This window comes from Nostoc sp., from assembly GCF_036916655.1.
Classification (GTDB): Bacteria; Cyanobacteriota; Cyanobacteriia; order Cyanobacteriales; family Nostocaceae; genus Nostoc.
Genome location: NZ_JBALFY010000068.1, coordinates 1 through 57,671, shown reverse-complemented (window position 1 = coordinate 57,671; position 57,671 = coordinate 1). Strand labels below are relative to the sequence as shown.

General features: G+C 43.1%; 45 protein-coding genes (1 of these 45 running past the window's edge). 27 read left to right on the top strand and 18 right to left on the bottom strand.

The annotated features are described in order from the left end of the window. From yidC to V7L31_RS18435, 7 genes are all read left to right on the top strand, one after another. On the top strand, positions 1-748 hold the 3' portion of the coding sequence (yidC, locus tag V7L31_RS18465) for a membrane protein insertase YidC (protein ID WP_334697583.1). The gene continues 404 nt to the left of window position 1, outside the view; only the last 748 of its 1,152 coding nucleotides appear in the window; the start codon falls outside the window, past its left edge; the stop codon is at positions 746-748. Continuing rightward, positions 745-1,272, top strand: coding sequence for a Jag family protein (locus V7L31_RS18460; protein ID WP_334697582.1), 528 nt, complete (start codon positions 745-747; stop codon positions 1,270-1,272). The genes yidC and V7L31_RS18460 overlap by 4 nt, the downstream gene beginning before the upstream one ends. A gap of 243 nt (positions 1,273-1,515) precedes the next feature. After that, positions 1,516-2,034 (top strand): YceD family protein, encoded by a 519-nt coding sequence (locus tag V7L31_RS18455; RefSeq protein ID WP_334697581.1) that lies wholly within the window; start codon positions 1,516-1,518, stop codon positions 2,032-2,034. A 353-nt stretch (positions 2,035-2,387) separates the two neighbouring features. Next, a complete protein-coding gene (locus tag V7L31_RS18450; protein WP_334697580.1) occupies positions 2,388-2,897 on the top strand; it encodes a hypothetical protein in 510 nt (169 codons plus the stop codon). A gap of 369 nt (positions 2,898-3,266) precedes the next feature. After that, complete coding sequence (locus V7L31_RS18445) at positions 3,267-4,778, top strand: AAA family ATPase (RefSeq protein ID WP_334697579.1); 1,512 nt, start codon at positions 3,267-3,269, stop codon at positions 4,776-4,778. Positions 4,779-5,149: 371 nt separating this feature from the next. Then, the gene (locus V7L31_RS18440; protein WP_334697578.1) at positions 5,150-5,671 is read left to right on the top strand and encodes an SH3 domain-containing protein; all 522 of its coding nucleotides are present in this window, start codon (positions 5,150-5,152) and stop codon (positions 5,669-5,671) included. Between the two features lie 376 nt (positions 5,672-6,047). Beyond that, positions 6,048-7,454: a peptidoglycan-binding protein gene (locus V7L31_RS18435; RefSeq protein ID WP_334697577.1), complete on the top strand. Its 1,407-nt coding sequence runs from the start codon at positions 6,048-6,050 to the stop codon at positions 7,452-7,454. 203 nt (positions 7,455-7,657) lie between these two features. Here the strand turns inward: V7L31_RS18435 and V7L31_RS18430 are convergent, their stop codons facing one another. Then, positions 7,658-10,684 (bottom strand): SMC family ATPase, encoded by a 3,027-nt coding sequence (locus V7L31_RS18430; RefSeq protein WP_334697576.1) that lies wholly within the window; start codon positions 10,682-10,684, stop codon positions 7,658-7,660. Positions 10,685-11,351: 667 nt separating this feature from the next. On the opposite strand from V7L31_RS18430, the gene V7L31_RS18425 reads away from it, so the two are divergent. Next, entirely contained in the window at positions 11,352-12,761 is a 1,410-nt protein-coding gene (locus tag V7L31_RS18425; protein ID WP_334697575.1) for an aryl-sulfate sulfotransferase, read from the top strand. Between the two features lie 257 nt (positions 12,762-13,018). On the opposite strand, the gene V7L31_RS18420 is transcribed toward V7L31_RS18425, so the two are convergent. After that, positions 13,019-13,987: a TauD/TfdA dioxygenase family protein gene (locus V7L31_RS18420; RefSeq protein WP_334697574.1), complete on the bottom strand. Its 969-nt coding sequence runs from the start codon at positions 13,985-13,987 to the stop codon at positions 13,019-13,021. Between V7L31_RS18420 and V7L31_RS18415 the strand changes: the two genes are divergently transcribed. The 4 genes from V7L31_RS18415 (at position 13,986) to V7L31_RS18400 (ending at position 21,854) form a co-directional block, all read left to right on the top strand. Next, positions 13,986-14,147: a hypothetical protein gene (locus tag V7L31_RS18415; protein WP_334697573.1), complete on the top strand. Its 162-nt coding sequence runs from the start codon at positions 13,986-13,988 to the stop codon at positions 14,145-14,147. The two genes, V7L31_RS18420 and V7L31_RS18415, sit on opposite strands and share 2 nt — an antisense overlap. A gap of 600 nt (positions 14,148-14,747) precedes the next feature. Then, positions 14,748-16,340, top strand: a complete 1,593-nt coding sequence (locus V7L31_RS18410; protein ID WP_334697572.1) for a glycosyltransferase family 39 protein — start codon at positions 14,748-14,750, stop codon at positions 16,338-16,340. Positions 16,341-16,529: 189 nt separating this feature from the next. Then, positions 16,530-20,477, top strand: a complete 3,948-nt coding sequence (locus V7L31_RS18405; RefSeq protein WP_334697571.1) for a DUF2157 domain-containing protein — start codon at positions 16,530-16,532, stop codon at positions 20,475-20,477. A gap of 510 nt (positions 20,478-20,987) precedes the next feature. After that, positions 20,988-21,854 (top strand): Rpn family recombination-promoting nuclease/putative transposase, encoded by an 867-nt coding sequence (locus tag V7L31_RS18400; protein WP_334697570.1) that lies wholly within the window; start codon positions 20,988-20,990, stop codon positions 21,852-21,854. Positions 21,855-21,992: 138 nt separating this feature from the next. Here V7L31_RS18400 and V7L31_RS18395 read toward each other — a convergent pair whose 3' ends face one another. The 3 genes from V7L31_RS18395 to V7L31_RS18385 all read right to left on the bottom strand — a co-directional run bounded on the left by V7L31_RS18395 (position 21,993) and on the right by V7L31_RS18385 (position 25,297). Next, positions 21,993-22,445 carry a hypothetical protein gene (locus V7L31_RS18395; protein WP_334697569.1) on the bottom strand — a complete coding sequence of 151 codons (453 nt, stop codon included), beginning with the start codon at positions 22,443-22,445 and terminating at the stop codon, positions 21,993-21,995. Between the two features lie 80 nt (positions 22,446-22,525). Continuing rightward, the gene (locus tag V7L31_RS18390) at positions 22,526-23,743 is read right to left on the bottom strand and encodes an ABC transporter permease (RefSeq protein WP_334697568.1); all 1,218 of its coding nucleotides are present in this window, start codon (positions 23,741-23,743) and stop codon (positions 22,526-22,528) included. A gap of 84 nt (positions 23,744-23,827) precedes the next feature. After that, positions 23,828-25,297 (bottom strand): efflux RND transporter periplasmic adaptor subunit, encoded by a 1,470-nt coding sequence (locus V7L31_RS18385; RefSeq protein WP_334697567.1) that lies wholly within the window; start codon positions 25,295-25,297, stop codon positions 23,828-23,830. A gap of 425 nt (positions 25,298-25,722) precedes the next feature. On the opposite strand from V7L31_RS18385, the gene V7L31_RS18380 reads away from it, so the two are divergent. Both V7L31_RS18380 and V7L31_RS18375 read left to right on the top strand, forming a co-directional pair. Beyond that, a complete protein-coding gene (locus V7L31_RS18380) occupies positions 25,723-26,193 on the top strand; it encodes an NADAR family protein (RefSeq protein WP_334697566.1) in 471 nt (156 codons plus the stop codon). A 419-nt stretch (positions 26,194-26,612) separates the two neighbouring features. Further along, positions 26,613-27,641, top strand: coding sequence for a tetratricopeptide repeat protein (locus V7L31_RS18375; protein ID WP_334697565.1), 1,029 nt, complete (start codon positions 26,613-26,615; stop codon positions 27,639-27,641). A 143-nt stretch (positions 27,642-27,784) separates the two neighbouring features. On the opposite strand, the gene V7L31_RS18370 is transcribed toward V7L31_RS18375, so the two are convergent. Beyond that, on the bottom strand, positions 27,785-28,471 hold the full coding sequence (locus tag V7L31_RS18370) for a phosphoribosyltransferase (protein ID WP_334697564.1): 687 nt from the start codon (positions 28,469-28,471) through the stop codon (positions 27,785-27,787). Between the two features lie 192 nt (positions 28,472-28,663). Between V7L31_RS18370 and V7L31_RS18365 the strand changes: the two genes are divergently transcribed. The 7 genes from V7L31_RS18365 to V7L31_RS18335 all read left to right on the top strand — a co-directional run bounded on the left by V7L31_RS18365 (position 28,664) and on the right by V7L31_RS18335 (position 33,291). After that, a complete protein-coding gene (locus tag V7L31_RS18365; RefSeq protein ID WP_334697563.1) occupies positions 28,664-29,347 on the top strand; it encodes a uracil-DNA glycosylase in 684 nt (227 codons plus the stop codon). A gap of 74 nt (positions 29,348-29,421) precedes the next feature. Then, positions 29,422-29,946 carry a GNAT family N-acetyltransferase gene (locus V7L31_RS18360; RefSeq protein ID WP_334697562.1) on the top strand — a complete coding sequence of 175 codons (525 nt, stop codon included), beginning with the start codon at positions 29,422-29,424 and terminating at the stop codon, positions 29,944-29,946. 95 nt (positions 29,947-30,041) lie between these two features. Next, positions 30,042-30,998, top strand: a complete 957-nt coding sequence (locus V7L31_RS18355) for an ABC transporter ATP-binding protein (protein WP_334697561.1) — start codon at positions 30,042-30,044, stop codon at positions 30,996-30,998. Beyond that, positions 30,979-31,791 (top strand): ABC transporter permease, encoded by an 813-nt coding sequence (locus tag V7L31_RS18350; protein WP_334697560.1) that lies wholly within the window; start codon positions 30,979-30,981, stop codon positions 31,789-31,791. The genes V7L31_RS18355 and V7L31_RS18350 overlap by 20 nt, the downstream gene beginning before the upstream one ends. 1 nt (position 31,792) lies before the next feature. Beyond that, positions 31,793-32,590 (top strand): ABC transporter permease, encoded by a 798-nt coding sequence (locus V7L31_RS18345; RefSeq protein WP_334697559.1) that lies wholly within the window; start codon positions 31,793-31,795, stop codon positions 32,588-32,590. Positions 32,591-32,716: 126 nt separating this feature from the next. Then, a complete protein-coding gene (locus V7L31_RS18340; RefSeq protein WP_334697558.1) occupies positions 32,717-32,953 on the top strand; it encodes a CopG family ribbon-helix-helix protein in 237 nt (78 codons plus the stop codon). Further along, positions 32,953-33,291 carry a type II toxin-antitoxin system PemK/MazF family toxin gene (locus V7L31_RS18335; protein ID WP_334697557.1) on the top strand — a complete coding sequence of 113 codons (339 nt, stop codon included), beginning with the start codon at positions 32,953-32,955 and terminating at the stop codon, positions 33,289-33,291. The genes V7L31_RS18340 and V7L31_RS18335 overlap by 1 nt, the downstream gene beginning before the upstream one ends. Before the next feature lie 129 nt (positions 33,292-33,420). Here V7L31_RS18335 and V7L31_RS18330 read toward each other — a convergent pair whose 3' ends face one another. From V7L31_RS18330 to hetZ, 3 genes are all read right to left on the bottom strand, one after another. Continuing rightward, positions 33,421-35,751 carry a transglutaminase TgpA family protein gene (locus tag V7L31_RS18330; RefSeq protein WP_442944447.1) on the bottom strand — a complete coding sequence of 777 codons (2,331 nt, stop codon included), beginning with the start codon at positions 35,749-35,751 and terminating at the stop codon, positions 33,421-33,423. A gap of 527 nt (positions 35,752-36,278) precedes the next feature. After that, positions 36,279-37,256: a PatU gene (locus tag V7L31_RS18325; RefSeq protein WP_334697556.1), complete on the bottom strand. Its 978-nt coding sequence runs from the start codon at positions 37,254-37,256 to the stop codon at positions 36,279-36,281. After that, on the bottom strand, positions 37,249-38,454 hold the full coding sequence (gene hetZ / locus V7L31_RS18320; protein WP_334697555.1) for a heterocyst differentiation protein HetZ: 1,206 nt from the start codon (positions 38,452-38,454) through the stop codon (positions 37,249-37,251). Before hetZ ends, V7L31_RS18325 begins: the two co-directional genes overlap by 8 nt. A 204-nt stretch (positions 38,455-38,658) precedes the next feature. Here hetZ and V7L31_RS18315 point away from each other — a divergent pair, with 204 nt between their 5' ends. After that, positions 38,659-39,132: a hypothetical protein gene (locus V7L31_RS18315; protein ID WP_334697554.1), complete on the top strand. Its 474-nt coding sequence runs from the start codon at positions 38,659-38,661 to the stop codon at positions 39,130-39,132. A gap of 637 nt (positions 39,133-39,769) precedes the next feature. On the opposite strand, the gene sds is transcribed toward V7L31_RS18315, so the two are convergent. Beyond that, positions 39,770-40,741: a solanesyl diphosphate synthase gene (sds, locus tag V7L31_RS18310; protein WP_179065875.1), complete on the bottom strand. Its 972-nt coding sequence runs from the start codon at positions 40,739-40,741 to the stop codon at positions 39,770-39,772. Positions 40,742-41,710: 969 nt separating this feature from the next. Between sds and V7L31_RS18305 the strand changes: the two genes are divergently transcribed. Further along, positions 41,711-41,863 carry a hypothetical protein gene (locus tag V7L31_RS18305; protein WP_334697833.1) on the top strand — a complete coding sequence of 51 codons (153 nt, stop codon included), beginning with the start codon at positions 41,711-41,713 and terminating at the stop codon, positions 41,861-41,863. 58 nt (positions 41,864-41,921) lie between these two features. On the opposite strand, the gene murI is transcribed toward V7L31_RS18305, so the two are convergent. The 5 genes from murI to V7L31_RS18280 all read right to left on the bottom strand — a co-directional run bounded on the left by murI (position 41,922) and on the right by V7L31_RS18280 (position 49,692). After that, entirely contained in the window at positions 41,922-42,788 is an 867-nt protein-coding gene (gene murI / locus V7L31_RS18300) for a glutamate racemase (RefSeq protein ID WP_334697553.1), read from the bottom strand. 129 nt (positions 42,789-42,917) lie between these two features. After that, entirely contained in the window at positions 42,918-44,819 is a 1,902-nt protein-coding gene (locus V7L31_RS18295) for an N-acetylmuramoyl-L-alanine amidase (protein ID WP_334697552.1), read from the bottom strand. A gap of 546 nt (positions 44,820-45,365) precedes the next feature. Further along, a complete protein-coding gene (locus V7L31_RS18290; RefSeq protein ID WP_334697819.1) occupies positions 45,366-47,240 on the bottom strand; it encodes an N-acetylmuramoyl-L-alanine amidase in 1,875 nt (624 codons plus the stop codon). 671 nt (positions 47,241-47,911) lie between these two features. Beyond that, entirely contained in the window at positions 47,912-49,393 is a 1,482-nt protein-coding gene (locus V7L31_RS18285) for a cation:proton antiporter (protein WP_334697551.1), read from the bottom strand. Positions 49,394-49,506: 113 nt separating this feature from the next. Continuing rightward, positions 49,507-49,692 (bottom strand): hypothetical protein, encoded by a 186-nt coding sequence (locus V7L31_RS18280; RefSeq protein WP_334697550.1) that lies wholly within the window; start codon positions 49,690-49,692, stop codon positions 49,507-49,509. Positions 49,693-49,754: 62 nt separating this feature from the next. Here V7L31_RS18280 and V7L31_RS18275 point away from each other — a divergent pair, with 62 nt between their 5' ends. Next, positions 49,755-50,495, top strand: coding sequence for an SIMPL domain-containing protein (locus V7L31_RS18275; RefSeq protein ID WP_334697549.1), 741 nt, complete (start codon positions 49,755-49,757; stop codon positions 50,493-50,495). A gap of 59 nt (positions 50,496-50,554) precedes the next feature. On the opposite strand, the gene V7L31_RS18270 is transcribed toward V7L31_RS18275, so the two are convergent. Then, entirely contained in the window at positions 50,555-50,917 is a 363-nt protein-coding gene (locus tag V7L31_RS18270) for a single-stranded DNA-binding protein (RefSeq protein ID WP_334697548.1), read from the bottom strand. A 374-nt stretch (positions 50,918-51,291) separates the two neighbouring features. Between V7L31_RS18270 and V7L31_RS18265 the strand changes: the two genes are divergently transcribed. The 3 genes from V7L31_RS18265 to mreD all read left to right on the top strand — a co-directional run bounded on the left by V7L31_RS18265 (position 51,292) and on the right by mreD (position 53,839). After that, entirely contained in the window at positions 51,292-52,299 is a 1,008-nt protein-coding gene (locus tag V7L31_RS18265) for a rod shape-determining protein (RefSeq protein WP_334697818.1), read from the top strand. 101 nt (positions 52,300-52,400) lie between these two features. Beyond that, positions 52,401-53,195 (top strand): rod shape-determining protein MreC, encoded by a 795-nt coding sequence (mreC, locus tag V7L31_RS18260; protein ID WP_334697547.1) that lies wholly within the window; start codon positions 52,401-52,403, stop codon positions 53,193-53,195. A gap of 26 nt (positions 53,196-53,221) precedes the next feature. Then, on the top strand, positions 53,222-53,839 hold the full coding sequence (mreD, locus tag V7L31_RS18255) for a rod shape-determining protein MreD (protein ID WP_334697546.1): 618 nt from the start codon (positions 53,222-53,224) through the stop codon (positions 53,837-53,839). 143 nt (positions 53,840-53,982) lie between these two features. On the opposite strand, the gene V7L31_RS18250 is transcribed toward mreD, so the two are convergent. Then, positions 53,983-56,337 carry a ComEC/Rec2 family competence protein gene (locus V7L31_RS18250; RefSeq protein WP_334697545.1) on the bottom strand — a complete coding sequence of 785 codons (2,355 nt, stop codon included), beginning with the start codon at positions 56,335-56,337 and terminating at the stop codon, positions 53,983-53,985. Between the two features lie 233 nt (positions 56,338-56,570). Then, on the bottom strand, positions 56,571-57,494 hold the full coding sequence (gene glyQ, locus V7L31_RS18245; protein ID WP_334697544.1) for a glycine--tRNA ligase subunit alpha: 924 nt from the start codon (positions 57,492-57,494) through the stop codon (positions 56,571-56,573). Positions 57,495-57,671 lie beyond the last annotated feature (177 nt).

Genomic DNA, 57,671 nt, shown 5'->3' with positions numbered 1-57,671 from the left:
AGAACAAATCGAACAAATTCAACCGCAAGCCTTTGCTACTGCTCCTCAAAATATTTACGTTGCCGATGGGGAACACGTTAAAGTAGCTGCCATCATTCCCAGCGGTACCAAACTAGCGGTGGGAGAACAAACCAAGATACAGTATCAGACTACTGAAGGCAAACCATTTCAGGTACTTTTAGCAGAACACCCAGAAAATAAGCTGATTCCTGATTGGAAAATTACCAAAGGTGAAGATAAGATAAAAATTGATGCCCAGGGCAATGTAGAAGCTTTACAACCGGGAGAAGTTAGTATTCAAGGAACAATTCCGGGATTAGCAGCAGAAAAAGGCTTTTTATTCATTGATGCTTTAGGCAGGGTTGGCGCACAAGATCCAGATGGCACAATCCATTGGGATATCGTCGCTATGATCGTCTTTTTTGGAATCAGCCTTTATGTTAGCCAAATGCTTTCTGGGCAAAATTCCAGTGGTGGTAATCCGCAGCAGGATACAGTTAACAAAATCACTCCCGTCATCTTTTCTGGGATGTTTTTATTCTTCCCTCTACCAGCTGGAGTGCTGATGTATATGGTGATTGGTAATATATTCCAAACCGCCCAAACTTATCTTCTCTCCCGCGAGCCTCTACCAGAAGAACTGCAAAAAATCGTGGAAACCCAGGAAAAAGAAGCCGCAGTTACAGAACAAAAGGCACTCCCATTTGAACCAAAAAGTGCCAAGAAAAAGGCTACAGGGGGATCATGAGCAACATTCCGATGCAGCGAGGTCAGCAGTGGTTAAAAACACTGCTAGAACTCACTGGAATACCATCTGAGATTCAGGGTCATTTAGAAACTGCCCAATCTCAAGAGGGCGATTCCCCGGAACCAGATAACTACTGGTTGACAATTGACCAAACTAATTTAACCTCAGAACAAATCCAGGTATTAATTGGTGCTGATGGTTCTGTGCTAGATGCGATTCAGTATCTAGCAAATTCGGTTCTAAACCTCAGTCAACCCCCAGAGGAACAAGCCTCTTACACCATTGAGTTGAATGGCTACCGCGTCAAAAGAGAAGCCGAAATTCGCGCATTAGCAGAAGCAGCAGCCGATGAAGTGCGCTTTTCTGGTAGAGAAGTGGAAATCAAATCTCTTAGTTCTGCTGAACGCCGCCAAGTCCATACCTTCTTGAAGGAATTTGGAGATTTAGAAACCTTCAGTCGCGGTAAAGAACCGCATCGTCATCTGGTTGTCCGTCCAGCTTCCTTGGAAGGAGTTGAGGGTTAAGAGTCGTTCAATTTTGGATTTTAGATTTTAGATTTTTTATTCAATCCAAAATCCAATTTGCGCTGTAAGCGCACCAAAGGTGCGACCCAAAATCTAAAATTGTCAGAGTTAGGAGTTAATTGAAAACTCATAACTATGTAATTTCAAAATTTCTCTTGTTCTTAAGAGAGAAAATAAAGATGTATTGTCAGTATAATTGCTGATAATGAAGATAAATTTTAGTGAGGATATCTCACGAATCCTATGGACGCAATTTATATTCCGCAGCTAACTCAAGCCCCGGAGCGGACAGAGGAAGTTCAGGTTAATGAATTTCTGCCTGGTCTGGAAACCTTGACGCCAGTTCGCGGTCACGTGCGCGTGCAGCATCATGGTAATTACTTGCAAGTGTCTAGTCAGGCAGAAACAATTATTACTTGTACCTGCAACCGCTGTTTGCAGCAATACAATCGACGTTTAGGGCTTGATACCAAAGAAATTATTTGGTTAGATGAAACTGCAAATCAGGCAAATGACTTGCCCTTAGAAAGGGAAGTAGTTATGGAAGAGTTGCTGGAAAGCTTACCGCCTGATGGTTATTTTTATCCCAACGAATGGCTGTATGAGCAGATGTGCTTGGCAGTACCACAACGGCAACTGTGCGATCGCAATTGTCCAGGTATTCCTGTAAGTAGTACTGTTGATAGTTCTGATAGTCCTGAAACTCCAGTTGATAACCGTTGGGCTTCTCTGGAAGCTTTGAAAAAGCAACTTCCAGGGTAGTAATTTGGTAATTTCTCAGACTGAAGTCTGCGCTTACACTAACTAAGCCTGTCTACACAGGCTTATTGTTTTATATTTTATTAAATAGTTATATAGCAATCCTATTTGATTTGTGAGAATTGCAACCCGCAGATCCCCGACTTCTTTAAGAAGTCGGGGATCTTGTTTCTCAATAGTACGAGCCAATAATAATTAAATAGTTTTTAGATTGTTCAAAGTATCTGACTGAGTTCTGTTGTAAGCAAAGTTTTTCTTAGGGTACAAACTGCGATTTTTGATTTCCGATAATTTACTGAGGACGGCATTTTTAGGCAGAGGTTAGGTTGAGTGAGAGCAATAGTTGGTATCTAAATATGACTGAGCGCTTATTGATTGGAGTTTTGGGTCATACAAATGCTGGTAAGAGCAAGACTTGGAACACACTGTTTGGAAGGATTGTTAAGACCGGCACACACCAACGTAAATTGCTGTTGTCTGATACAGAGTGGGTCAATGTCTTCCTTGTTAGTGGGTCGCCTGAAGAGCGGGAAACCTATGTCGGCAAGATTATCAACACCGAAAATCCACGTATTGTTCTTTGTTCGATGCAGTACATAAGCGATGTTACACAAACAATTAACTACTTCGCAGAGCGAGAATATCATTTATTTATTCATTGGCTAAATCCAGGCTTTCGTGATGATGCCAAAAGCGAAGATTATCTCAACCTGATTCCATACTTCGACCAACTTGGTTACATCCTAAATATAAAGGATGGTAAGGCAGATCCTACATCGCGTGTAAATGAAATCCGAGATTTTATACATGGGTGGGCTGGCGTAAGAGGTTTACTGAACGTAGCCCAACCAATTTGCCCACTCTAGACTCAAAAAATTTGCTGAACCCAAAACCAGCGATCACTTACTTTTAAGGAATATCTTACATACTTTAGTGATCGCACCGACAACCTCTGTAAACTTGGGGATAGCAGCCTGGAATTATCGCTTATCGGCCACGTCCGCCAGAGATTAAAATCTCTGACTCATAGCTAAAGTCCACTAAAGTGGACTAGAAACCTTAAGCAGTCTACTTTAGTGGACTTGGGCTATTAGTCCTGAACTTTAGTTCTGGGTGGGCAAGGGCACTAAGTAAGATTTGGGCTAACTGAAGATTCCCTGGTGTTATTAGTTTTTAGTTGTTAGAGGTGATACAAACCTGAACAATGAGAGAATAACCAATAACCACAGCCAAATATGAACTTCCGTGAAGAGTTTAAACTGCTGCTACGCGCCCGTTACCCCTTAATTTATATTCCCACATACGAGGAGGAGCGGGTAGAAGCAGCAATTCGGGAAGAAGCAACCAACCAGGGTAATCGCCCAGTGTATACCTGGGATTTTGTCGATGGCTATCAGGGAAACCCCAATGATGTTGGGTTTGGGCGGCGTAACCCGTTGCAAGCTTTAGAATTCATCGAAAAATTACCAGCTTCCGCACCTGCGGTCTTAATTCTCCGAGATTATCATCGCTTTTTAGATGATGTAGCGATCGCTCGCAAACTCCGCAATCTGTCCCGACTCCTCAAGTCGCAACCAAAAAATATTGTCCTACTTTCGCCACGCATCGCCATTCCTGACGACTTAACGGAAGTGCTGACAGTCGTCGAGTTTCCCTTACCCGCCGCCCCAGAAATTAAAACTGAGGTAGAACGCTTGCTGCAAAGTACTAGTAACTCCCTTTCTGGCAAAGTTTTAGATGACTTAGTACACTCTTGTCAAGGGCTTTCGATGGAACGAATTCGCCGGGTTTTGGCAAAAGCGATCGCAACCCACGGTGAATTGCAACCAGAAGACGTGGATCTGGTTTTGGAAGAAAAGCGCCAAACTATCCGCCAAACCCAAATCCTGGACTTCTACCCCGTCACTGAGCAAATTTCTGATATTGGCGGACTGGATAACTTGAAAGACTGGCTGATTCGTCGGGGAGGCTCATTTACAGATAAGGCGCGACAGTACGGATTACCGCACCCCCGTGGTTTAATGTTGGTGGGTATTCAGGGAACTGGTAAATCGTTAACAGCAAAAGCGATCGCTCATCACTGGCATTTACCCTTACTACGTCTGGATGTGGGCAGATTATTTGGTGGTTTGGTGGGTGAATCAGAATCTCGGACTCGCCAAATGATCCAAGTCGCTGAAGCCCTTGCCCCCTGTATTTTGTGGATTGATGAAATAGATAAAGCCTTTGCCGGACTTGGTAGCAAAGGGGATGCCGGAACAGCCAGCCGTGTGTTTGGTACTTTTATTACCTGGCTAGCCGAAAAAAGCTCACCCGTGTTTGTCGTCGCCACCGCCAATGACATCCAAGCCTTACCGCCAGAAATGCTCCGTAAGGGGCGATTTGATGAAATTTTCTTTGTGGGTTTGCCCACTCAAGAAGAGAGAAAAGCAATTTATGATGTTCATTTATCCCGACTGCGCCCCCATAACTTGAAAAGTTATGACATCGACAGGCTAGCTTATGAGACGCCTGATTTTTCTGGGGCAGAGATTGAGCAAACTTTAATTGAAGCGATGCATATTGGATTCAGCCAAAACCGCGACTTTGCTAACGACGATATTTTAGAAGCAGCAAGTCAGATCATACCCTTGGCGCGAACTGCTGTAGAGCAAATTCAGCAACTCCAAGAATGGGCGGCTTCTGGGAGAGCGCGTTTAGCATCGAAACACAGTCCTTTAAGCGAACGCCTCCGCCGGACTACGTGATAGAAGAAAGTTCGGTACTGGGTATTGGGTACTGGGTACTGGGAAAAAGTTTTTTAAAATTATGGTAGTGCGTAAAAGCCCTCACCATAGTTTTAAGGGTTTGGCACTTAATCCCTAATCCCCAATCCCCAGTCCCCAGACCCTTTTACATTCGGTCGATGTCTATTCAGCCATAGCTACAATAATGAGTTAGTCAAAAGCCCATAGCCAATAGTTAATGATGAATTATTATGGACTATTGATTCTTATCGGCTGGGTTACTTGCTGTAACCCTTGAGAGCCTAGTTTAACGCCATTCCTCTCAATGGGAGGAAAATACGCAGATAAATTGCTCTCCTTCACCCTTAACTCTTGATAATTAGGTTTTAATTATGTTGTCTGGCTTCACAAAGTTTATATTGGGGTTTTTCTTAGCGATCGCTGTGTTAGTCGGTAGCGGCGTTGCAGTTGCACTCTACTTCATGAATCGCACTGGTGTACCCCCTGCCAAACCCGTTTTTTCTAACGATAGTCCCTCGGTGAAAGCTCAAGCTCCAAAAGCAACTGAGCCTAGAGGAGGTAAACCCACCCTAACACCTGGGAATCAGGCTCAATCGTCTCCAAGTCCAACCCCTACTCCTACAGAATCACCAAAGGCTACGCCATCGCCAAAACCATTGCCAGCAGGAGCTTATCGAGGGCGTGTGAGTTGGGCTGAAGGTTTGAGTTTGCGATCGCAACCAAATCAAGAAGCTGAAAAGATTGGTGGGGTTGCTTTTAATCAAAAAATTATTATTTTGGAAGAAAGCGACGACAAATCTTGGCAAAAGATCCGTTTGGAAGGTAGCGAACAAGAAGGTTGGGTAAAAGCAGGTAATACTGAAAAAATTGATGGAAAAGTTGATGGACAATAGTCTAAAAAATCACAAATGTCTACTCAATACCTTTATCTAGCTCTAATTTTGATTGTTTCCCCAGAAAAGAGGAAGTATTTATCAAGGTATCAAAAGGAGTAATTTAAGCATTAGGTTGAATATCATCCCCAATTCAATGGAAGACTAGATCCACTATTTATCTGCGTTGGTCATGCTCAAAGCCCAAATGGGTATAGTAAAAATTTTGTCAGGTAAATAGAAAACCAGCCTTGCTTTACATTGGTTATTATTCACTTTACAGCAGTTTGTGTATCATAATTAACCTGGGGATTTCATCGTAAAGAATCATACTAAAAACAAGCATAATACAGAGAAGGTGGTATAATATTATTTAGCCATGACTTGAAAAAAGCAAGTGAAAACAGGGTTAGATAGCTATTTAACTGAGATCGCCTTGGAATATGAGGCATCTGAAAGCGTCAGGGTTGTTCCTACCGTAGCTAATTTCAAATTTTTGAATTGGAAAAATTTATCTAGCAGTGCGGCGATACGTTTTTTATCTGTGGCACTGATTACGGGGCTCCTGAGTATTGCTGGGCAAGCTTTAGCACTTCAGAAAATAGGAAGTAATGGGCCTGAAGTTAGCAGCAGCCAGAGGTGTTTAAAACAATTAGGCTACTTTAACGGCCCAGTGAGTGGCAAGTTTGCTAGCTTGACTCAAAACGCTGTGATCAAATTCCAGCAAGCCAATAGAATACCTGCTGATGGAGTTGTAGGTATTAGTACTCAACGAGCTTTGCAACGAGCATGTCAGAGTATAACTTCTAATCGCACATTGCTTAGGCGCAGCCCAATCCAGGCATCGCCAGTTGGTCAATATCCTACTCTCTCTCAAGGCAAAACTGGTGCAGCAGTAACAAGATTGCAACAACGTCTACGACAGTTAGGCTACTTTAATGCTAATCCCACCGGGAATTTTGGACGAATTACTAAAGATGCTGTAATTGCATTCCAGCGGAACTATCGCATACCTGCTAGCGGCATTGTCAATCGACAAACTTGGAACGCATTAGCTGGTTCCTCTCCAACTCCAGCTAGAACGAGTCTCTCTACTCAACAAGTGAGAGAACTCCAAGTGCGTTTGCGGCAGCTAGGTTATTTAAATGCTAATGCCACTGGGAATGTTGGCCCAATGACTAGAGAAGCTGTAATTGCATTCCAACGAAATAACCGTCTACCTGTTGATGGCATCGCCAATGCCCAAGTATTAGACTCAGTACGTAGAGCCTCTACAGGTGGTACTCAACAATCGGGCAGAGATTATCTAACTTTAGGCGATCGCGGTGAGAATGTCAGATTAGTTCAAGAGCGTTTAGGGCAATTGGGTTTCTCTAACACTAACCCTGATGGAATTTTCAACGATTACACCAGACAATCTGTGATTGCATTCCAGCAATCTTCTCGAATTAATTCGACTGGAAATGTAGATTGGGAAACTTGGGAAGCGTTGGGGTTGAATAACTCAAATGCAGGTAATTATACTGAAAATAATCGCTATGCATTACCTCCTACTAATGAATATGTAGTGCCTGTTACCAATGGCAACACGTTAGTTGCTAATAATCCTTACAGAGTCATAATTCCAATTTCCAATAATGATACTCTGAGTAAAGTGCAGCAATATATACCCAATGCTATAGCAGAGCAATCTAGTCTAGGGGATTATGTGAATGCTGGAGCATTTAGCGATCGCACCCAAGCAGAAACGCTAACGAAAAAGCTCCGCTCATTAGGTATTGATGCACGGGTAAAATTCAATTGAAGAAGAATATAGAATTCAGAATTCAGAATTCAGAATCAAGAGTCTGGTTATTCAGACCTTACTATCTAAAAATTACGTATCACTAAATTTTCAATCACGCGCGAGTGTTTCACCGTTTGTCGGGGTTCCACTGAGCGCTGACGCCCAAGAATAACAATTGTATAGAATTCCATTCTGAATTCTGACTCCTGACTCCTGAATTCTTAAATTGACAAACTCAACTGCGAACCTTCTTGAGTTTTATTGACTTCAATCCTGGCTTGGAAGGCTTCTTTGAGGTGGGGCATGTGGGTAACAGTGAGAATGCAGGCAAAATCGGAGGCGATCGCATTAATCGCGGCAATCAAGCGATCGCATCCTTCAGCATCTTGTGTACCAAAACCCTCATCTACAATCAGCAATTGCAACGCCGCCCCCGCCCGTTGCGCTAATAATTTTGCCAAAGCTAAACGGATGGCAAAGTTAATTCTAAAGGCTTCCCCACCAGAGTAAGTTTCATAAGCTCGTGTTCCTCTAGAATCAGCGATTAAAATATCTAAGGTGTCTATCAGCTTGGCATTTTTCTTGGTTGATTTAGCACTGCGCCCAGCTTTTTGAGTAATAAATTGTACATGAAACTGATTCCCACTCAACCGCGAAAGTAGTTGATTTGTCTCAGCTTCGAGCTGCGGTAATACATTCTCAATCATCAGTGCTTGGATACCATTTTTACCAAATGCTTGCGCTAATTCCTGATAAACACGATATTCCTGCTTGCAGGATTGTAATTGCTGCTGCTGTTGATCATATTGGATTTGCAGCGTTTCTAGTTGATGCGCCAGCTGTTCTAAACGCCCTAACTTTGTAATTTGCTCATCGAGTTGCCGTCTGCGGATTGCTAACTGCTGCTCTAAAGCTTGAATTTGGGCAGATGGGTTAGCTGTTGCTTGTAGTTGCTGAATAAGGCTTTCAATTTGTCCGCCGAGTTTTTGCCGCTCGGTTAATCTGGCGCTTTTGGATTCCCCTAACTCTTGCAATCTCGTCTGGAGTTGCGGATATTGCTGCTGGGCTGATAGCAGTTGTTGATACCGCAAATGCCAAGATTGAGCTTTCTTTGCAGCTATACGCAAACTGTTGTGCTGCTCGGAACTGTAGCCAATTTCGGCAATGTGACGCTCAAGAGCGGCGATTTGTTTAGCACATTCAGAATCAATCTGATCTTGCTGGATTCTGGTTTGTAATTGAGCAATACTCGCTTGTAATTCTGGTTTTCGGGCTAATAGTTGCGCTTGTCGCTTAGTTGCATCTTTAATTTGCCCTTGTTTAATTTCTGCCCATCGCCACCGCTCAACTTCGCTCCGCGCCAGGGCGTGGTCTTGTTCATTATAATTAGCTTGTTGCAGATATTGTTCTAGCTGCCGGAGTTCGGCTTGTTTATCGGGAGCGTAATCACCAGCTTGGAGCGATCGCTCTAAATGCTGTTTTTCCGCAGCAATTTGTTGTAACTGTTGTTGCACATCAGTTGTCGCTTCTAACTGGGCTGCCAACTGTCCCCGGTGTTCGCGTAAACCGTCGTAGCCCGCCAATTGTTGGGATATATCGCGATATTCTTGCCTAAGTACCTGAATTTCTCGGTCAGACACAGCCATTTGTTCTCGCACTACCCAAAACTGCCCTTGAGTATCCTCTAACTCACTTTGGGTTTTTTCCACCACCCGACTCCAGTGATGTTCGTCCAGTGGACGCTCACATAATGGACAAAGTGCTTCAGGATTTTGGAGCATTTGCAATTTCTGCTCTAATTCTCCCAGCAGTTTTTCATAATCCCGTTGATGAGCTTGCAGACGTTCGATAAAGTGCCGCCTTTCTTGCCCTTTTTCTTGGACTCGTTGCAGATAAACCCGCTTTTTCTCCAATTCTTCAATCTGAATTGCCACATCCATCACCGCTTGTTGTAGTTGCGGTTGGCGGCCGTGCTGGCGTTGCAATTGATTCTCAGTACTTTGGAGTTGTTCGAGCCGCGCTACTAAACCAGCATGAGTACGATCAAGTTGGCTTTGTAAAGTTGCTCGTTGTTGCAACAAGGGAGTCACTTGCATTTGCAGTTGATCTAGACGAGCAACATGGTGACGGGCTGCGGTTAGTTGTGACAAAGCGGCTTCTACTTCACCCGATTTGGTGAGAGTTTGTTGAATGTCTCGCTCTTGTTGCTGCAAAGCTTCCAGCTGCGCTTGGGCTTGTTGTAGTTGCCGTTCGATTTCGTGAATTTGTTTGGTAAGCTGTTGTTGCTTTTGTTGGCGAGTTTGCCCAGCGCGGGTGTGTTCTTCAAATTTGACAGCAAAGGCTTCTTCTTGAGATTGTAAACTTTGATATTGGGCGTATCCAGCTTTAATCTCAGCTTCTTGGTGTAATATTTTTTCTAAATCTGATAGCTGAGAGCCAATAGCAGATTGTTCTTGTTGGAGGCGATCGCAATCTTGGGTAAGATTTTGGTATTGTTGCTTTACAAAATTGAGTTGTTGTTCCCAATTTTGGCGCTGGTGCTGGACAACTTGCAAACTCTGCAACTGAATATTATCAAAAGCTTGTACCTGTTGCAGTTGGTTGAGTTCGGCTTCTAACTCCACTCTTTGCGCTTGGGTGATTTCGCGTTGTTGCAGCTGAATTTTGATCGACTCCAAAGAACGCTCTAACTCTACTGCCCTTGCTTTAAATTGGCGAGAAGATTCTTTAGCCCGTTCTTCTAAATCATCATACTGATTGAGTTTCAACAACTCCGCTAAAATTTCTTTGCGTTCTGTGGGACGCTTGAGCATGAATTCATCTGCACGACCTTGACGTAAGTAGGCAGAATTAATAAATGTATCGTAATCGAGCTTGATGTGTTCTAAAATCAAATCTTGGGTTGCTCTTACCCCTTTGCCAGTGAGTGAGCGAAACCCAGATGGTATTTCTATTTGAAATTCAAGGACACTAGTACCTCCCCGAATTCGGGTGCGAATCACCCGATATTTTTGCTGGTTACTTTGGAAAGTAAAATCAACCCGAACTTCTTTCGCACCAGAATAAATGACATCATCTTCAGCAGTGGCGCGGCTTTCACCCCAAATTGCCCAAGTGATTGCTTCTAAAAGAGAAGATTTACCCGCACCATTGGAACCACAAATACAAGCCGTATGCAAACCACCAAAATCTAAAGTTGCATCACGGTAACTGAGGAAGTTTTTGAGGATAAGTTGTACTGGGATCATTCACGCTATAGCGCCACATCTACTTTTAATAATTAACAGTACAGATGCACTGTTTGTTAGTTTAGCTATCTAGATATCAGGTTTCTAGTCTTGAAGACATCAATTTTACAAAAATTTACAATATGATGAGTGAATTTTTCTTGTTGCATGAAAAAGTTTTACTGTCTTCGGAGAAAAATGAAACTCTCCAGGAGGCTTTTGTTATTTCTTTCTGTTGTCTAAGAAGAAAACATTCTTTTTTGATTTGTGAGAATTGAAAGTTACAGATCCCCGACTTTTTTGAGAAGTCGGGGATCTTGTCTCTTAAGAATTATTTAGGATTGTTATAGCCCACATTCCGCAGCCTTAACTGTCAGCCTGAGTTTTCACGTTATATGGAAAAGCCAACGATTGACCTAACCCCCTTCCCGACGCGCAGGGTGATTTCAGACAACGAGAGAAAAATAATAATGATTTGTAGAGGGTGGAGAAAAATGGATAACTAACAAGTATGAATCTCGTCGCACAATTGCAGCAAGTCCTACAAACTGCGTAATAGCTTATTGATTTTGCTGAGACGGTAATATGATAAACTACTGTAATTTGATAGAGATACAGTATAAAATATTAGCAAAAGTTGGTCATACTTCTTCCTACAACGCAAGGCAGAAAATATTACAAAAGGTCTATGCCAGACAAATCAGGCTTCATCTTGCGGCTGTCTGTGCTGTTGTTGCTGGGGATTGTCCTAGTCAACATGGTATCAGGCTGGGCGATCGCACTCCCAAGCGTTTTTCCTACTGGAACAACTCTCTACGACCCTAAGCAAGCCTACAGCAGCTACGTATTGTTCAGCGCTCCCGACGGGAACACTCATCTGATAGATATGAACGGGAACGAAGTTCACCACTGGAACAAGTTCGGTTTCCCAGCGGAAATGATCGACCCGACCCAGAACGGCGGTGTAAAAGGGCATATCCTGGTTCAACTCAAAAACGCTTCCTCCCCGTTCGGCAACATCTTTGCCAATCAGGAGGTGGGTGAACTCGATTGGAAAGGCGCAGTGGTCTGGCGCTACGGGAATCAAGCTCTCGGTAAAAACGTGCGTCAAAATCATGACATCAATCGTCTGCCCAACGGCAATACGCTCCTGGTTACTACGGTTGACCACATTGTTGCAGGGGTCAGCAATCGACCCATTGCCGATCAACAAATTGTCGAAGTCTCTCATGATGGACAGGTGGCATGGAACTGGACGGTTGGAGATCATCTTGATGAATTTGGCATTACTGACCAAGGGCGGAATCTGCTGCGTCAGTTATATCAAGAAGGCGATCGTGGATTTGGATTTTTGACTATCAACGATATGCAGGCGATCGGGCCGAATCGATGGTTTGACGCTGGAGATCAGCGTTTTGCCCCAGATAACATTGTGATTGACTCCCGCGAAGCCAGCTTTATTGCCATCATCGATAAACAAACGGGCAAAATTGTCTGGCGACTCGGCCCGGATTACTGGAGTGGCGCTGACAAGGCAAAGAAGTCTGTTGCGAGTGCTTCTGCTGTGACCAGACTCAGCCTTGCTATCCCCCGACCTGTGGATCAAACCAGTGGACAGCACGATGCCCACATTATTTCCCAGGGCTTGCCTGGTGCTGGAAATCTTCTGGTTTTTGACAATGAGGGGCCTTCGGGGTTTCCGCCCAATCCACTGAGTTTGCAAGTGGGTTCGCGAATTCTGGAGATTGACCCTCAACAGAAAACCATCGTCTGGCAGTACAGCGGCATCGATTCAGGCCAACCTCCCTGGGGTTTCTACAGCTCGTTCATCTCCAGCGCTCGACGGCTCCCCAATGGGAATACGCTAATTGACGAGGGTATGAACGGACGTTTTTTTCAGGTGACTCCATCCGGTGAAATTGTATGGGAGTACATCAATCCCTACAATGGTCGCCAGAACATTGGTTTTGACCGAGAAGTTTCAACCAATTGGGTCTACAGGGCGCAGCCGATTCCCTACGACTGGGTACCAGACGGGACTCCACATCAGGAAGATGCGATCGCCCCCCAAAGAAATAACCCCAATCACCCCATTTAAGCACTGATGCAAAACTGCCCAAGCTGTTAGCCACAGCAGCTTGCTCATTCAAGCGAGGATAATCACATAAACCAAATCACTGCCACTGATAAGTGTTCGTTGTAGACGTTGCCTTTTCCGCGACACTTAAAGAAGAATTTATAGACTAGTCCTAATAATCACTCAAAATCCCACGGCTTTTTATGAAAACGAGCGATCGCAGGGGCATATCGCCAGATAAACAATCATAGCCGTGGGATAAATTACCACTCTGTAGGTTATGAAAGCGCTGGTACTGCTTCCAAATTGTCGGCTTTCTTCTTCAAGATGGTTGGTAATTCGCTACTGAAGGCCTCACCTTCAACCACTTGCGATCGGAAACCATCGGGCCCAACTGGAACGTCACCTGTGATGGTAGTGCGATAAAGTACACGCTCAACTTCCACGTGATCCAAATCTTGAGGGGCCAAATGCGAGGTGGCGCGGTTATCCCAGAAGGCAATGTCTCCGTTGTTCCAACGGAAGCGGGTAGTGTAGGCAGGCTTGGTGATCTGGTTAAAGAACAACTCAAGCAGCAGGTCACTCTCTTGTCGTGATACGTCAAGAATGTGCGAGGTGAAGCCAGGGTTAACATACAATGCGCGCTCACCAGTCTCAGGATGAACCCGAACTACTGGATGGATTGAAACCAACGGATTGGCTGCAATGCGCTGGGCAATCTTGCTGTTGCTGGGCAAATTCAAACGTGCATTGAAGCGATGTTCGGCTTTCAATGTGTCTGCAAGCGCCCGTAGGGGTGCTGACAGACCCTCGTAGGCTGCAACTAAATTTGTCCACTGTGTATCACCACCGAAGTTGGGTACGTTCACCGCACGCAAAATCGATGCAGCAGGTGGGTTGACAACTGCTGTCACATCGGTGTGCCAACGGCTTTCGTAGCTGGAACGGCGTAGACCATTCCGCCGCTCGTAACGACTGCGGTCAATGGGTAAAATTTCTGAAAAGCCTTCAATCGGCTCATCTTCATGGGGATGTGCGTAAGTTACTTCGCCGAAACGAGCCGTAAATGCAATCTGTGCAGCATGATCGATGTTTTGACCGCGAAAGAATACGACTTTCCACTTCAACAGTGCTTGACGAATTTCTTTGACTGCATCATCGTGCAAAGGGCGCGACAAATCTACGCCGCTAATTTCAGCACCGATGAAACCTGCTACTTGTTTGACTTCAATGTGTTTGTTGCTCATGTCAATTCTCCAGAGTTTGATCGATATGGACGGTGTTCGCACTCGTCGGTTTACTGTGGTACGTTGCTTGTATTCAAATGGCTACATACCAAAGGAAGCGATCGCAGTTCAAAATACTGTCATACGGCAAATCTATCAATTTACCGTAGTATATAACTAGCATATTTTAGCCTGCTAGAACAATACTTGATTGTATTCGGGTAAAGGCAAGTTTAAATAGACTCACAAGCACTAATTCAGACTTACCGCACTAGTAGTACAAAGCTGGACATCGCTATATTTGGGCACTTATTACCGTAAGGCAGAATTAAAAATTAATACAGGCTAAACGTTTCATTGATTTGGAATAGGTGGTTTATTTTTGAAAAAACTCAGTACACCTCATATATATTCGCTTGTGTCCTGTTCCCTCTTCGCAGTTAAGAGTTAAGAGTTCCCTATCCTACGCAAGTAAGTTCAGGAATCAAATTTGACTCCTATAGCATCTTTGTGTTGCTTGCTACTCGCAGGCAGGTTGATAGTATTTTTATATAAACTTTATGAAATATTTTTATTTTCAACACAAGTATTTCATGTCTTGATTAATTTATACTATACGATGACAGGTAAACAATTATATTTATTATGGTATTTTGTTGTCAAAAGCTGCAAAGTCCTTGAAACTCATTCTATAAAAATAGGAGATTTTTATTTCTCTGGCGATAAACAATAATAAAATTTTGCCACCGTTTATTAAGGCTTTGAGGATATTAAAAACTACATGAAAAAGCAATTGTCACATAGCTGGGTCATTTCTAAATCTGGGTTACGTTTTTTAATCATTATTCTATTAGTAACAGGCGTATTTTTTCGCTTCACTAATCTTGACAAAAAACTTTATTGGGGTGATGAAGTTTTTTCATCTTTACGCATATCTGGCTATATGCAGTCAGAAATGAAGGAGAAGTTAGACAATGGTAACTTGTTAAGCATAGAAGATTTGCATAAATACCAGTACCCCAATCCTGAAAAAAACGCAATTGATACACTTAAAGGGGTTGTTTTAGAAGACTCGCAGATTTTGCCATTATACATCTTGCTGGCCCGATTTTGGGTAGAGTGCTTTGGCAATTCTGTAGCAGTGACGAGAAGTTTTTCGGCATTCCTGAGTCTGCTCACCTTTCCTTGTATTTATTGGCTATGTAGAGAATTATTTAAGTCTTCACTAGTAGGGTGGGTAGCCATTGCGTTGGTAGCGGTTTCACCTATTCATGTGGTGTATGCACAAGAAGCGCGAGCATACAGTTTATGGATAGTAGCCATCTTAATATCGAGCGTAGCACTGTTGCGAGCTATACGCCTGAAAACAAAGGTTAGTTGGTGCATTTATACAGCAACATTGGTACTAGGGTTTTATTCTCATGTGTTTTTTACTTTGGTTGCTTTTGCCCAGGGAATTTATGTACTTACAATTGAACGTTTCCGATTGAGTAAAACGTCAATTTATTATCTGATATCATCGCTGACAGGTTTTATAACTTTTGTACCTTGGATTTGGATTATTTATACCAATCCTCAGCCAGCAGCAGTAGCTTGGACAAATGCAAAACAAACATTACTTGGGTCAATTGAAAGGTGGGCTGGCATCTTTAGTCGGACGTTTCTTGATTTCGGTATTAGCCCTATCGATCTAGGAAAACTTCAGATTGTCTTGATTCCTTTCATTTTAATTATTTTTGCTCTAATCAGCTACTCAATTTATGTTCTCTGTCGAAGAACATCTAAAGAAGTTTGGTTATTTGTCTTAACCTTGATTGGGTCTGTAGTGCTTCCCCTACTAATAACGGATTTCATCTTTCAAAAGCGATACGCTACTAGTCGATATACACTTCCCTCTGTTTTAGGTATAGAGTTGGCTGTTGCTTACCTACTTACCACTAAAATCACGTCTATTTCTCCTAAAGTTTGGAAAAAACAGCTTTGGTCACTTGTAGCGTTCATGGTAATTACGGGCGGAGTTGTCTCTTGTATATACCACTCTCAAGCCCAGATTTGGTGGAACCAATTCCCTGAAAAATACCAAGAATTTCCTAAAATTGCTAATATTATTAGTCAAGGTAATAAACCCCTGATAATTAGTGATGAGAAAAATATACTTCCACCAATACAAATACTTGGTCACTTAGTTGATTCAAAAGTGCAATTTCAAATTGTCAAAGAAAATCAGTTACCAGAAATTACTGAGGGCTTTACTGACATATTTGTGTTCTTGTTCGAGCCATCTGACTTCTTAAAAGCTGGAATTGAAAAAATTTATAACTCAAAGTTACAGCAGGTAGACAATTTTCTCTGGAAAATAACAAAGCCTAATTAAACCAAAGATAAGGGTTCATCTAGCGTTTACCAGACTAGAATGTGGAACCTAAAAGCAGATAGTTAACATTTGAATATCTCTCGTAGGTTAAAAATTAATATCAATTAGCCTAATAAGTGGCACAATCAGAGCCAAAATATACTTTAATTAAACAAATAATCTAAGTATATACTTGTACTCCCGCCGCTTATGTCATCGCCCCTTGAGCGTCCGCTGATAATTGAAGTCAGACTGCCATCTTTCCATCCTCATTTATTAGAAGGATTAGATATATGGCTGCGCTTAGGTTTAATATCCGATACCCAAGTTAAGCAGCTATGCCAAGAGTTTCTGGTGTGTGTGGTGGTGTTAAAACCCCAAGCGGAAGCAAAAACAAAGGTAGTATTTGCAACTTATGACCCCGTACAGCAGTTGTCTACAGCAGTTTTACAATCTAGTAGCCCTAGACAATCGCAACAAACACCACCTAAACCCAATTTTATCAGCACAATGTTGCAGTCCTTAGGGGCTGAACTGAGTGTACGTTGGCTGCTTTTTCTAGGCGTTTTTCTGGTAGTGGTATCCTCTGGGGTACTGGCTGCTAGTCAGTGGGAGAGGTTTCCTGCTTCTGGACAGTATGGGGTTTTATTTGCTTATACTTTAAGTTTTTGGGGGTTAAGCTTTTGGGCGACTAGGCAAAATAACCTCAGATTGACGGCTCAGACATTGCTGATTGTCACTCTTTTGTTAGTGCCAGTGAATTTTTGGGCAATTGATAGCTTTCAATTGTGGCGGAATCCTGTTGATTGGATTGTAGTTGCGATCGCCTGTCCTACCCTCACTGCTATAACTGTTTTACTCTCCAAAAATCGGACTATTTTTGCTCATTTACATCCTGGCAAATTACCTCTAGCGAATATTCTGGGGCTGAGTTATCTGCATTGGGGTTGGCAATTAAGAGGATTTCCCTTAATTGCTGTTTATGTGGCAATGATCGGCACAACTATTATTACTATCTATCACAATCTTTACCAACAGCCTCATACTGTCAGTGAGGAAGATCGAGGCAATCGCCGTAGGCTAAGTATTAATTTAACTGCTGCTGTAATTATTTATGCTTTAATAGTCCTGTTAGTGCGAGCAATTTTTGTTGCCAAAGTAGATATCACGCAGTTGGGGTTAGCGATTGGTATTTGCGGCTGGTTGGTGACTTGGTTGGTGCAAAGGGCAGAGGAGCAGGGGAGCAGAGGAGCAGGGGAGGCAGGGGGAGCAGGGGAGGCAGGGGAGGTAACATTAATATCCTCCTCATCCTTCTTACTCTGGGAAAAACTCGGTGGTATTTTAATTTTTTTGGGTTGGCTGGTATCGGTAGTAAATTATCCTTGGCAAGCGATCGCTGTCAGTGGTTTGGGTTTATGGTTTGTGGGAAATCGCTTGCGGCAGTACAGTCTCAAGGTAGACTTGGCAGCGGTTTTCGTCATTGGCTTAGAGGCGATTTGGCTAGGTTGGCGGTTAGTACCTGATAACTTACAGAAATTAGCGATCGCAACTAGTACCCAACTCACCAATTCTCAAAATGAACCTTGGGCTTTATTGGGTATAGCTTTATTTCCCTACGTAATTTTGATGGTGGCGCTCACAGATAGCTTGCATCGCAGTCAAAAGCGAGAATTAGCTAAATTTGGCGAACTACTCACCCTCTTATTAGGAGCTTTTTTAACAACGATCGCTCTGATAAATCCGACATTGCGATCGCTAAATCTGCTATTCTCTACCACCACTCTGGCATTCGTCACTCAACGCCGTTCCCCTTCATCCCTTCCCTTGATATACCTAACTCACATCATGGGGGTGCTGGCATTTTGCTCTAGCATTAATTGGCTGTTACCAAACCTGAGTCCACAAGCCTGGGCAAGTATTTTATTGGCTCTGATGGTTGCAGAATGGGGATTTAGCCTCAGCAATGGACTATGGCGGCGTAGTGCATGGGACATCGGTTTAGCACTAGCCGCAACTAGTTTTTTAATCTTGTGGATGAATGCAGAATCATCTTGGTATGGCATAGTTGATAGTCAAGGCAATTGGGGAGTCTTATGGTTAGTTACACCTTTAGCTCTCACGGGTGTTGCCAATGCCACAATTATCGAGCGTCGCATTACTAGCCGTTACTTGAGTGTCTTAACTGTGGTAGTTGCCCAGCTATTGACGTTACAGCTACCAGGAATCAGATTAATCGGTTTGGCTGTAGGTGCTGGGTTGATGTTTGCCAATACTCGCTATTTGCGAAACCAAGCATCTGCGTTAATTACAGAAGGATTTGTTTTAAGTTTCATTGGGGCGTTGCTGTGGACAGGTGTGCCTGGTTTGCCTCGCCTAGCCTTAGGAGGTTGGTTTGTTGCAGGAGCGATCACAACCTTAAGTTTATGGTTAGCACTAACTGTTTTAAGCCGACGCGGTAACGAATTAGCAGCTATCTATGCAGCCGCTAGCGATCGGTGGGCGATCGCCTTGTGCAGTTTTGAATTGTTGGGTTTGACGCTGCACTCAGTAATGATTTATAGAGGTTTTACCACTTCGGGATTTTTGTTCTTAATTGCCACTGCAATCACCTTGGCAGCCATTGTTTATCGCAGTTGGCGAGAACCGACAAATTGGGCATTTTATGGTATTGGTTGGTGTTTAGAATTGTTGATTGCCCAGGTGCTAGGGTTAGGGGAACGCTCAATTGTTAAAATAGCGATCGCCAATATTGCTTTGGGTTTAATTGCTCAACTTGTCGGCGAGTGGTGGCGACGAAGACATCAACTAGAAAAGCTTCCTAGCAGCCTTCACATTTTGCCATTAATCTACGGTGCATTCAGTGTATTGCTGCGTTTGGATACCTTTACCGAGTGGACAGGGTTGTGTTCCTTGGGTGTAGCTTTAATTATTATTGGCGTGGGGCGACGGCGCGAGAACTTCAAACCCTTGTTGTACTTAGGAATTATTGGTGTATCCATTTCTGCTTATGAACTTTTGTTCTATCAAATGTCACAAGCATCAGGAGGAGCATTAGGCGATGGATTGATTGCCATGTCTACCCTTGGTGCAAGTATCATGTATGCTTACCGCATTCTGTCACCTTGGCTAATCAGCTACTTACGCCTAACTCCTCAAGAACTGGAAGGAATTGCCCATATTCATTGGGCTTGGAGTAGCTGTTTATTAATGGCTGCTATTCCTCTTCCCATTGCAGTTAACCGTTTAGTGGGATTGGCAACAGGAGTATTTTTGATTCGTTATGCCATCTTTCAGGGACGAAATTCGCGCACTTCACCCAGCGTCTTCAGAGGAATCACAATCGCCGAGATGTGGGTTTACCTTGGCTTATTAGAGGTAGCCGGCATGAGGGTTTATTGGCGCGAGACAGCAGTCGGAAAATTTTGGGCTGGGCCATTGGTTCCGTGGAATGGTGTGATCGCTTGTGTGGTAGCTTACTTTCTGTACATCCTTCCTTGGGAAAGGTGGGGTTGGTCTAAAAGACCTTGGCAACAAGCCGCTTACATCATACCGCTAATAATTTTATGGGAAACCAGACTACAAACTTACCCAGTTACCTTAGTACTCGCAGCCGGATTCTACATCTTCCTCGCAAAGGTGGGTGAAAACATCCGTTTTACTTATGTTAGTGCGGCGTTGATTGATTGGGCGCTTTACCGTTGGTTTAATTCCTTACATCTAAATGATGCTTTGTGGTATGTCACACCAATTGGATTCTCACTGCTTTATATTGCTCAAGTAGATACCCAGCTGAAGCTACCAGAGTACAAAAAATCTCGTCATCTTCTGAGAGTGCTAGGGAGTGGTTTAATTTGTGGGTGGGCAATTTTATTTAATCAAGATACAGCCTGGATACCTGGAATTTTCAGTCTCATCGCGATTTTTGCTGGATTAGCTTTGCGAGTACGGGCTTTTCTCTACATTGGTACAGCCACTTTTTTAATTACTACAATCAATCAATCGGTAATTTTTAGCTTGCAGTACTCATTTTTAAAATGGGTTATTGGCTTACTAGTTGGCATCTTGCTAATTTACATCGCCGCCAACTTTGAAACCCGTCGCGCTCAAATAACATCCCTAATTCGTAGCGCCATTGATGAATTTCAATCATGGCAATAGCGATAGATATTTTAGAGGGATCGGCGGACTGCCTTTTTCTGGCTGGAGTTGATGGTCGCACCTTTACCTTCTGATATCTCTAACTCGCCATAGCTACTCTAAACGCCGTGCATAATTTGGGGCGATCGCTTCTTACAGTATCTACGAAGCAAGGAATAATCATGCTTGATGCTTGAAATGCTCGATTCGTTCCTTAGTCCAGACTGAAATAACTTTTTTGAGCTTGTTTAAAATGAATATATTTTGAATTTTGAATTGTTAATGATTGCTTCTCCGAAAGCCGTCACCAGTACAATTCACTATTTGCAGGTATATTGGTTATGCAAGTGTTGGAGACTTGAGTCAACTACTACCAACTGCTAACCCTGGCGAAGCAATGAGTATTTTAAGCCGTCAGATTTTAGTTTCATAGAAAGCTGCGAAAAACTCCACCCATAGGGGAATGGGGTTTTTCATCATTATCGCATACCCAAATATGCAATTAGACCACAACATATCAAATATACGCCCTTGAGTTACGATAATACCTGCAAATACCTTGCCGAAAAATACCCTGGTGACTTTGCCAGATGGTTACTTGCATCTGACACCTCAGATATCCAAGTACTCAAAACCGAACTCAACCTCGAACCCATTCGCGCTGATTCGGTGATATTCTTGCAAATCGCCAACCAAATCTTACATTTAGAGTTTCAGACTACACCCAAATTCAAAACCCCGCTTGATTTTCGGATGCTGGATTACTACACTAGATTAAAGCGAGAATACTGGTGTGATATTGAGCAGGTATTGATTTTCTTACAACCCACCTCCTCAGAAATTGTTTTTAATACTCAGTATGTAGACAAGAAAACTAGACACGAGTATCGAGTGATTCGCTTATGGGAAGAAGATCCCACACCACTGCTAGCTAACCCTGCACTTTTACCATTAGCGACATTAGCCAGAACCAACTCACCCGCAGAGTTGTTAACTCAAGTCGCTGCTAATGTCGATATGATTGAAGAAACAGACGAGCGACAAAATATATCAGCTTGTGTACAGGTTTTGGCTGGTTTGCGGTTTGACAAAAGTTTGATTACACAGCTTTTCAGAGAGGAAATTATGCAAGAATCTGTGATTTATCAAGACATTCTACAAAAGGGATTCCAACAGGGAGAAGAACGAGGAAAGAAACAGGAGGCATTACAACTGATTTTGCGTCTTTTGACACGTCGGTTTAGTGCAATTGAGCCGGAGATAGAACAGCAGATTAGCACATTCTCCATCGCTCAATTAGAAGACTTAGCGGAGGCACTGTTAGATTTCTCCAGTCAAAGCGATCTAGTAAATTACTTAGGAAATATCTCTTTAGCTCAACCCAATCAGGAAGATTAAATAATTTGTAATACTCGCCATTCGCGTAGCGTCTCGTAGAGAAGGCGAGAAGAAAGCTACGTAATTCGTAATTATTTGATCGGATAGTTAACCTACAGCGATCGCACTTTTTGAAAACACGTATAAGTTGTGCTTCTCTCAATTGCGATCGCTGTGGTTAGATGCCGACAGTGAAATAATCTCAGAAAAACGTGAATACTTAACCGCATCGGTAGTAGGATAATCCACCGACACTGCAAGTAACCCAACTTTTATATCCTCGAAATAAATCACACCGCCAATACGTCCTTCAATTTGGAAAGGCCCATGAAATAAACGATACTGTGCAATGTAGATCAATAAAAAGTCAGTAATCTTTATTGTCCTGTCAAACATTTGCTCACAAGTTTTGTGGATGACATTATCTAGGTATTCATTATAGGCAGGCTCACCCAGTTCAGTAAATTCTGAGTGATCCGCAAAATGATCCATATAAAATAACCAGATATCAGACAAGTCTGCTTCATTCGTCAGTTTTTGCTTAAGTTCCTGCAATCGATCGATATTCATAGTGTGGATAGATATTGAGGAGATGAGGCGAGCTGACAACACTGTTAAAAATCTACCACAGCGATCGCTCCAACACCTCACTTAGGACTAATCAGGAAGATTTAGTTTCGCCATCCCCATCATTAAGCACTTCTTAAGGCCACAATGGGGTCTAGTTTAGCAGCGCGACGTGCAGGAACAACGCCAAAGAATAAACCAATAGCCCCAGAGACACCAACTGCCATAGTAATCGCTACAGGAGAAAGACTCGCTTCTAAAGGAGTTAAAGCACTCACTAAGAGGATGCCACTAACACCAACCGCAGTCCCAACTAAACCGCCGGCTGCGGAAACTATCACTGCCTCAATGATGAACTGTAGCAAAATATCTTGCTCTGTTGCCCCAATCGCTTTTCGCAATCCAATTTCTTGGGTGCGTTCGGTGACGGAGACAAGCATAATATTCATAATCCCAATGCCGCCGACAAACAACGATATACCTGCGATCGCTGCTAGCATGATTGTCAATGCACCTGTAATTTGACCGACAGTTTGCAAGGCATCCTTTTGAGAACGCAGAGTAAAGTCATCTTCACCATTAATTTTGTGCCGTAGACGCAGCAAATTAGTAATTTGAAACTCTGCTGCATCCACGCTATCTGAATCACGAGCGGCAGCAACGAGATAATCTAAGGCGATACCATAGGGAGAATTCTTGCCCACAAGTCGGTTTGCTGATGTCGTGATTGGAATTAAGGCAGCATTATCATAATCTGCTCCCACGCTGGAACCTTTGGCTATTAAAGTCCCAATCACTTGAAAGCTGGTATTTCCAACTCGCAATTGCTGACCGATGGCGTTACTATTACCAAATAGTTTTTCTGCCAAGTCTGCACCAAGTACTACCACTTGGTTGCTTCGCTTGATGTCTACCTCAGAGAAAAATCTGCCTTTATCAGTTTCAAAATCGCGCACAGATAGAAAGCTGGGAGTTGTACCAATGATATTGACATCAGTGTTTCTGTTGCGGTATGTAACCACCTGTCTTCTGTTTAACTCTGGCGCAACTCCTACTACTGTTGGTACTTGAGAAGCGATCGCTTCCGCATCTTGCAACACCAGAGTTTTTGGTACTTCAAAGGAGATTCGCTGAGTTTCTTGATTACCTGGCAGTACAAATAGCACATTTGGCCCTAGTGACTCCAGTTGTTTATTAACGAATTTTTGCCCACCTTCGCCAATACCAATCATGGCAATCACTGAGGCGTTACCAATAACTATACCCAGCATAGTGAGGGCGCTACGGAGTTTATTTGACAGCAGGGTTTTTCCCGCCATATTCATGCTTTCGAGGAGATTCATGCCAATTTTGGATTTTGGATTAAAAGTTTGTATTAAAAGGCTCTTCTGTGAAATTTCAAACAATATTACCTATTCAATTTAGGTTTATTTATTTTGTTTCTCTTTGGCCTTTTCGATTTTGTAGTCTTTGGGTGGGTTGACAAATATGTGATCGCCTTCTTGAACTCCGCCTAAAATCTGAGTTTGGTCTTGGATTTGTGCCCCGACTGTAATTTCGCGGAACTGGGGTTTATTCTTGGCATCTGGGATGAGTACACCCGTTTTACCCTTTTCGGTGACGATTGACACCGTTGGTAATACCAAAGCATTATTAACGCGATCGCCTAAAAAAGTCAGATCCACATTTAAGCCAGAACGTAGTTTATCTATGCCAGTATCGAGAGCAATCCGCACCTGGAAGGATGTTACACCTTGTTCCACTACTGCTTCGGGAGCAATCAGGCGCACATGACCTTTAAAAACTTTGTCGGGATAAGCATCAGCGACAATTTCCACCTGCTGTCCCGATTTAATTCTGCCAATATCGGCTTCGGGAACTTGAGCTAATATTTCTAAACCTCTGGCTACGGCAACAATTGAACTAGAAGTTGCCGATGCACTAGTAGAAGCAGAAGTTGTGGGTGTGACAAACGCCCCTGGTTCTGCATACTTTTGGGTAACAATTCCCGAAAGAGGGGCGCGAATAATAGTATCTTCCAACTGCACTTGTACACCCTTCAATTGAGCCTCAGCAGATGCAACGGCGGCTTGACGCTGGTCAATTTCTTCAGAACGAGTGCCATCTTGCAACAGAACTAATGCGGCTCGTGCTTCGTTAACAGCGGCTTGGCGTTGGTCAACTTCCTCAGTCCGAGTGCCACTTTGGACTAACGACAATCGTTTTTTAGCTTCTTCTAAATTGGCTCTAGCACTTTTGTCGTCACTGATGGCTTGATCGAGTAATTGTTTTTTCTCTGCTCCCTCTTGATATAGATATTGATAACGCTTTACCTGTTCATTGGTGTAATTCACCTTTGCTTGAGCCGCATCCACTTGCGATTGAGATTGAGCAATCTCTTGGGGACGATTACCAGCCTTAGCTGCGGCTAACTGGGCTTGAGATTGTGCTAACCGCGCCTTTGCCTGAGCGATTTCTTGAGGACGACTACCAGCAAGGGCTTCGGCTAGTTGTGCTTGACTTTGGGCTAAATTGGCACGATATTGACTTCTTTGGGCTTCAATACTTGCACTATCCATGCGGGCGAGAATTTGCCCTTGTTGAATGCGATCGCCTTGTTCTACATATAATTGCGATAGCACTCCTGGATTCTTTGGGCTAATATTTACGCTTTTAACTGGCACAACTTTACCACTAGCTGTTATCCGTAATGTTACGTTTTGTGCTGTAACTGGAACAGTTAGTTCAGCAATATCTTCTTTGTTTGCCCCTTGATTTATCAAGGTGTAAGTTGTTACTGTACCCACAACCAACACTCCCCCCGCTATCAGCCCAATCAGCCAGCGTAATGGATACTTAACTTTGCCAATAACTGGAATTTCTATGTGAGTAGCCATATTATCAAAACCTGTAAATATTCTTGTATAGGAGTAGCCTTTGGCTCGATGGTAAGTTTAGAATACGGAGATGTTAAAGCTTTGGGATTAAATTTTTATGAGTCAATTGACAACTAAACACACAATTAGCTTCATCGTTGCTTAATCTTCCTTCATACTAGGCATTGCTTTTTCTATGTGTCTTCACCTGAATGGATGACTTTTGTCACTAGTACCGCCTCCCTCGGAAATACTTTGGCGTACTTCTAAATTATTGAAATATTTAGTTCTGACTCTGCAACCACAAGTAAAAACAGTCCTTACAAGACTAGATGAGGCTATTCAATTGACTGAAAATGTAAAGGATACAGAGCAACTAAATTTATTTATGGGAATCATTAATTTTTAATTTTTAATTTTTAATTTTTAATTCGGAGCGAAGCGACGTGACAATCTACTTTTATAGTACTCGTGAAGAATATGGCTGTTTCTCCAATTTTTCCCCCCACGGCTTTGAATTAGATGGATTGTATTGGTCAACTAGCGAACACTACTTTCAAGCGCAAAAGTTTGTGGGTACACCTCATGTAGAAAAGATCCGTCTAGTTAAAACACCCAAAGACGCAGCAAAAATGGGGCGTGAGAGAACCCGTCCCCTACGTCAAGATTGGGAAAATGTTAAAGATGACATTATGCAGCAAGCTGTACTGTGTAAATTTCAAACTCACACAGATATCAGAAATATTTTACTTTCGACAGGCAATGCAGAAATTGTTGAGAACTCCCCCATTGATTTTTACTGGGGTTGTGGAGCCGATGGTAGCGGGAAAAATATGCTAGGAAAAATTTTAATGGAGGTGCGAGAGATCCTGCACCATACATACAGTGCAGATATTGATAATAGAACTTTTAAATAATATTCTTGCGATGAATGCTTGTCCCAGTGTAGTAAACCATCGTAATGAAAGATGTATCCTGGTTTTGGGAACACTAGATTTAGCACCAGACTTGCCTCAAGACGAAGGAATGCAGATCGAAAAATATATTAGGACTTGTATTGATGTTTGAAAAAACCAGTACATAAGCTGTTCCATATTTAAATTGCATAAGTTGGGCGCTCATGTTGCCCACCCCACAAGAGTTATGTTTCATTCGATTATGCAAATTAGATGTTTTTTAGCTTATCTATTCCCTTATTTCCTGTTCCCTTCCTATCGCGCTTGCGCTGCACTTCTCTGGGAGACGCTTTGCGAACGCTTACCACGCAAGTGAGTTCTCTGAATCAAATCGGATTGCTATAGTTCCCCCGCAACTACCCATAACATACCTAAAACCAGTGAAGCGTAATACAATTACCCATGAATTTGACTCTGGTTCACAAGCAGAAATACTACCTCCACAGGAAAGTGACGACCATTCATCAGAAGGTTCCAAGCTATTACGGCAAGGAATTCAACAGCAGCAAGCTGGTGAATTAATAACGGCGATGAAGTTTTTACAACAATCCTTGGCACTGTTTCAGGCATCTGGGGATTTGCAAAAACAGGCTCAGGCACTTTCTTTTTTAGGATTGGTAACTTACAGTGCTGGGGACTACAAAGGTACTATTTCCTATTCCCAACAGTGTTTGTCTTTGCTTAATAACACCTCAGATTTAACATTGCAAATGCAAGCACTTTCCCATTTAGGTAATGCCTACCGTCACCTGAACGATCATCAAAAGGCAATTGAGTTTCTAGAAAAGTGCTTGAAAATAACCCAACAACTGCAAGATAAACGCAGTCAAGTGGCAGCACTGAATAATTTGGGATTGGTTTATAAAGCTTTAGGTAATTTTACACAGGCCATTGAGTATCAGCAGCAAAGTCTAAAGATTGTGCGGGAACTCAAAGATAACTGGGGTGAGGAACAGGTACTCAAAAATTTGGGTAATGCTTGGTATGCTTTGAACAATTACCCAAAAGCGATCGCCTATTATGAACAGTGTGTAGTACTATCACGCTCTTTAAAAAATGTTCGCAGTGCTTCTCAGGTGCTAAAAAATCTAGGTAATGCTTGTTATGCTTTAGGTGATTATCTCAAAGCCATTAAATATTATGAAGATCGGTTGCAATTAGCCAAAGAAATTCAAGATAAACGTAGCGAAGAACAATCTTTAAGTAGTTTAGGAGTTGCTTGTGAAGCTTTGGGTGACTATAACAAAGCAATTACATATTATGAAGAACGTTTGCTGTTAGCTAGAAATATCAAAGATCGCCGCAGTGAAGAACAAGCCCTTGCCAGTCTAAAAGTTGCCTGCTATGCCTTGGGTGATTATGCTAAAGCTATGCAATATCAGCAAGGAACATCTTCAAATAATTTGTAATGACGCTCGTGACGCTCGCAGACTCGCTATCGCTCTTAGCGTCTCCCCTTCTCCAAAGGGAGAGGCTAGCGCCAAGGGAGAAGACTCGCTACCGCTTCGCTAACATAATTTTTAATGGGGATTTAGAAAGAGCCACAAAACGATCAATTCTCTCCCATTGTTTTTTGTTGCTGGAGATATGCGAGAACTTCTAATGTATCGACTTGGGGAAATTGGGCGTAAAAATTACTCACACTCCAAAAGGGTTCCGGTGTTTCCAAGATGATTATGCGATCGCCCCACTGTTCTAACCAGGGTAGCAGTTTTTGTGGCGCTACTGGAGTACACAGCCAAACTGCTGCTGGAGAAAGCGCTTTCAAGGCAATTGCCGCTACCGCGATTGTCATACCTGTAGCAATGCCATCATCAACTAAGATCAACGTGGCATCCCGTGCATTGAACTGCGGACAAGCAGAAATTAATTGAGCCTCAAGAAACTTAGCTTGGTTTATCGCTTTATTTAAAGCTGCTTCCCGCCATCGCCCATCATGTTTAAGGCGAAGTAGCTTTTGATCGGCCCAAAGAACATTTCCCGAAGTAGTCACTGCACCAATTGCTAACTCTGGATTTTCTGGATGGCTAATCTTTTTCGCCACAACAATCGTCAATGGACAATCCAAAAGATGTGCTATTGGTGCTGCTACTGGTATACCCCCTCTTGGCAAAGCATAAACAATTGGTACGGGCTTTACCCCAGAATCAATAGTTTGCTGAGTCAAAACATCATGAATCACTTGCGCCAATAACTCACCCGCATGGGTGCGATCGGCGAAAAGTGGGGTATGTGACATAGTTTCCCCCAGCATCTTAGGACGGGACTGCTTTTATCATGACTGAATTTTGTCTGAAATTAACTGATACAATAAGATTTATAAAAATAACTAAGTATTCAGCAAAAATCTATTTATTTTGATAACTTTCCAGCCAAAACGGTATTTAACTCAAACATAACAACTGGCGCTGATGCCAAAATCCTGATTTTCATGAGCAGCGAAACCCAACTCAGCCTTTTTGACGACTCAACCTCCTTTAACCAACGAGAACTGATTCCGACAGACGCGAAAATTCCCATCACTCCCGGAACTTATGCCAGCATCACAGAGTTGACACAGCATTGCGATCGCTGTCACCGCTGTCCATTAGGAGACACTCGAATTCATACTGTTGTCGGACGTGGCAATCTCAAAGCCCCAATTATGGTTATCGGGGAAGCGCCAGGTCAAAATGAAGATGAAACCGGCTTACCATTTGTAGGCAGATCGGGGCAGTTGTTAGAAAAAATTCTCGCCTCTGTGAATCTGACTACTGAGGATGATGTATACATTGCCAATATAAATAAATGTCGCCCACCAGATAATAGAGTTCCCACTCCTGTAGAAGTGGCGGCTTGTCTACCCTACCTACTAGAACAAATTCGCTTAGTTGACCCCAAAATAATCTTGTTAACAGGTGCAACTGCTGTTAAAGGAATCACTGGTGATAAGCGGGGGATTACAAAAATTCGCGGACAATGGCTGGAATGGGAAGGGCGTTTATGTATGCCAATTTTTCATCCTTCTTACTTGTTGCGTAATCCTTCTAAAGAAAGAGGTGCGCCGAAATGGTTGATGTGGCAGGATATTCAGGCAGTGCGTGCCAAGTTAGACGAAATTAAAAATAACAGTTAATGTGGTGAACTTGCTCAAACTATTTAGTCATGCCTTGAAGTCGTCAAAGGAATAGTGTTTTAGCTCCATTAATCATGTATGTGGAAGTTTTATCAGCTTCAATAGACGAAAAACCACTCATCCAGCAGATGATGGAGCTTTACCAATATGACTTTTCAGAGTTTGAAAACAAGGATCTTAATGAGCATGGTTACTTTGGCTATCCATACCTAGATTACTACTGGGTTGAGAGCGAGAGTGCTTCGCACACGCTTCGCGATCGCTACCCTTTCATTGTGCGGGTTGGGGGAAAGCTTGCCGGATTCGTTTTGGTGAATCAGTACACTTACATTCAGGGTAGTCAGTATTCAATCGCAGAGTTCTTTATCCTACGAAAGTACAGACAACAAGGAATTGGTAAAAATGTCGCCTTTCAAACCTTTGATCGATTTCGCGGGAAATGGGAAATCCATCAGATAACCACAAATGTAGTTGCTCAAAAATTCTGGCGTCGTGTGATTGCAGACTACACAGCCGGAAAATTTACAGAAACGGTAATGGAGATTGACGATTGGCGAGGAACGGTGCAGTGCTTTGACAATACTGATAGGGTGCAGTAGTGATATGAGCAATTTATTTAAAATGTAAATTTTATTATGCTGTCAGTTTTGTATTACACTTGTAGCATCAAATTAACTGAAGAGGTTCATCGGTGATGACAGCCGTAGAACTGGAAAATTTATCCAAGACGTTTACTCTGAGTCGGGGTTGGGGACGCAACCGCACTCATAAAGAGATTGTCGCCGTAGATGGCATTAGTTTGACCGTTCCAGATGGTCAAGCGATCGCCTTCATTGGCCCCAATGGCGCGGGGAAGTCCACTACAATCAAGATGCTGACAGGCATACTACAGCCGACATCTGGCACAGCCAGGTTATTGGGATTAAACCCTTGGCGAAATCGGCGTGAACTAGCGTATCAGATTGGGGTGGTGTTTGGACAGCGATCGCAGCTATGGTATCATCTACCCCCCCGCGATACCTTGGAGTTACTGGCGCGAATCTATAATCTTAATCGGCAAGAATACATTAAACGTCGTGACCAACTAGTTGAGCGTTTTGACCTCAACCCGTTTTGGAATACCCCAGTACGTAAATTGTCTTTAGGTCAGCGGATGCGAGCAGAAGTAGCAGCGAGCTTACTCCATGCACCGAAAGTACTATTCCTCGACGAACCCACAATTGGACTGGATGTCATTGCTCGTCAGGAATTACGCGATCTCATCCGGGAGTGGAACCGCGATGAGGGGGTAACGGTGTTTCTCACCAGCCACGATGCAGGCGACATTGAACAAGTAGCGCAGCGAGTCGTAGTAATTAATCATGGGCGTGTAGTACTTGATGACAAAGTTTCGGCAATGCGCCGCCAATACCTTGGCTCAAAGATTATCAGCGTCAAATTCCATACCTCTCCCGCCCAAATCAGCCTCCCAGGAGTGACACAACTCAAAGCAGGCGAATATGGACTCAAGCTGGAGGTTAATACCAGCATTACACCAATTGAAACCGTGATGACTCAAATTCTCCAGGCGGGTTCGGTGGCTGATATTGCGATTGAAGACCCACCGCTAGAAGAGGTAATTGCACACATTTATGCTCAGGCAGCCTCATAATTCAGTGAACAAATATACCTGGATTGGCTGGACGGCAGCTCGCTCCAACCTGGCTTATTTGGGAGAAGTTGCTTCCAGAGGAATTTTTTTGTTTGTCATTCTCTACATCTTTTTACAGCTGTGGCGTGTCACCTATGCCGAGACGGATGCTGAAGAGTTGGGAGGTTTAACACTGGCTCAGATGCTTTGGTACTTAGGTATCACTGAATCTATTGTCCTCTCCAGCCCCCAGGTTGCTTTAGAGGTAGACGAGGATATACGGACGGGGGCGCTGGCAGTGCAACTAATACGCCCTTTATCTTACCCTTTGTACCGTCTGTGGACTACTTTGGGAGAGCGGACAGTGCGCTTTGGGTTGAATGTCGCGATCGCATCTTTAGTTGCACTACTGTTTGTCGGTACAATTCCTCTAAGTTTAGGAGGAATTTTATTATTTGTAGTGGCGCTACCACTGGCATTTGTCCTAGATTTTTTGGCAACCTTCTTAGTGGGTTTAGGAGCTTTCTGGCTGGAAAATACCACCGGGCTAATGCTCATTTACTCTCGATTGACGATGATTTTGGGTGGGATGCTGATTCCCTTGGAACTACTACCAGAAACCTGGCAGCCAGTACTACAAGCTCTACCCTTTGCCAGTATTTTGTATGGACCAGCGCGTTTATTTGTGCATCCCAACCTAGCTTTTGCCAGTCAATTGTTAGTGCGTCAGGCAGTTGCTATCGGTGTGCTGGCTCTCTTGGTAGCCTTGGTGTACCGCACAGCAGTTAAACGCATCCACGCACATGGAGGTTGATATGTTTTGGCGTTTACTTTCCTACCTACAATTAGCTGGCGCTTATATTCGCCTCAATCTAAACGCTCACTTAGAATATCGCGGCGCATTCCTGACGCAAGTGGTAGCAATGATACTGAATAACCTCGTGTGGGTGACATTTTGGGGGCTATTTTTCACACGTTTTCCAGTGCTACGCGGCTGGATGGTGCAGGATGTAGTTACTCTCTGGGCGATCGCCGCAACAGGATTTGGTCTGGCTAATACTATCTGCGGTAACGCTATGCAACTGACAAGTTTAATTGTCCAAGGACAGTTAGATGTGTGGATGTTGTACCCTCGCGCCCTTTTACCGCACCTACTGCTAGGACGGATGAATGCTACATCTTGGGGAGATATGCTGTTTGGGTATGGGGTTTATTTGTTTTTTGTCAAGCCTGATGCAGTGCATTTGGCGTTGTTTACTGGGTTGACAGTTTCAGTGGCAACGTTGTTTGTCGGCTTTAATATTTTGACAGGTAGCCTCAGCTTTTACCTGGGCAATTCCGAAGGACTGACACAACAGTGGCGAAATGCCATGCTTACCTTCAGTACCTATCCAGCGACTTTGTTTGAGGGAACGGTGAAGCTACTGCTGTACACGTTGATTCCGGCTGGGTTTGTGACTTATTTGCCAATTGAGGCATTGCGATCGCTATCTTTAATTCATACTTGCCTAGCTGTAGCTGGATCAACTACCGTGCTGTTGGTTGGTACAGGTGTGTTTTACAATGGTTTGCGTCGCTACTCCTCAGGCAATTTGATGCAGATGCGAGGTTGAGTTCAATCTTGGCAATTTTTCTACCCATTAAGCCAAACTACGGTTTAGTTTGTAATCGGTCACAGTTTTTGCGATTATGGTATAACCAGGGTATAACCAAAGATAGTAATCACAACAAAGGTAGGAATGAAAACTGCAATTTCGCTTCCAGATTCAATTTTTGAAGAGGCAGAAGCGCTCGCTAGAGAGTTAGGCGTATCTCGTAGTGAACTTTACACAAAAGCTTTGAAAGCATATTTGCGGAAACACAACCGCAATCAGATGTTGAACCAACTGAATATAGTTTATTCTGAAGAGTCCTCTGAACTAGATCCAGTATTAGCAAAGCTACAATTCATGTCCTTGTCCCGTGAGGATTGGTAGTGTATCGCGGAGAAATTTGGTGGGCAAATTTGCCGGAACCACTCGGTTCAGAATCAGGGTATCGTCGCCCTATTGTGATTGTTCAAGATGATATTTTTACTCAAAGTCGTATCAGCACCGTAATCGTCGTTATTATTACCTCTAACACTCAGCTAGCAGAAGCACCAGGCAATGTTTTATTACCGCGTGAAGCTACAGGTTTACCCAGAGATTCTGTAGCTAATGTGTCCCAAATTTTTACTGTTGACAAAAGGTTTTTAGTAGAGCGCGTTGGCTCACTACCAGAGCATCTACAAGAAGAAATAAACGAGGGGCTGCGAACAATTTTGTACCTCTAAGTGAGGTCATAAGGATTAACCTCTCAAAAATTAATTCTCTTATCTCTGTGTTCTCTGTGCCTCTGCGGTTCAAGAAATTACTTATTAACCACTCCAAACGCAGAGGAAGCAGATAGAGAAAGAAATATTTTACAAGTCCTTAGCAGTCTTAGCAGTCTTTTTAATACCTTGCCATCTCTCTCGCAATCGCTGCAAGTTAGGAGTATGACCACCATAGCGCCAACTAACATAGGCTTGGCTAATCTCATCTATGACCTCAGCGGTTGCTGGGGCATGATGCTGGTATGATCCTCTGGCGTACTCTAAAGGTGTTTGTGCTGGATGTTTACCTAAACCTTTTTGGGTTGTCCATTGCAGCATTTGTTGATAAAGGCTTTCCATTGCTGGCAATTTCTTTAACCATCGACGGTTGTGCCACTCTCGCCACTGTCCCCAACCCAGCCAAGCAAAGAAAGCTGCTGTAGTTGCCAAGATTAAGCCAGTCAATACACCAAACCAACCTTGAGAGAATAAAGCGATAAACCAAGCGATCGCTCTAATTACCCAACTCAATATTGTCCCAAATACATTATTCAACAAACCTGTCACCGGAGAAGGCAACCAGCCAGCAACCCAGTTCCATAACTGACGCAAGACACTAAAGGTCTGAGTGTCTTCAATAGATGGGGGAATTAGAGGATGATTGGGAATAGGATCAAAGGCAAACCAACCATATTTCGGAAAATACACTTCCGTCATCGCATAAGCATCAGTATTACGGACAACATACAGCCCTGTAAATGGATTAAATTCTCCTGCGCTAAACCCTGCTACAAACCGCGCTGGGATGCCAATGGAACGCAACATCACCGTCAGAACTGTTGAAAAGTGGTCTGGATAGCCCCCCTTTTGCTTAAACAAAAAAGTTTCTACCAAGTCTTCTTTTTCACTCAAATAAGGCAGTTCTAAGGGATTTTGGGGAACAGAGTAGCGTTGCTTTAAATACTGAGCTAAGTAAAGAGCCTTTTCATAAGGTGAATCGAGTCTTTTCGTAGACTTTGTGACTCCTTCTTTATTGTAGTTAGCGAGGATTTCTTCGGTACGTTGCCGGACTTTTTCGGCAATTTCAGGAGGAATTTGCAGATAATGTTTTTTAATATGTTGCGGATATTTAGTAGAAGCTTCACCTAATAAAGTGCGATCGCGGTATGGTACTTCTGAAACTACTGTGTAGGTGAATCCTTCTGATAATTCTACAGGCGATCGCAATCCGTCTTCTTTATCAATAGCGATCACTGGTGCTGGAAAATAAACTTCCTTGGGATTAGCCATCGCTGGAATTAGGTTAGGCAAATCCGACACCACTGTATAAGTTTGTACTACCTCTTGGGTTTTAGCAGTGAGTATGGATGGAGGAATAAAAATTTGGTAAGACCAAGGCGATCGCCTAACAGTCATAACATCTTCATTACGGGAAACTACCCATCCCTTACCTGTATAGCGGTCAAATCCTAATACTCGCCAAAAACCCTCAGCTTGCGATCGCACCCGCATTACAACCTTGGGTTTCATTTCGCCCCGCAGGTTTTGATTAATTTGGCTATTAAAACCGTAATAAAAGTTATTATCTACTTTACCTGGTTCACCAGTTTGATTTTGTCCCGTACCACCGCTACCACTGCCTTGATTTTCACCTTTGCCTTGGCGGACATAACCGGGGTTAATGATACTACGTCCTGTGAAATTACCTTTGACTTGAATACCAGAACTTACAGGAAAATTCCGTAATTGATAGCCGGGAAATCTAGGTAAAACAGCAAAAATTGCCAGTCCCAGACCGACAATTAGCAAAAAATTCAGAATTAAAAATTTAAAATTAATAGTTGCGGAATTCTTCTGATTTAATTTTTCATTTTTTAATGGCTGCAAACCCAAACGTGAGCGGTAATCTAATACTAAAGTTGGTAAAGCGATCGCTAAAAATAACAGCAGCACAGGTGCAAATGCTAAAGTCTGACTTAGGGTTCCTGCCACACCTAATAAAATCAGTCCGATAACAATCGAATAGCCCAAATTTTTACGGCGCGGTGTATCAAAGCTATGCAACACCTGAAGTTGAATTAATAACTCTGCCAAACCCAACCGCGTATCATTCAACTCTCCCACTAATTGCCCAAAGAAAGCACCCAATGCTACTAACATCCCAATGGCGATGCCGAATTGAACTGCAACATTGCGATCGCGGCGACGATAGTAACTCCAAATCGCACCCACTATACTCAGGGGTAATGCCCAAAAACTGAATGAAGTTTCAGCGGCGATATCCGTCGCCACAATTCCCAAAATAACCAACGCTAGCACCAGCACCCGCAAAGAAATAGAATCTTCCACTTCTATCAAAGGCGAACCCTGCGGATTTTGCCGCCAGAAATTACCTACAGGGATACGCCAAAACCGATTCATCCTGGATAAGTTAAACATTTGAGTCTAGTAGAAGCAATGATGTAGATGCAAAAAACACAATGCGGGGGACATAATTGCCTACCCTACTACTGTGTCAAAAAACTTTGGATTTTGGATTACCGATAGCAGAGCGTAAAGCCTTCTCTACAAGAGGCTGCGCCAACGGCATGGCTTGTCTGCGACACGCTACGCGAACGCTTAGAGCGAGTCCGCGAGCATCCTTTGGATTGACCCCGATTTGCCTCAAGGATTTTAAATCTAAAATCTAAAATCTAAAATTGGCACGGTTAAAAAAATGATCGATAGGGGGTAGAGATGGAGAGAAACGAGAAATGGGTGACGCGGTGAATTGAGAAATAATCAAATACTTTCTCAATATTTCCATGTCCCCCTATCCCCGTGTCCCTGTGTCTTTGTAATAACTGCTTCTCGTAGACACCCTAATGACCGTTTGTTGAAAAATAGGATGAGCTTCAAAACCAGGAAAATCCTCTTAATATATATCGGCGTTGATTGACGTAGTGTGCTAGCGGTGGAAATTTAAACTAAATCGTGGGATTAATCACAAACAACAAAGACTGTTCATCTATTTCTGGAAACTCAACTTCCAGAGTATAAATTGGGTTAAGTTGTTCGCAACCTAACTCTACATTTAAGTATCCCGAAGTCGAAGATGTTGTCATTGCTAAGGTGCCACTTCCCCGCAGCGTTAAAGTTCCTTTAACAGGTAACTCAGCTTGCACAAGTAACTTCGTAAGTTTACCTAGAGACTGGTACTCTACTCTGATATTCAAAGCACCAACACTGGTTAGCCATTGTCTTTCTACCACTGGACTGGTTGCTGAAAGTGGTAGAGTCAGATTTTCCAGCAGTTGTTTAGCTGCTAGCAATGACAAAGCCATTTGTTGACGCGGTTGTAAATCTGAATAATCGCTCTGAATAGCGGGCATTGTCTCCAGAGTACTTACAGATCGATAGGTGCTTCTTAGCACCAATCCAGCGATGTCATTTAATGCTTGAGACTCATTGGGAAAAAAGTTCTCCACCACTTGAACTAATTTTGCCCCCAACGGCACAGAAGATGTCACCAAAGCCTGACACTGTTCTAGCAATTGCTGGAAAACTCTTTCCGGTAAGCGAGTTGGTAAGGTCAACTTAGACTGTTGTACCATCCATCCCCAGCTAGGAACGAGTGTCATTGACGGCTCATCAACAAAATCAGGATAGTCGATTAATTGTGTTTCCCAGGGAAACAACGGTGGGTGGTCTTGGGCTTGGATTTGTAACCGACGCTTAAGGACAGCTTGAAAACGATCTTGCACAGTAGGAATTTCTCCCAATTGAAAGGTCTGGGGCGTTCCTCCCAATTTTGGCTCACTGCTTTTTGAAGCAGTGGCTTCATTAAGGAGGTTTTTTACCCCGTCATTTTCCTCACATTCTACCGATCGCTCATGATTTTTGACATCATCTGTCAATAACCAATCGAGACACCGGTGTTGTAAAGATTCTGAGTCACTATTCATGAGTAGATGCACCTGATCCGGAAACTAATGAGTTACGAATTTCCCAAGCTTGCTCAAGCAGCTTAAACCATCTTTTTTGCAGTTGTGCCATTGACAGCCCTAAAGTTTTTGCTATTTTTTCATCAGCTTGTCCTTGTTGCTTCAACTCTAATAAAGACCGTTGCTTATTGTCCAGCTGTGCTGTGTAGACTTGCCATTGCTGGGGAGTTAAGCCCAAATTTGTATGCAGAGAAGCTTCCAGCCATTCGTGAACTAATTCCCAACGGTGCAACAGGGCAAACCGAATCAAATGATACTTAAAGCGCTGTTGCAAATAATCTCTCTGACGAGGGGTTAAACCTAAAACTGACTCAATTTCCTGTGCTGATAAATCCTGGAGGCGGAGAGAAAAGTAATCAGCGCAGTCGGATTGTTGTCGTTGTTCGAGATAATTCATTAATTCCGTAACCACAACCGAGCGCAAGGTGTCTTCTTCAGGTTCGGGTTCGGCTTGCGTTGCCATTGTGGAGCGCAATTGATGAACTGCTGGCTCTTCCCAAGAACCATCACCTTCATTATTGCTACCCTCTGAGGCTTGTTCTATATCTACGCTGGTTTCTGGGGGCTGCTGTTGAGAAAAAGTTTGTGCCCGCAAAATAATTAGCTGCTGCTGACGACCTGGTAAGGGAATGCGTCGCTTGCCGTAGCGCTCGGTAAATGCCATATACTCGGACAATTCCAAGAGCGTTTGCGGGCGATAAGTGGCACCAAGTTGATTTTCCCGCCGGAAAGCGTTCAACGCTTCCAGATAAAAACTCTGGAGGAAATCTTCAATGATCGTCAGCCGCCCTTGATAGCTCAATTGCCTCTGAGGAGGATTAATATATCGATAAACAATTGCACTCAGAGTACTGTGTAATTCGACCCTGCCCCGATTTGAACCCAACTGATAGTACCTGAGACACTGTTGCAGCCGATGCCGAGCCAGAGTCAGTGCCGAGCTTTCTACAGTTCCAGAAGCTTGGATACGTTTGCTTTCATGACAAATCCGGTAGACTTCGGTGGTGATACGTCTTGCTACGTCGTGGCAATTTTGTTCTGAAGCTTTGGTTGACTGCTGAAACTCCTTGGACAGGAGTTGAAAGATCGCCTCCACGCCTGTAGAATTTTCTCCCAGAATAGTTGCAGATGGAATAGTTACGGTTGCGGCTGAATTCATAGTCTCGGTTTTCAAAAGACCTTAAGTATTTAAATACAACCTGTACGACTGTGGGTATTGGCTTTTTTGGTTTTACGTATAAGCTAAACGCAGACCAATCCTACTATTGAGGATGTGGCTGATTTTATTATTCCCAATTCTGATGGGATTGTTCGCACTTGATAGATGTTATTGCCGTTACCCAGGAGCCGTATACAAGTCATTATGGATTTAGAAGCACAAATTCAATTGCTGATTGACAATGCACCCGACGATGGTGTGACACCACATCTTGTTGCAGCAATTGCTCCTGCCCTTAGAGCGATCGCTCAAAAATTACGCTACTCCCAGTATTATGTTCTCCAAAATTCGGAGTCAAGCTGGGTTGTAACTACGTTGAGCAATCGTGCTAATCCAGGATTGGAAAAGCGCGTTCTTTACGCTTTCCCTACCATACAGGATGTCTCTCTAATTTCCCCTGCTGGGCTTGACCCTCAAATGCTAGCTAAAATTACTCCTGTCACCCATATTTTGTTCCAAATGGTGGCATTAGAACCCGTAGATAGTATCGTTTTTTTGGAGACGCCGGGTAAGACCACTCATACCGTTGAAGTTCAGCGAACTGAACTAGAAAAACTCATGCAGCAACACTTACGACAACTGCGATCGCCAAAACAGATACCCCCTGATATTGCATAGAAAAAATTTGGATGTGGAGTTTTTTAGATACAACCCCACATCCAAAATTTTAAATCTCAAATTTTTTAAAAAAAGTTTTCTAAATCAGTGAAAAAAGAAATTTTTTCTTTCCCTTAGACCATGCGACTGGTTCAAATTTCGGTGAAACCTAAAATTTGTTAAAAAACAGTTATCAGTGAACATTTTTCAGTTTTAATTTCGCAGTGAACCAGAGTTTTACACTTAAGAACTTCCAAATAAAAAACTCTACTTTCTACCTGGTAAATAGGTGGGCTGAATTAAATATCAAACTGCTTTAGTGTGTTAAAGCGTGATTGAAGCACAACATTTTAGGTTTTTGATGTGTTACGAAAGCCATAACACACCAAAAACCTATAGGAATTACACACGAGTTACAGAATAACGTAGACGCAAAGCGGTGAAGCAGCGCAGTCTTCGCCCTTGGCGTTAGCGACGTTAGGAGCGTCTGGGGGGTTTCCCTCGACTGCTGTTAGCACAGCGTTAGCGACGTTAGGAGCGTCACCCGGAGGGCTTGCCGCAGGCTACCGCAGAGACACGGAGAAATCAGAGGTTGAGAGATATTTTGCGTAAGTCTTAACCTAAATCCATACTTTCTACCTGAGAACTGAGAACTAATTTAATAGAGGCGACTCAGTGTGTACTCAGCTATGTTAATCAATGCCTGGTGAGATTCTGAGGGTGGGAGAACTGCAAGATGTTCAATTGCCAACTTAGCATGGTGAGCAGCTAACTCTCGCGCCTGCTGTATACCTTCACTATCTTGAATCAATTCTAGTGCTTGCTCTAAATCTCCTTCTTGAGCAAACTCTCGCTCAATCAGCACTTCCAAAGATGGTTTTTGGGCTAAAGCAAATAAAACGGGTGCGGTCAGATTACCACTTTTGAGATCCGACCCCACTGGTTTACCCAAGGTATCTGTTGTACTAGTGAAATCTAGAATGTCATCAACAATTTGAAATGCTATACCAAAATGACGACCATAGCTATACAGATGCTCAACAGTTTCTCGTGAGACTTCACTGAGTAACCCAGCAGCTTTAGAACTGTTGGCGATTAACGAAGCTGTTTTGTAATAACTCTTCTCAATGTAAGTTTCAATAGAGATACCAGCATCAAAACGATTTAGTCCCTGCTGAATCTCCCCAGTAGCCAGATCCATAATGACTTCTGAGAGTAATTTCACCACCTCCAAATTGTCCAAGTTTGCTAAATACCAGGACGATTGGGCAAAGAGAAAATCTCCTGCTAAGATGGCAATGCGGTTCCCGAACAAACTATGAACGGTAGGAACGCCTCGCCGCACGTCTGATTCATCTACGACATCATCATGTACCAAGCTTGCTGTGTGAATCATTTCTGTAATCTCAGCAAGGCGACGATGACGGGGTGTAATGTCTTGTTCTAACATTGTTGCCCGCGATATTAGCAGGACAATTGCTGGTCTGATACGCTTTCCCCCAGCACCGAATAAATGTTCGGCTGCTGCAAACAGAATGGGGTGGCGATTTCCAACTAGCTGCTTTAGGTTATCTGCTAGTAGTCGCAGGTCTGCTTCCACAGGGGTAAACAGGGAGGTGGCTGGGGTCATGGATGGGCGGACTCTGACTTAGGTTACGAAAGTTTACATATCCTATACTCATTTTAAGATAACCCTGTGCCGGCGCAAAGTTTTCATGAGGTAATCCCCTTTTTATGAGTCTATGGGTGATAATTAAGGTTACTAACTTGTTTGTCAATAAGTAATTATGCTTGATTTATGGGAACTCAGGCTTGAAACTAACTTAAAACATGAATTCTCAGTAAACGGGGATAAATATGAGATTAAATTGTGTTAAGTAATTTCTCATCTCACTTTTCCCGCCATAGTTAAAAGCATATTTTAAGTAATATTACTTATTGACAAAATGAGAATGACTTAAATTTGTCGCTAATGGTTCAGGCTAAATTTCTCCAGATTGATGGTGTAGCTCTTCAAAAAATTTGAAATTTAGCAGCCGAATAGGCTCAAAATTCAGGGTCTTTGTGTTACGCTAAAATATAGGAATTTTAAATTTTGTAAGATATTCGCACTGCAAAAGTAAGTCAGCTAGTAGTTGATTTTACTGACTTAGTGTTGTGAGTCTAAAATAAATATTCGTCGGTGAGATTAAAGGAATAAATTCTTTAATTTTTCCTACGATACGCAAAACTCCTGGTTTGGAGCTATGTGATATCCCTATGGGAAGCCGCTACACGTCTTCAGCGCACGTTGAGCGCAAGCATTGCTCTTTTCACAGCAGTTTGAGCAAAAATAAAGCAGATCGAGTAGACCGCTGAGAATCGTAGTTTTAGATTGCTAAATGGCAAGCTAACTGCTGTGGGATCTATGGTCTGCAAGAAGTCGCATTAGATCATAAATTCTTTGTCCGTAGAGGATTTGATCTCTATAGGTAATTTTACCATAGGAAACTACAGCCATCAAGAATGCACTTGCTTGGTTGAGGTTCTACTAATTTTATGGAATTTTATATTCGTTTAGAAGGGTGCTAGTAGAACAATGATTTACGGAAGTATGCCTATGATGATTTTTATTTTAGCGTCTGGATATTTGTTCACAGTCTACCTGTTATTAGCACTGGCGAAGCGAACGGGTACAAAGACTGTTCCGACAAGTTTTCCTTCATCTGCCAAAGGAAAACACAAGCAGGAGATATCAGTTAATAGTCATTAGTCATTTGTCCTTAGTCCTTTGTTTCGATAAACGACTAAGGACTAAGGACTAATTAGTTTTATTGGAGTTGGGAAATAGCGATATCAGTGAAGGAAACCTCTTCAACCATTGGGGTATAGCCTAGCCACTGGACTCCTGACTGAGAAAACTGTTGCGGACAACCGCTAACGGCGAAGCGAGTTGGTAATGGTAGATGAGTATTTCTTAAACCTAACAAGTCTAGCTCTTGGGCGCAAGCTGCTACAACATGAACAGCTGGATCAATTAATTGGACTTGCGAGGGGAGGAGCGATCGCAGTACCGGAGTAAGGTGGGGATAATGGGTACAGCCGTGAACTAAGGTATCAATTTTCTGCTCTAATAAAGGCTCTAGGTAAGCTCGTGCTACTTCAGCCGTATATGGGTCGTGAATGCGGTTTTGCTCAATCAGTGGTACAAACTCTGGACACCCAACTTGCCAGACTTGGACATCAGGAGCAATTTCGAGTATAGCGTGCTTATAAGCATTACTCTTGGCTGTAGCGGGAGTGGCAATTACACCAATCCGCTTTCCTTGCTGCACCGCAGCTTTTGCACCTGGTAGAATCACTCCCAATATGGGTATGCTGAATTCTTGGCGCACGGTTTCTAGTGCGAGGGCGGAACTGGTGTTGCAAGCCATAATTACCATTTTTACCTGCTGCTGTTGTAGCCAGGTAATAATTTCACGCGTAAATCGTAAAATTTCTGCTTGTGAACGAATTCCGTAAGGAAGTCTAGCTGTATCCCCAAAATAGATAATTGATTCATTGGGGAGTTGTCGATAGAGTTGTCGTAATACTGTCAGCCCACCAACACCACTGTCAAAGATGCCAATTGGGGCACGTTGGGGTTCTTGAGCAGAAAAATCGTCAAGATTTCCTTCAAAAATGGAAGATGAATACACAGGCAGATATTAATTTAGGTTTTGGGATTTAAAATACAGAATTTAGCAGACAATCTCCAAATTGACTACTAAATTCTGTACGTCAAAGAAGTTTAAATACCACCTCTTTAATTAGTAATTTGTAGTATATTACCTCTGGTGTAAGTATTTGAGGATGCCTTGAGCGATCGCTTCTGCCATCCGATTTTGATACTCTGGTGTTCCCAATCTGGGATTATCCTCATAACCAGTCATATAGCCTGTTTCCACGAGAATAGCAGGCACGGAGTTTTTTCTGAGGACGTAGAATCTAGCTTTGCGGGTTCCCCGGTCTTTGATAGTACCGATATCCTGGAGGATGGTTTTACGAACGACTTCAGCCAGATCATAACCACTATCGTAATAATATACTTCTAACCCATTGACATCAGGGCGATTATCAACGGAATTAGCGTGAATGCTGACAAACAAAGTCGCATTGGCTCGCTTAGTAATGTCTACCCGTCCCTGAAGTTCTACGAAAAAATCAGCATCCCGCGTTAGCACCGCTTGTACACCATTTTGCTCTAAAATTGCTCCTACCCTTTTACCAATAGGCAGAATTACATTCTTTTCTAAAAGTCCACCCAAACCAGGGGCACCTGAGTCTTTTCCACCATGCCCTGGGTCAATAACTACTACCAATTTCCCTCTAGGAACGGAGGGGTGTGGCCGTGACTGGGAGATGGGACGAGGATTATCTGTGGGGTTTGGTAATTGACCTTGGTCTAGGGATGGTAGGGGAGGTAAACTAATGGACGGTGTGATACTGCTGCTACCAGAGCGTCGTAATTCTAAAGCTAAAAGCTCGTCACCAACCTGGTTGAGTTCCCCAATTTTTACTCCGGCTGCTGGTTGAACCAAGACATTGACAGTATTGGATTCTTGTGGTTGCAGGCGTACCCGCAGGATAGGGCTATTAGGATTAAAAGTAGGGCCTGTGACTTTGGGAGCTAACTTAGCATTGTTGATGGTGATACGGTACAGACCAGACGATCTATCCCAGCCTCCTGTAGCAGATAAAGCTTGATCGGCTCTAATCAGCAGTTGTGTACCATTATTAGCCAGTTGTACAGACTGAATGATAGCAGTGGAGTTGTTACTAGAAGGACGTTGATTGTTACTTCCAGGCAACTGGGCAACGCCACGACTAGGTAGAACCACAAAACCACCAACGCTGCTAGTAGTTGCTCGCCAATTTGGACTATTTTCATCTACCTGTAAAGTCAGACGAACAATAGATGGACTGGTTTGCAACTGGGTGAACTGGATACGGCTGACACCGTAGCGATTAATAGACAAATCCCGCTGCTCTAAATTTGGTGATAAAGTTGCGCCAGCAATGTCGATGTTGATTGCTTTTTGATCGTTGCTACGATTTACCTGAATTCGAGGATTGCCCCCACTTGTAGCAATGAAAAAACCATCGCCTGTGACTTGTAATTTCTCAATTTGAGTAACTCTGGCAAGAAGGGGTCTGTTGTGAGGTGGATTAACAGAGTCAGTTCTCACAACGTTGTAAATATCCCTTTGGGGGAATGCTGGTGTAGATGTTCTGGGTGAAGTTGCTGTGGCTATAGCTTGTTCTTGCTGCCCCTCAGTGTTTCTTGGGGGTAAATTTTCGGCTTCTGGCGTAGGTAATTGCACTGTCCAGCGTTCACCAGTTCTGGCGACAAATTGCACTCCTTTGGGGTCTAAAGTATAACCAGGAGTCAATTCCACGACTATGCGCGTTGTTTGTTCATCAAACTGCCCAACACGGATCGAACGAATTGCACCGCCCACCTGTTGGGTTAACTGCGGACGCCCAAATGTGGTTCCTGGCAAATCAATTACCAAACGAGTGGGGTTAAAAATTAATTGTGCTTGGGGTTGAACATTTCCGAAAGTATTAATTTCTAGCCTGTTTTGATTGGCATCAAAACGCCAAGATTCTAGTTTCGCGGCCATTGCCGGCGACGATAGCATGAAGATGGTTCCAATAGTACTGGATAGTAACCAGCGTAATTTCACAGTCTTTTCTCCTGATTCACATTTATGGGAGCCGTCAACATCTCAACATATTGGCAAATCCTCACACCGTCACCGCGCCACTTGAGTTTTGCGCTGTTATTAAGACACAGCTAATGGCGTAAAATATAGCACGCTCCTCTGGTTTTGCCATGCCATTAGCCTATATATATTTGACTGCCAATTTTAGATTTTAGATTCCCGATTTTAGTTTCTTGCCAGACTAGTACCGCAAGGCGGAAGTCAAAAGTCAAAAGTCAAAAGTCAAAAGAATTGTATTCCAAGCTCTTGCGCCATTTGAAATGGTATGTTTATTTGCGCCGTGCTGTACTAGCGTTTTGCTACACTAACACCTGTTCTAGATGATACAAATCCAAAATCTAAAATCCAAAATTTGTTGACTGACATGCATTGCATCAGATGACAATAACAAAGAAGCTACTCCTATCCCGCCGCAAGAATACTTAAATTGTTTTACTACTAAATTGGATAAAAATGGTAAAGATGAGATGTACTTACTCAATAATTTAGAAATTTAGACTAAATTACTTATCTTCTCTTTAGATACTGAAGAACACCACGAGCGATCGCTTCTGCCATTTGATTTTGGTAAGCTGAAGTTCTCAGTCTAGCCATATCCTCTCGACCAGTCATGTAACCCGTTTCCACAAGAATGGAGGGCATAGAACTTTTTCTGAGGACATAAAATCTGGCTCGTCGTACTCCCCTGTCTTTGAGAGTACCAATACTTTGCAGAATACTACTACGGACAACGCGAGCTAGATCCAGTCCGCTGTCGTAATAATATACTTCCAACCCATTAACATCGGGACGACTCGCACCGGCTGAATTGGCATGTATGCTAACAAACACATCAGCATTCGCTCGTTCTGCTAATTGCACCCGTCCTGGAAGGGTAACAAAATAGTCAGAATCCCTCGTCATAATTACTTGTATGCCATTTTGCTGCAAAATCTCAGCAAGTCTTTTACCAATAGGCAAGATCACATCCTTTTCACGTGCCCCCCCAATGCCAAGCGCTCCAGAATCCTTACCGCCATGTCCTGGGTCAATAATAACTACTACTCGCCCATTGGTAACTCTGCGCTGTGGTTGTGTTAGGCGCTGGGGATTGGGGTTATTTGGATCTGGGAATGGGCCACGGTTTGGCGGCGGTAGCCCAGGTAAAGCAAAAGGTGGTCTTCCAGGGAGGGCAACCACTCGCCGAGAACCTTGTATTGGTACCAAAAGCTGGTCGTCGATTTGCCTGGGTTGCCCAAGTTGGACTCCGGCTGCTGGTTGAACTAAAAGAACAACAGTGTTGGGTGCTTGGGGTTGCAGACGTACCCGAATAATGGGGCTATTGGTAGCAAAAGTAGGGCCTGTGACTCTGGGAGCTAACTTGGCGCTGCTAATCGTAACACGGAACAGACCAGAGGATCTATCCCAGATTCCGGTTGCGGATAAAGGTTGGTTGCCTCTAATTAGTAGTTGTGTACCATTATCAGCCAGTTGCACAGACTCAATTGTTGCTGGCGAGTTATTTGCAGACGATCTATTAGGAAAGGAAACCGCTTCTGATTGATTGTCGGAATTATTACTTCCAGGCAATGTGACAACGCGATTAGGCAAAACTACCAAACCACCGCCGTTACTATTAGTTGCTCGCCAATCTGGGCTATTTTTATCTACCCGTAAAGTCAGGCGGACACCGGGAGGTTGGGTTTGCAGTGAGGTGAATTCGGCGCGGCTAATACCATGTTTGTTAACTGGTATATTATTCTGTTGCGCCAGATGTGGTGATAAAGATGCGCTAGAGATATCCACAAAAATGGTAGCGCGATCGCGGCTGCGAATTACCTGAATTGGAGGATTACCACCACTGGTACGAATGAACAACCCATCACCTGTTACTTGTAAATGCTCAACTTGAGTGGCCCCTCGCGTAGTAGCAACCCTTGAAATACTAGGTTGAGGTTCTGAATCTGGGGTAACTACACTGTAAGCACTTCTGGGAGAGGATGCGACTCTCTCAATTTCTGGTCTAGGTAATTGCACCGTCCAGCGATCGCCAGTTGTACCAACAAATTGTACTCGTTTAGGATCTAAGGTGTAACCAGGAGTCAGTTCGACAACTATGCGTGTTGTATCTATATCAAATTGCCCAACACGGATCGAGCGAATTCCACCGCCCACCTGTTGGGTTAGCTGCGGACGCCCAAATGTAGTTCCTGGCAAATCAATTACCAGCCGAGTCGGGTTGAAAACTAGCTGTGCCTTGGGTTGAACTATTCCGACAGTATTAATTTCTAGCCTGTTTTGATTAGCATCAAAGCGCCAAGATTCAAGTCTCGCGGCCATTACTGGCGACGATAGCATGAAGATAGTTCCAATAGTGCTGGGTAGTAACCAGTGTAATTTCACAGTCATTTCTCCTAATTCACGTTCATGCGAGTCATCAATATCTCAACTTATTGGTAAATCATCACACCGTCACCACCTAAACTTGACCTCTGATGCCTTTTTTGATTTTTAAGTTGGTATTACAGAATTTTTCAAGTAATTTAACTACACCACTGCCTACTACCCATTCCCCGTCTCAGTGGCGATCTAAATACCTAAAAACTGTTCTAATACACACTTAAATCAGTTATCAGGTTTAATTTTAGGTATAAATCCCGATACGAAACCTTCCACCTGTAGAGGTGGGGTACTGACTCCTAACCAAGCTAGAAAACTGATAATTGATAGCTGTTCAATGATAAATGTTTGTTTTTTGTTGCCATCGATGCACTGAGTAAATAATTCCCATTACTGTCAGATGATCTAGCAAAATTTATGGGTGTTACTCCCCAATTATCTGGAAAATATTCAGATAAAGGCTTACAAGCCGAGGGAAACTAGAAATAACTAACATTTTGAATGCTGGTAGAAATTAGAAACAAACAATTATTCTACAATCACACGCGACGGAGATTTGAGAAGAGAAGTTTCCATTACACAATGGGGGAGTAGGGAGGCAGGGAGCAGGGGGCAAGGGAGAAAAGTTTTCCCCTCCGCCCCTCTGCCTCTTTTCAATTCCCAATGCACAATAATTAACGATCGCTAGAATCTGGGGTTACTTCCAAATTGCCACTATCATTTGTTGATGCTGACACCCTTGGTTGAAGTGGTTCAATTATCAACGAAGTCCCAGAGGAACTGTCTAAAATTAGTTGCTCTGAGCCTGCCTCCACGGTTTTTGGATCTGGAAATACAAATCGTAACAAGGGAGGAGCTAAAAAGGTTGTCAAGATAACCATCATGATAATTGCTGCCCCTAATGGTTTCGAGAGAGCGCCACTGGCAGCGCCGACACCAGCAAACACTAACCCAACCTCGCCTCTAGGAATCATCCCCACACCGATCGCTAAACGGTTGATTCCTGGTTGACCAAACACGCTTAAACCTGTGATCACTTTACCGATAATGGCTACTGTAATCAGGAAAGTTGCCATAATTAGACCTTCGCGATTATCGGGAATTGCTGGATTTAAAACTCCCAAATCGGTTTTTGCGCCAACAGTCACAAAGAAAATTGGCACTAATATATCGGCAATGGGAGAGACTTGTGTTTGCAATTCTTTCCGCTTATCTGTCTCTTCTAGGACTAAACCAGCTGCAAAAGCTCCCAGAATTGCTTCTAAGTGGATAACGGCGGCCAGGTATGCCATAGCAAAGGCGAAAATCAATGCTGGTATTACAAGTCCACCACGAGTTTTAAGTTGATCGGCGATCGCTACAAAGGATTTATTGAAAACATTGCCTAGTAGGATTGCTCCCAAAATAAAACCAGTGGCGCTGATAATCAAATAAATTACTTTGCTGACATCCACCACACCATCTTTAGCTAGGCTGGCAACTACCGCTAAAACGATGATTCCCAGTACGTCGTCAATTACGGCAGCACCCAAAATAATCTGCCCTTCTTTAGAATTCAGTCGCCCCAATTCTGAAAGCACTTTGGAAGTAATACCAATACTAGTGGCAGTCAAAGCCGCTCCTGCAAAAATTGCCGGGACAGCGCTAATACCAAACAAAGTCATCAGTCCCACAGTCCCAGCAGCAAAGGGTACTACTACCCCAACTATCGCTACCACGGTGGCTTGAATACCGACTGCCATCAAATCTTTTAAATTCGACTCCAACCCGATTTCAAAGAGCAGAATGATTACGCCCAATTCTGCTAAAACGGAAACGACCTCAGACTGGGCTGCAAAAACCGCTGGAGTGGCTTCAGGTGTTAAACCAGCAGTGGTTTGAAGAAAGGACAAGATCAAAGAATTAGAACTGTCTGTGCCGCCTTCTGGAAACACCAAAAGGTGGAAAACAGAGATGCCAACTACCACACCGCCAACGAGTTCACCTAAGACAGGCGGCAAACCCACTTGGTTTGATAACTCTCCACCAACTTTGCTGGCAAGATAAATGACTACTAAGCTTAGTAGCACTGCTTCGACTACCATTGAACTGTCTGCGGCTTGTGTTGCGCTGGCCAGCAGAGGAAAAGAGAAGCTAATTGGATCTAACAAATGCATGGGTTCTGTGAAAATCCTTCTCTTTGATTCTGACGCGTTTCTGAAAAACATCCTATAAAGACGCAATCTGAATTCAAAATTAAAAATTAAAAAAGGTATACAACGTAAACGTTTCATTGATTTGGAATAAGTAGTTGATTTACGCTGTGTTGCACTAGTGTAATTTTTTTAGTTTCAAAAAATGTAACCGTTTCAGCTTTTGACGATCGCAGTGTCAAAGTAAGAACATACAAATCGTATCTAGCGATCGCACTTGAGTTGTGAAAAACTTGTGGTGGCTGTTGGCTCTCAACAACCACCCGAAGATTGCTACATACATTTATTCAAAACATCTGTGGATACTTTGAGGAGTGCAAATATTATGACTAGAGCCGCTTTACCCGGTTCTCGGTTTCCATCTGGAAACCTGTGGAAAATACTGCCTTTAGCAATGCTAGTATGTGCAACTTTTGTACTACCTGCATTCGCACAAGAAAAAGATAAATTGTGGCGAACCCTTAGTGTCAGTGGTCGCGGAGTAGAAACAATTCCGACAACTCTGGCACAAGTCAGTTTAGGAGTAGAGATTCAGGGAAAAACAGCCCAGGAAGTACAGCAAGAAGCTGCCCGAAGGTCATCTGCTGTAGTTGCGTTCTTAAAGAGCAAAAATGTTGAAAAATTACAAACTACTGGTATCCGGCTCAACCCAGTTTACAGCTATACCAATAATGTGCAGCAGATTACAGGCTATGCTGCCAATAACACCGTGAGTTTTAGAATTCCTACCGAACAAGCTGGGACATTATTGGATGATGCAGTGAAAGCAGGTGCAACACAAATTAACGGTATTAGTTTTGTTGCGAATGATGAAGCGATCGCAACTGCTCAAAAGCAAGCATTAAAAGAAGCTACTCAAGACGCTCGGCAGCAAGCTGATGCCGTTTTTAGTGCCTTGGGTTTTAAATCCAAAGAAATCGTCAGCATTCAAGTTAATAATGCCACTGCGCCACCACCACCCATGTTTTTACGTGCTGAGGCTGCCAAGTCAGCTGATGCTTCCACCCCTGTAATTGGTGGTGAACAACAAGTAGAAGCATCGGTGACGCTGCAAATTAGTTATTAGTCATTGGTCATTAGTCCTTTGCCTTTACAAAGGACTAATAATCAATGCCCAATGCCCAATTAAAAATGTTCTGGAGACATATCTCCTGTACCGCCTTCCCCATCTCGCTTAGAGCCTAATAATTCCAGTTGGTCTACTAGGATAACTGGTGTAGAACGGTTTGCTCCTGTTTGGCGATCGCTCCATGTGTCAAACTTTAAGGAACCTTTAACGGCAATTTGCTTACCTTTACCCACATAATTTTTTGCAAACTCTGCCGTTTTTCCCCATAGTTCCAAAGAGAACCAGTCCGGTTGGTCGCTGTTACGGGATATCCGTTTAACAGCCAGTGTTAATTTACATACAACTTTCCCAGAGTCCAAAAATTTTATATCAGGGTCGCCACCTACACGACCAACAAGAGTGACAATATTAATACTCATGTGCCTTCCCTTTCAGTACAAACGTACTTAACAATTTCGACTTTCATCATAGCGAATTGTGAAAGACTTGAAAATAATGTGTTAAACAGTTAACAATATAATTGACTTGAAAATTTATACACACTATTTGGAGAAACACATAAAACTATACGGATATACTAATCTAACCAGAGAATATCAAAAAATACGGTGTTTGAGACATAGTAAATATTCCTGGGAATCATATAAAAATATAGTCTAGTTGACTTAACTCAGGATACGAACTTTATCGAATCCGGCACAATTAACTCTTAACCGTTGTAGTCAAAAAGTATCGCACATAGGGGGCTTACAGACGCGTGGGTATTTTTAGGAACTTTCGCACATCATGGGATATGGGTATCGACCTCGGTACCGCAAACACTCTAGTTTATGTATCTGGTAAAGGTATTGTACTACAAGAACCTTCTGTAGTTGCTATCGACGTAAACGAAAAGGTAGCACTAGCAGTCGGAGAAGAAGCCAAAAAAATGCTCGGCCGCACACCTGGAAATGTGATTGCCCTCCGTCCCTTGCGGGATGGTGTAATCGCTGACTTCGATATCGCCGAGCTAATGTTGAAAAGCTTTATTCAGCGTGTAAATGAAGGTAGATCCTTAATTTTACCCCGGATTGTCATTGGTATTCCCAGTGGCGTCACAGGAGTAGAAAGGCGAGCTGTGATGGATGCAGCTCACCAAGCCGGAGCCAGAAAAGTGTATTTAATCGATGAACCTGTAGCTGCGGCCATTGGTGCAGGATTACCTGTTGCCGAACCCACAGGCAACATGATCATCGATATTGGCGGTGGTACAACAGAAGTTGCGGTGCTGAGTCTTCAAGGTACAGTCATCAGCGAATCAGTTCGCATTGCTGGAGATGAACTGACTGATTCAATCATTCAGTATATTAAGAAAGTTCATAACTTAGTCATTGGTGAACGTACTGCCGAGGAAATCAAGATTCGGCTTGGTTCTGCCTATCCTACTAACGATGATAATGACGCGATGATGGAAGTCCGAGGTTTACACCTACTTTCTGGTCTACCGCGTACTGTAACAATCAAAGCCCCAGAAATCCGTGAAAGCATGTTGGAACCGCTATCAGTAATTATAGAAGCTGTGAAGCGGACACTGGAACGCACACCTCCAGAATTGGCAGCAGATATTATTGACAGAGGTATTATGTTAGCTGGCGGCGGTGCTTTGCTCAAAGGCATAGATACCCTAATTAGCCATGAAACAGGGATTATTACCCACATTGCTGCCGATCCTTTGAGCTGTGTTGTGCTGGGAACAGGTCGTGTGTTAGAAAACTTTAAACAGTTGGAACGAGTTGTTACCGAAAGCTCTCGCAATATGTAGCAAAAAAAATATCAGACTTGAGTTCTATTTGAGTTCTATTTGGGTTCTATATAAATAGAATCCAAGTAGAACTTAATTTGTATAAGTATACAAAGGTATATATGGTGACAATACGGCGTTGGTGGGATCGTAAAGGGTTACAAATCGGCTTATTAGCTCTAGTACTTGGTAGTGCTTGGATATTGCGACAGACTCAAGGTGAGTTGGTGCTTGAGACATACCAGGCAATTACCCGGCCGTTAGAAATGTTGCAGTCAGGGCCAACTCCAGAAGAACGTCTCAGAGATGCCCGGATACTAGAATTGCAAACCCGTATAGTAGATTTGGAAAGTCAAAAGACAAAGCTACAAGATTTATTAGGCTATGTGGAAAAAGAGCCACTGGCATCACGGCCAATTCCAGCACGGGTGGTAGGACGTAGTGCTGACCAGTGGTGGCAACAAGTTACCCTGAATCGCGGTGCGAATGTAGGGATTCAGGAAGGCTTCATAGTCAAAGCAGAAGGCGGATTAGTGGGTTTGGTAGAGAGTGTAACTCCCAATACTAGCCGCGTGTTATTAATCAGTGACCTCAAGAGTCAAGTGGGTGTGTCAGTTAGCCGCACGGCAGCTAAAGGCGTTTTACGAGGAGATTCTTCTGCCGAAGCAGTGCTGGAGTTTTATGAAAAAGTTCCAAATGTCAAGGTAGGAGATTTAGTTTCCACGTCTACCTATAGTCAGAAATTTCCCTCTGGTTTGGCGGTAGGACGAATCAAGTCGCTGGATTTAAAGAAACTTCCGGCATCAGTGGCGAAAATTGAGCTTTTTCCGCCAATCCGTTCTCTTGATTGGGTAGCTGTTTATCCTAAGCCAGAAAACCAAGAATCGGCAAATCAAGCGCCGCAAAAGTCTAAGTAAATTCTTCCTTAAAAATCCATAGAAAAATGAAGATTCCTGCATTTGGTGGTAGCAGGCAGAAAAAGCCAAAATCGTCAGAGCGAAAATCGAAATTCCGAATCCAGCCGCTTGCTCGTTGGCACCCCGGTGTACGCCAGTTGTTGGGTTGGATAGTGACGGTTGGATCTGTACTGCTATGTTTACTATTATTGCCAACTCGGTTCCCAGGTATGGAATTATTGGGAATTGGCCCTAACTGGCTGTTAATTTGGGTAGTAGCTTGGAGTGTGAAGCGCACAGTGTTTGCTGGAGCATTGGCAGGCATAGTTCTAGGGTTGCTTCAAGATTCAATGACATCACCTAACCCTACTCATGCCCTTAGTTTAGGTATAGTGGGAGTTTTAACTGGTCTACTCCAAAAACAGCGTTTTATCGAAGAAGATTTTATTTCGATTGCTGTAATTGTTTTTGTGATGGCAGTTTTGGCAGAAACTATCTTTGGGTTGCAATTAACTTTGCTTGGTAATGAGCGTAATGTGACAGATATTTGGACATATTACCAGCGTGTCGCTCTTGCTTCTGCCATTCTGAGTAGTTTATGGGCACCGGTGGTTTATTATCCCCTGAATCTTTGGTGGCAGCGAATAAAATTGTTGGAACAGTAGTAACCTAAATTGCGGGTTATCAAATGATATGTGCTTGTAACCCCTCAATTTATGCGATGCCTGCGGTGGACGTACAACAAAGTTGTGCTGGCGTACAGCGTTACCGCCCCTGAGAGTTGATTGAGGATTCATTTTTGATTTTTTCATAACAGAGAAGACTTGTTTTCTGTTGCTTCAATAAATGCCTCAAACTGACCATTAGGCGTCCATTGAATAGCCCCATCTCTTCCTGTAAAAAAAAGTTTGGTTTGGCTTTGATTCAGTTCAGATAAAGTTTTTGGATCAAAGTTAGCAGAAGAAGCGATCGCTACCTGTGGTTGCAGAGCAATAACTAAATCTTTCAATGACTCAGGCGCACACCAAAGCACTTGCGGGTGAGGTAAACTTCCATTTTTAACTAGTTGTTGTACCTCTTTAGATTTAACGTTACCTACTAATAACCAACTCTGATCTAAAATTTGCAATTGTAAGATAGGTAATTGAGCGTTGATTAATTGTGCTACTGTCGAACCAGCTTTCACAGATTGACCAACTGCTAAAGATTGATAAATTCCTTGATGTTTTTGTAGTTCCTGTTGAATTGCCTGAGTTGTAATAGAATCATCTGTTTTGGGTGAATATTCATAAAAATTATTGATTGGTAAACGTTGCATTAATTCAAACCAGGCATTACTTTCATTACCTTGGAAATCAGTTGCGATCGCCCAATTGATTTGATTTACACCCTGTTGTTGTAAAAACGGTAAAATTGTGAAGCGTCCTGTACCTTCATCGCCACTATTAATTACAGTTACACTACCTCTATCTTGAATAACTACAATTGGTTCCGTACCAGATTCTAATACTGTTATCCTAAACAATGTATTTCTAGAATGCCAAAGGGGTATGAATACTAAACCAATCGCAATCACATTAGCAAACCACCACCGCCGCTGCCACCAAGGTACTAGCCAAACTAATATAATCAATAAATAAATTGCCAAAAGCTGCCAACTAGATATACTACCCACAGCAACAGAATTTCCTGGCAACTTACTAAAAAATTCCACTAGTTTAATTAGCCAATCAGTAGGGTAATGTAACACACCAGCCAGGAAGCTTCCGGCTTCAGTCCAAACTAAACCTACTAACGCACTGATAATTCCACCTATGCTAATGACCGAAATTAATGGAGTACTAACCACGTTCAGGAACAAACTATAAGATGGTACAACTCCAAAGACAAAAAGTTGTACAGGTAAAGTCCAAATAGTGGCAGCTAGGGGAACGGCAATTAAAGAAGCGATCGCAGGTGGTAGCCATGCTAGGCGGTTAACAAGTGGGGTTACTGTAACAACTAATCCCAGTGTTGCTAAAAAACTTAATTGAAAACCTAAATCCCAAATCCATAGAGGATTAAATACTAATAGCAGAGTTGCTGCTAATAGTAACGATCCAAACTGTTTTACCTTCCTTTTTAATAGCAAACCAACTAGTGCCGCAAAACCCATAATTACGGCTCTGAGAACCGCAGGTTGAAAACCTGTTAAACTCAGAAAAATGATTAAAGCCAAAAAACCAAGGGTAAATTGCGTTCCTTTTTTTGTCCGCCGGGTTAACTGTAAGATCACACTCAAAATCAAGGAAGTTTGGAACCCAGAAGCTGCCAAAGCATGAGCTAATCCAGCTTGCACAAACAAGTCGCGGATATCGTAGGGTAAATCAACAGCCTTGCTACCTAAAACCATTGCACTGACAAGAGGCCCTTCTGGGACACCCAACCAACGAACTTGCGATCGCACAATTCGCTCCCGAATTTGCCACCATCCCCATTTTCGTTCCTGATCCAAAACATTTATTTGTCGCCCAATCAAACCAGCAAACGTTCCTTCTTGCTTGAGAAACTTCTGAAAATCAAAACCACCAGGGTTGGAAGCCGCTTTTGGTTTGTACAAAATCCCAGTCACAGCAATTTGTTGACTAGGGTATAATCCAGTAGCTTGAAGTATAGGTACTGTCACATACAATTTGCCTGACACACCTTGTGGAACACCCACTGAACCTTTTTCATTTTTGACCTCATCTAACTGAGTCGCTTCTAACCAAAATTGTCCTCGCTGACTGCGAGTTAAGCGGGGATTACTGGCCACTTCGCCGCGTACAATCACAAGTTGTTCTTGATTACTGCTATTTCCAGGTGGCACGAATTGACTAATATCTTTTGCACCCGGTTGCGGTACTCGCCATTGAAAATATAGAGTTGCCAATAATCCCACCAAGCCAGCAGCTAGCCATATTCGAGCATGGGGAGTAGTTTGCCAAGTGTTAGGCACTGTCTTATTTTTGCTTCCAGCATTTTCTGGTTTCTGAGCAAATTGCCGTAACGTTGAGCGTCTCCTAAAAATAATTGCTCCCACTATCCCCACAACCAAAATCCACACACCACCCCAAGGAACTGCTGTAAATAGCAACCCAAAAATATAGCCAAGACAAATAATTACACCACTGGTTTGAATCATAAGATTTTTGTAAAAGCACCTGGCAACCGTAATTTGCAGCTGACTTAAATATAGATAGGGTAGCAATGTGGTGAAGTATAGTCCATCAAGTTTATACAAACAAAGCCCGCACAGGCGGGCCTTATCTTAGTAGCTTTAATATTCTAGACTCAAGATTTAACGGGATTTCTGACCTTTAGCAACAGCCACATCATAAAGATATACTTAGCTTAAAGAATGCAAAAATCAGGGGTTTAACCTGCCTCCGCAGGTTTTGTCTGTATAGCCGCGACTTCTAATCGCCCAGGCATGACTCCAAGCAACGGAAAACCCAATTTCTCCCTTTGCTCAACATATAAATGAGCCACCTTCCTAGCCAAATGCCGAATCCTGGCAATATAACGAGTTCTTTCCGTCACCGAAATCACACCTCTAGCATCCAGCAGATTAAACGTGTGCGAACACTTCATTACATAATCTAAGCTAGGCAAGACCAATCCTCGCTCCGTCAATTGGGTAGCTTCCTGTTCATATAAGTTAAATAGTGTCAATAGCAACTCAGGATTTGAAGCTTCAAAGTTGTATGTACACTGCTCAATCTCACTTTGCAGGAAAACATCTCCATAAGTAATATTGTCTGTCCACTGGATCTTTGTAAATGCTTCTACCTGCTGGAGATACATTGTCAGCCGCTCTAACCCATAAGTAATCTCAATCGACACCGGACGGCAATCAATTCCTCCACACTGTTGGAAGTAAGTAAATTGAGTAACTTCCATCCCATCCAACCATACCTCCCATCCAGTTCCCCAAGCTCCCACCGTTGCATCTTCCCAGTTATCCTCTACAAACCGAATATCGTGGTCTTCAGGACGAATACCTAAAGCTCTTAACGAATCAAGATAAATCTCCTGGATATTATCTGGTGACGGCTTAATCAAAACTTGGTACTGATAATAGTGTTGGAAGCGGTTGGGGTTTTCGCCGTAGCGCCCATCCGTTGGGCGACGACACGGTTCAACATAGGCCACAGCCCAGGGTTCCGGTCCCAATGCCCTTAAAAAAGTCTGAGGATTCTTAGTACCAGCCCCCTTCTCAATATCGTAGGGCTGGGCAATAAGACAACCGCGATCGCCCCAAAACTGATGCAATAAACCTATTACTGACTGAAAATTCACGCTTCCCCCTTCCCTACTAAACACAGTGCATAAACCATTGTTGCCTACAACCCAACACTGTAGCTAGTTTCAGGAGACATGAAAACAGTTCCAAAGTATTTTGGAAAAAGTAGTTGACACAATGAATTGGGTTCGCTATATTGAATAAGTGCCTGAAGCGAAGCGAACAAAAGCGAC

Excerpts from the sequence above, each read along its gene's own strand:
- V7L31_RS18460 (WP_334697582.1), top strand. The coding sequence starts at position 745 with ATGAGCAACATTCCGATGCAGCGAGGTCAGCAGTGGTTAAAAACACTG.
- V7L31_RS18455 (WP_334697581.1), top strand. The coding sequence starts at position 1,516 with ATGGACGCAATTTATATTCCGCAGCTAACTCAAGCCCCGGAGCGGACA.
- V7L31_RS18450 (WP_334697580.1), top strand. The coding sequence starts at position 2,388 with ATGACTGAGCGCTTATTGATTGGAGTTTTGGGTCATACAAATGCTGGT.
- V7L31_RS18445 (WP_334697579.1), top strand. The coding sequence starts at position 3,267 with ATGAACTTCCGTGAAGAGTTTAAACTGCTGCTACGCGCCCGTTACCCC.
- V7L31_RS18440 (WP_334697578.1), top strand. The coding sequence starts at position 5,150 with ATGTTGTCTGGCTTCACAAAGTTTATATTGGGGTTTTTCTTAGCGATC.
- V7L31_RS18430 (WP_334697576.1), bottom strand. The coding sequence starts at position 10,684 with ATGATCCCAGTACAACTTATCCTCAAAAACTTCCTCAGTTACCGTGAT.
- V7L31_RS18425 (WP_334697575.1), top strand. The coding sequence starts at position 11,352 with ATGCCAGACAAATCAGGCTTCATCTTGCGGCTGTCTGTGCTGTTGTTG.
- V7L31_RS18415 (WP_334697573.1), top strand. The coding sequence starts at position 13,986 with ATGTCAATTCTCCAGAGTTTGATCGATATGGACGGTGTTCGCACTCGT.
- V7L31_RS18420 (WP_334697574.1), bottom strand. The coding sequence starts at position 13,987 with ATGAGCAACAAACACATTGAAGTCAAACAAGTAGCAGGTTTCATCGGT.
- V7L31_RS18410 (WP_334697572.1), top strand. The coding sequence starts at position 14,748 with ATGAAAAAGCAATTGTCACATAGCTGGGTCATTTCTAAATCTGGGTTA.
- V7L31_RS18405 (WP_334697571.1), top strand. The coding sequence starts at position 16,530 with ATGTCATCGCCCCTTGAGCGTCCGCTGATAATTGAAGTCAGACTGCCA.
- V7L31_RS18390 (WP_334697568.1), bottom strand. The coding sequence starts at position 23,743 with ATGAATCTCCTCGAAAGCATGAATATGGCGGGAAAAACCCTGCTGTCA.
- V7L31_RS18385 (WP_334697567.1), bottom strand. The coding sequence starts at position 25,297 with ATGGCTACTCACATAGAAATTCCAGTTATTGGCAAAGTTAAGTATCCA.
- V7L31_RS18370 (WP_334697564.1), bottom strand. The coding sequence starts at position 28,471 with ATGTCACATACCCCACTTTTCGCCGATCGCACCCATGCGGGTGAGTTA.
- V7L31_RS18365 (WP_334697563.1), top strand. The coding sequence starts at position 28,664 with ATGAGCAGCGAAACCCAACTCAGCCTTTTTGACGACTCAACCTCCTTT.
- V7L31_RS18360 (WP_334697562.1), top strand. The coding sequence starts at position 29,422 with ATGTATGTGGAAGTTTTATCAGCTTCAATAGACGAAAAACCACTCATC.
- V7L31_RS18355 (WP_334697561.1), top strand. The coding sequence starts at position 30,042 with ATGACAGCCGTAGAACTGGAAAATTTATCCAAGACGTTTACTCTGAGT.
- V7L31_RS18350 (WP_334697560.1), top strand. The coding sequence starts at position 30,979 with ATGCTCAGGCAGCCTCATAATTCAGTGAACAAATATACCTGGATTGGC.
- V7L31_RS18345 (WP_334697559.1), top strand. The coding sequence starts at position 31,793 with ATGTTTTGGCGTTTACTTTCCTACCTACAATTAGCTGGCGCTTATATT.
- V7L31_RS18340 (WP_334697558.1), top strand. The coding sequence starts at position 32,717 with ATGAAAACTGCAATTTCGCTTCCAGATTCAATTTTTGAAGAGGCAGAA.
- V7L31_RS18330 (WP_442944447.1), bottom strand. The coding sequence starts at position 35,751 with ATGTTTAACTTATCCAGGATGAATCGGTTTTGGCGTATCCCTGTAGGT.
- V7L31_RS18325 (WP_334697556.1), bottom strand. The coding sequence starts at position 37,256 with ATGAATAGTGACTCAGAATCTTTACAACACCGGTGTCTCGATTGGTTA.
- hetZ (WP_334697555.1), bottom strand. The coding sequence starts at position 38,454 with ATGAATTCAGCCGCAACCGTAACTATTCCATCTGCAACTATTCTGGGA.
- V7L31_RS18315 (WP_334697554.1), top strand. The coding sequence starts at position 38,659 with ATGGATTTAGAAGCACAAATTCAATTGCTGATTGACAATGCACCCGAC.
- sds (WP_179065875.1), bottom strand. The coding sequence starts at position 40,741 with ATGACCCCAGCCACCTCCCTGTTTACCCCTGTGGAAGCAGACCTGCGA.
- V7L31_RS18305 (WP_334697833.1), top strand. The coding sequence starts at position 41,711 with ATGATGATTTTTATTTTAGCGTCTGGATATTTGTTCACAGTCTACCTG.
- V7L31_RS18285 (WP_334697551.1), bottom strand. The coding sequence starts at position 49,393 with ATGCATTTGTTAGATCCAATTAGCTTCTCTTTTCCTCTGCTGGCCAGC.
- V7L31_RS18275 (WP_334697549.1), top strand. The coding sequence starts at position 49,755 with ATGACTAGAGCCGCTTTACCCGGTTCTCGGTTTCCATCTGGAAACCTG.
- V7L31_RS18270 (WP_334697548.1), bottom strand. The coding sequence starts at position 50,917 with ATGAGTATTAATATTGTCACTCTTGTTGGTCGTGTAGGTGGCGACCCT.
- V7L31_RS18265 (WP_334697818.1), top strand. The coding sequence starts at position 51,292 with ATGGGTATCGACCTCGGTACCGCAAACACTCTAGTTTATGTATCTGGT.
- mreC (WP_334697547.1), top strand. The coding sequence starts at position 52,401 with ATGGTGACAATACGGCGTTGGTGGGATCGTAAAGGGTTACAAATCGGC.
- mreD (WP_334697546.1), top strand. The coding sequence starts at position 53,222 with ATGAAGATTCCTGCATTTGGTGGTAGCAGGCAGAAAAAGCCAAAATCG.
- V7L31_RS18250 (WP_334697545.1), bottom strand. The coding sequence starts at position 56,337 with ATGATTCAAACCAGTGGTGTAATTATTTGTCTTGGCTATATTTTTGGG.